Raw genomic sequence first — 46,919 nt, 5'->3', positions numbered from 1 at the left:
CGCCACCGCCGTGTCGGGCCACGACGGCGCGCACCGGGTTGGCGCCGACGAATCCCGGGACGGGCCAGCGCGAGGCCCATCAGTGCGCCAAGGGCCAGGCGGCCGGCCACGCAGGCCTTCTCCCACGGCTGACCGCGGAGCCCTCGATGTCCGGCGCCGTCAGCCACGCCCGGGGCGGCGTCCCGGTCGGCGGCGACGTGGCCGAGGACCGGGGCGGCCAGCCACAGCCCGCCGGCGTCCCGGAGCGGAAGAAGTAGTCGACGGCGCGCAGGTCCCACCAGCGGACGAGCTCGGCGGCCTCGGCCTCCCCGGGCCCTGAAGTGCGCGCCACACCTGCGCCTGCTCGCTCGGACGGGCTGCCGGGGCCTGGGCCGCAGGGGCCTGCTCGGCTCGGCACAACCTGGTCGAGATCTTCATCGGCGGCTCCTGTCGGCTCCGGAGGCGCGGGTCGGCAGCGGGATGACGCGGGCGAGGGCGGGGCTCTGCGGTCGGTCCGCTGGCAGCGGAGGACGCGCGGGGCGCTGATCGGCGACAAGGGCAAGGGCTTGGGCGACGTGGTCGTCGAATGACACGGACACGGCCGGTCGGGACATGGTGGTTCCTTGAGGGGGTGCGCGTGTTGGGAGGCGGCGTGGGGCCGGCGTCTGGCGAGCAGGGGGGTCAGCGGCGGCCGGCGCCGACGGGAACGAGGAGCCGGCTGCCGGGGAGCGGTTGGTAGTCGCCGGCCGGGCCGGTGCGTTTGGGTTCGTCATCGGGGCCGGCCGGTGGGACGGAGCCGAGCGGCTGGTCCCGGGGGTCGGGTTCGGCCGGCGGTCCTGTGTCGGCATTGGCCAGGGCGAGGGCCTGGTCGACGTGCTTCTCCAGAGAAGGCGGACCCGTCGGCCCGGTCGGCGCAGGAGGTGCTGTGCTGCTGTGCCGGGCTACGGCTGCGGGGAGCCATTCGCTCTGCGATGTGTGGAACTTCCGGGCCCGCGGTGTGCCGATGCCGACGACGCGGGCGCACTTGTTGATCCCCCAGGCGAGCTTGCCGTCGCGGCGGCGAGGGACGAGACGCACGATGCGCTCCTCGACCTCGGCGTCCGTGAGGACATCTCTCGTGCTGTCCGCACTGCCCGTACTGGCTTCCACCTGCGGGTTCCCGCTGGCTCCCGCGCTGGTGGACGGGGCGGTATGAGCGGAACCGGCACGGGTCGGAACGGCCGCGGAGAACCCGATCAGCGTGCCGCGCAGGGCTTCGAAGGCCGCTGCGGAGCGCAGATTCATACCGGCCCATTCTGTCTGTCGAACCCGCAGCTGTAGTCGGCCGACGACCTGTTCCAGCACGGCGGGATCGGCGCACCGCGCCCGCTCACTGGCGTTCTGGGCACGCCCGTCGGCCCGTGCTTCCAGGAGTCGGAATGCCCAGCGGGTTGTTCTGCCGGATTTGCGGACTGCCTCCTGGGCGCGGCGGAGCCGGTACCAGCGGTAGGCAGCGCGGGAGATGCGCACCTCGGCGGTGGCTTCTTCCTGGGTGAGTTCCTGCCGGGCTGCGAGCAGGAGCGCGACACGAACAGCCTCGACGGGGTGGAAGAGACGGATCAGTGCCAGGCGACGGTCGGGGCGGGTCCGGTTGCTGCGGGCAGCACGGCGTTCTTCCAAGGAACCGAGTTCCCACAGGACCGCGGCCAAGACGGGCCACACTGCGCGCACGGCGGCGCCGAGCGGGGAGGCCGCTTCCGCCGCGGAGAACAAGGAGCTGGTACCGGCCAACACCCAGAAGAGGATTCCGGACAGGCCAGGTCCCTGGCCGGTGCGTGCGCGGCGGCGTGCGCGGCGGCCGCAGACCATCGCTGCGATGTCCAGGGCGATGAAGGGCAGGAGATCGAACGGATCGGCCAAGCCCATCTGATGTCGTCCCACACGGCGAAGGCCGGTTGCGGACAGAGCTGCGGCCGCGGCCGCGATCACCAAGGTAAGGCAGTCCTCGACGCGGCGGCCGCGCAGCTCGAGCGCGGCGGAGCGCTGCTGTTCGTCGAGGGCGGCGTGGATCGCCCGTCGGCGCCGCAGGGCGAGTGCGGGGCCGAGGGTGAGGACGACCGCGCCGGCGACGAACTGCCACGAGGTGAGCAGCTCGGTGACGGTGGGCGTCGTCCCCTGGAACGGGTCGAGGGTCACGGTGGTCACGGCCTGTCCTTCTGCTCTACGGCGTCGGCGGCGCGTGCCTGCCGTTCCTCGACGACGAGGGGCGGCTCCTCGGTCACCCAGCTGCGGAACGCCTCGCGTTCCAGGACGGCCTGGTGCCACAGCGCGAGGAGCACGAGGGTCAGTGGGTCGGCGATCCCCGCCCCGTTGGCGGCGGGAACGGGAACGACGCCAACGAGGCGGGGATCGCGTCGGGCGAGGTGGCTGATCAGGGCTCGGTGGCGAGTGCGGAGTTCGGCCAGGTCCCGGCGGGCGGTTCGGGCGTCGTGGCGGGCGGTTGCCGCCGCGCGCAGCAGGCGGTGCAGGGCGTCGGTGCGCAGAATACGGATCATTGCTCACCACCGCTGCGGCAGGTGCGTCGGCGTCGTGCCGACGGTGCGGAGGGTGTGCAGCACGGCGTAGAGAAGCGGGATCTGGTTCATGCCGCCTCCTCCCAGCCGGCCTGGGCGCGGTGGGCGAGGCGAAGGGTGTCGCGGCGTTCGACGGCCGAGAGGATTGCGGCCTTGTTCTCGGCTCGTTTGCCGGCCGGGACGGAGGATCCCATGTACTGCTGGGCGATGCGCTGGACGTCGGTCGCGGCCTGGATCAGTTCGTTCTGGTCGCGGGCGGCGCGTGTGTCGTCGGCGCGGGCGGTGGCCAGCCGTTCGTGCTCGGTCTTCAGCCGTAGCGCGAGCTTGTGCTGGGTCAGGCCGCCGCGGACGCCGTGGGGGTCGTCGTCCCTCAGGGCGAGCTCGGCACACGCGGCGCGTACGGGGCAGATCGCGCAGTGGTCGCGGATGGTGGCCGCCCTGCGGCGGCGCCAGTTGGAGTCGGGTTCTTCGTCGCCCTGGTAGAAGCAGTCGGGGTCGGGGGCCACAGCGTGGCAGACGGAGTGCTCCAGGGCCTGGCGCAGCTGGGGCCGGCGCAGCCGCCGGGCGATCAAGTTGCCGTCGTGGCCCGCGAGGTAGCCGCTGGCCACGAGGACGTCGACGGGGTCGGCCTGGGCGAGGTAGCGGGCGATCTCCGTTTCGCCGGAGCTGCCGGTCCCGGGCGTCTCGGCGGTGGCCGGCTGGCCTGTCATCATGCTGTTCATGGGATGTCGTCTCCTGCAAAGGGGGCGGCGCGCTCGACACGGCCTCCGGGGGTCCAGCCCCGGAGGCCGCTGGGGTGGAGGACCGTGCGCGGATGGGGCGGGCCGTTCGGTGACATCGGTCTCCGCTGTGGCCCGCGCGATGCCGCGCAAGGGCGCGGTCGGGGGTCAGCGGGCAGTGCAGCGGGGGTCGTTGGGGGCGACCGCGACGGAGCCGTACTTGTCGTCCTTGTGGAAGATCACGTACACGCGGTTCGGCCCGTCGCATTTGGAGCCGATGTTCGCGAAGCCGTCGCTCATCAGGACGATGTCCATGGGCTGCTTGTTGATCGTGCCCTTGGGTGCGTCCATATAGGGCTGCTGGGCCTTGGTGCCGCTGGTGCCGCAGCCGGCGGCGCCCAGGGCGACAGCGGCGGCAAGAGCTGCGGCGGCGGTCCGGATTCGGGTGCTCATGGTGGGTTTCCATCACTCGGGGAACATCTGGCTTATCTGGCTCAGTCCAGATGAGCCAGATGTGCGATGATGGTGCAGGAAGATCGCTCGCGTCAAGAGGGAACCGCGATGAAGCAGTTCAGGGCCCGAACCCGGCTCCGCTGGTACGGCAAGATGTGCCTCATGCCGAACCCGCTCCAGCAGGACAGAGTCACCGCCGAACTGCGCCGCGACATCGCGGCCGGCACGTTCGAGCCGGGTAGCTTCCTGCCCTCCAGCCGCAAGCTCGCCACCCGGTTCGGCGTTGTCCGGAACACGGTCGCGGCCGGCATCGCCCCCCTCGTTGAGGAGGGTCTGGTCCAGTCGCTGCCCAAGCGCGGCTATCAGGTCATCGGGGCGCCGGCCTCGGCCTTCGAGGTGACCTGGACACAGGAGGGCCTGCTCCTGCCCGTCGGCCAGGAGCGGCTCGACTGCGGCGAGCAGTTGCGCGTGGAGACGTTGCGGGCCCCGCAGGTCGTCGCCGATCTTCTCCGGGGCCCGGAGGAGATGGAGGTTCTGGTGCGCAGCACGGTGCACCACCGTGCGGGTGCGCCGTGGGCCCTTCGGGAGTTCTACGTGCCGCAGTCGGTCGCCGAGACCGTCCGTCGGCTGTCGGCGCCGGCCCACGTCGACGAGGTCCGGCTGCTGTCGGAGCATGACCTGGACGAGACGGACCTGCGAAGCCGATGGTCCACACGCGCGGCCGCCGGCGACGAGGCGCGCCTGCTGAAGTCCGGCCCCTCCCCCGTGCACGACATCCAACGCACGGGCTTCCACGACGGGGCGCCCGTCTTCTGCGAACTGCTGACCGTCAGCACTGGCCGCGTCTTTCTGTCGCAATCACGTGGATCTGTCCCCGATGCATCCATCTCATGACCATTTTCGACGTGCGCACGCCATGTGCAATCGCCATGAATCGGCTGTCCCCGTACGAGAGGTATGGGGATAGGGTGACTTCCAGTCGATCTAGCATCGACCCCCGAAATGCACGATGCCCCCGCGACCTTGAGCAAGTCACGGGGGCTTATCGAACCGAGAACCGATTAGGCGGTGTCTCGTGGTGAAGCGTACCCGCACCCACGCGCAAGTACTCAGTCAGCCCGCTGATCGAGCGGCGTCCCCGACGCCGTCGTGGCGGGCTGTTCTGCTGTGCGGCTCGCGCGTTGGGCGCACCGCCCCGGTCAAGGGGGGCGGGATGTCGTAGCCGACCGGGCGGGCGCCTTTTGACAGGCCGCTCCTCGCCCTTCTCCGCCGGTCTCGGAGTTGCCGCTCCTCGATCCGGCCTTCACCGCCCAGCGGGAGTTAGCCGCTCCCCTGAGCGAGGTTCAGACCTCGCGGTCTGATGATCACTGCCTCACCAGCAGCCGCCCCAAGCGGGGCTTTGTCGTACCTCGGGCCAGGCCCGGGGAGGACGGAGTACATCTTGCAGTACCACCATGCTCTTTGTCAGCTCAGGCGGCGCGCACCAGCCAATCCCGGCCCCCAGCGCCCGCGCCGCCGAGCCCTCGCGCCCCGTCCCCTGGGTTCCGGCGCGGCTCCGCCGAGCCCGCGGACCCCTTGTCCGGCTGATCTGTCCGCGCGCGGACCCCTTGTCCTTTCCCTGGACCTGCCCGGCTCCACCGGTACCAGCGGCCCGTGACCGCTGCCCGCTGACCTCGCACTCCGCTCCGCCGGACAAGGGGTTCCGGTTCTCTTTGCCGCCCCCCTTGTCCTGCAGGTCAGCCTGGGTGCCGCCCTGGGTCTGGAGCTCGCACGGGCCACACCGGTCCGGCTGTGGACAAGGGGGGTCGAATTCCTCTGCTCTCTCCCGTCACACCGAACCGGGTCGGTTCACCTCTATGCCCGACACCCGCTTCTGACCGGCTGAGGACCGCACCCGCATCGACAACACAACAGTCCCGCCCACCGCCGGCGGGGCTGCGACACCCAGCGCAGCGAGCCTCGGGCCGCTGCGCCAGGAGAAGTGTGCCCACTACCGCTTTGACCGCCAGCCCAACCGCTTCCCCGCGCGAGCGTGCCGCTCCCGGGGACAACGCGGATACCGCTCCGCCGGGCAGCGCCGCCCCACTGCCGCGCCCCGGTGCGCCAGCGTGCCCAAGCTCTGGTGCGCCCGTGCGCCGCCAGCGGGTCAGGGTTCCGATGCGGTTGGTGGCCTCGGCGTTCTACGCGGACATCGCCCTGGCGGTGTACGTCAAGGTGAAGGCGCTGGGTCTGCGTGAGGAGGGGTGCCAGGCCAGAGCGGCGACGATCGCCTCGTACCTGGGTGTCTCGAAGGCCTCGGTGGAAAGGGGGCTGGCGCAGCTGGCCCGTCCCGCGCCGGACCAGGTCGTGGAGCTGACCTCGCGGCGACGCACGCTGCGCGGCGGGCGCGGCACGTCGGCGTTGCGCCGGACCAGGCCGTTGTCGCGCACGGAGGCATTCGTGTGGGTGCCGGTCGCGGCTGCGGAGGACCTCTCGCCTCGGCAGCTCCGCGCGTACGCGGTCATCGCCTACGCCCAGGCGGTGGGGCTGGCACTGACCGAAGCCGAGCTGGCCGGCTCCCTGTTCCACCACTCCGGCGCGAAGGCCGGACAGCCGCTGACGACCACGGCGGCGGGCGTGGTCGTGGACGAACTCGAGTCCGCGCGATGGCTGACCGTGCGGCGGCGGGCAGCAGCGCACGGACGGCACCAGTTCGTCGCGCACGACATCGTCCCGGACGACTCTCATCCCGTCGGGTGCGAGGGCGATGACGGCGGGCGGCGCGCTGAGGACTACAGGACGGACGGGTCCGGCACTTCCCCGGTTGGTGAGGGATCGGGTCCGCTGGATGATGAGGGATCCCTCGCGAATGAGGAATCACCTACAACTGACCGACCGGATGACGCGAGTGCGCTTGACTCACCCGCCGTAGGCGAGGCTCAGGTAGTTAAGGGAGCCTGGCCTGTGGAAAACCCGTCGGACGTTCCCGTGCGAAACCAGCCAGCGGCTCCTCTCGCGCTTCGCGCGGGTGCAAACAACAGGCCCTCCATCCCGAATCAGCGTGGTGAACAGGCACCCACCCCGACGGGGACGTACACCGGACCGCAGCTGACAATGAGCGCGGAGATCTACGCGGTGCTGGAGCCCGTGCACTGGCTGCTGGAGCGCGTGGGCGACGCGTTCGTCGCCCGGAAGATCGCACGGGTAGTCGGCCGCCAGCTGCGCGGCGGCATGGCCGCGGAGCGTATCCGCCACCGGCTCACGACGCGGCTCGCTCAGACCATGACCTCGGAGATCCGCGATCCCGGCCGGTGGCTGCTCGGTGTCGCGCTACCGCGGTGGGGGTGCGGGCATCAGGACTGCGAAACCGGGGTGATGTGGTCGACCGGACGCCGGTGCGACGTGTGCGCGCAGGTCGTGGCCGATCGGTTCCTCGCCCGGCAGCGAGCCCAGCGGCTGGAGGACGGTCTGTGCCCTGGCCACGGAACCCGCTCCGGCCCGTCCGGAGCCTGCGTCGAGCGCGCCGCGGACGAAGCGGTCCGGCGGCCGGCAGCGAAACCGGCAGGCCCCGGCGTTCCGCCGGGGCCGCCCCGCGGAACCTGCACCGGATGCGGCGCCCGGCTCTTCCTGGTCGGCCGCGCCTTGGCCGACAGGTTGTGCCCCGTGTGCCGGTCGGAGGGATCCGGGCCGACGCCGGCGTCGTCGGCCCCGAGCCCGGCCAGGCCCCGGACGAGTGAGCCGGAGATGTGCATCGGAACGGACGAGGCCCCCTGCGGTCGCGAAGCCTTGCCCACCCGGAGCGTTTGCGCCCGGCACCGGATTCTGGAAGTCGCCTCGGAAGCGGCCTGATGCCAGCTCGTCGTCGAGAGCAGAAGCCGGCCAAGGTGGCGGGTACGCACCGAGGAATGGCTGGTGCGCCGGTGCGCACCCCGGATCGGAGGACCGCACCTGATGTGCGGTGGTGCGTCAGGTGCGGTGGTGCGGTGCGCACCAAGGCGACTCGGGAACGGGTGCGGTCGTACGGTCGGGTGCGCCGACGCCGGAGGCACGCACGACCGCACCTCCATCGGGGAGCACCTGGTGCGGTGGTGTCGGGGGCCCCTCGGCTACGAGGTGCGCAAGGCGATCGGACCGTGGGTCCTGGATGTTCCGGCTGCGGAGCGTGATCGTCCGTACCCCTTGTCCGGCGGCAGTGCCCGTATCACAGACCCCCTTGTCCGGCTTCTGGCTCGCCCCCTCGTCCGGTTCCGGGTCAGCCGGACACCCCCCTTGTCCGGCCACTGACCGAGCTGCGCACCCCCTTGTCCGGCACCGCCCGCCCCCCTTGTCCAGGTCGACCAGGGGCGCGTTTCTCCTGGACCAGCTCCGCCCGATCCGGCCTGGATGTCGGCGTTGCGGTCCCACCGCCTCGTTCTCGGACTTCTTCTGCACGGTCCGCGAGGACGCCTCCGGCGGGGGAGATCTCTCTCCCCAAATCACGCAGCGCAGTCGGCATCGGTCTGGTGCGCGCGCCCTTCCGGGAGGCGTGCGGCCGAGGAGGAACGCGCCGCACCAGCGCACCTCGATCAGGCCGAAGGTGGTGCGGCGAGCGCGCCGACCACTCGGCGCACCGCACCAGCGCGGTGCGGTGGGTGCGGTGCGCCCCCTTGTCCGACCGCACCGCACCGCTTGTCCGACCGCACCGCACCCCCTGTCCGCGCACCCCTTGTCCGACCGCACCGCACCAGCGATTCCCCTGGACCGCGTCACGCCCCGGAGGCGATCAGACCGCGGACAAGGGGTGCGCGAAGAGCGTGAGCGACATCAGCCAGATGTCGCGAAAGGACGGACACGGACGTGGCCATCAAGAACCGCACCGCCTCTGCCACCGCTCCCTCCCAGTCCCGGTACGGCGCCGTACTGCGCATGAACCGGAACTGGACGGAGACGGACGTGGCCTCCAAGGTCCGCACCGCCGCGGCCACCGCCCCCTCGGGTTCCGGGTACGGCGCTCTGCAGCGCATGAACCGGGACTGGGAGGTCCTGTGCAGCGATCCGCGCGCCGCCGAGGGGGTCACCCGCTGGTCGCGGGAGCACGCCGAGCTCGTCGACGTCCACACCCCTCAGGACATCGTGCAGCTGCTGGTCTCGCTGTACCGGCGCGGCGACTGGGCCGGACACGACCAGACCATGACCGTGCTGGTGCGGCGAGCAGCGGGCGAGGGCTTCGACAGCGAGCTCGCCTGGAAGGTCGCCGTTCGGGTCCTGCTGCCCAAGGCGATCTTGACGGCCAAGACCCAGCTCCGTCCCGGCGTCGACTGGGAGGTCGTCTTCGGCACCGTCCTGAGCGCGCTGTTCGAGAACGTCCGGACCTACCCGCTGGAGCGCCGCCCCCGCTCCATCTTCGCGAACCTCGCTATGGACACGCTGTCGCTGGCGCAGAGCATCCTGGCCGACGACTTCGACAACCGTCGCGAACTCCGGAAGATCACCAACTCCCTCGCACCCCTCGCCGGCGATCCGCAGGTGCCGCTGCTCGGCGCCGACGGAGGCGACCCCCTCCTCCAGGTCGAGCTCGCGGACCTCCTGGCCCACGCCGCGGAGCTCGAGCTCGTGAGCAGCAAGGAGCCGGAGCTGACCGACGGCGAAGCACGTACCGAACTGCTCGCCCTCGTCATGTGGGCGGTGGACATCGAGGCGCTCAAGGTCTCTGACGCGCAGCGGATCACGGAGTACTACCTCAGCACCGCGCTCGACCACGACCAGGCGTTCCGCACCACCCGTGCGATGGGCGCGGAGGGCGCCCGGCTCCGGCAGCGCGCCAGCCGCGCCGTCCGCCCCCTGCGCGACGCCGACCTGAACGGCTACCTCGCCACCGTCTGAAGTTCCCCGCCGCCGGCCGTCACACCGCAGGACCGAACCGCACCTCTAGTGGCGATCCGCGTTCACGACCTCTTCCCCCAGCCCATCACCGAGACCGGGAGTCCCACCGTGTCCACTTCTCTCACCGGCCCGCCCGGATCCACCGAACCCCTGCTCGACGAAGACGAGACCCGCGTCGCCCGGGCCCGGCGCCAGCTGACCCAGCTGGGCACCGCCCTCGTCCTCGACCCGCTCGACCGTGGCGTACACCAGGCACTGCGCCACTTCATGGAGGCCGACTCCGAGGCAGCCCTGCGGTCTTGGGAATCGATGCTCCGGCGTTCCCCCGAGGAACTGCGCGAGCGGATCCGCGCCGTCATCACCGCCCAGGCAGAGCGGAGGGCGTCGTGAGGTTCCGCCGACGTCCGGCGGCCGAGGACGAGACATGGGACGACCTCCCCGTGGCACAGCCGGAAGCGGAAGCAGTCGACTCCGAGGCGGAGACCGGCTGGCAGACCACCACCGCCGGGCTGTCGGGCGCCGCCCGGCTGGCCCGGATCGGCGCCTGGGCCCTGATCGCCTCCGGCCCGCTGCTCGGGACCGCCTCGCTGCTCGCCTCCTCCAGCCCCGCTCAGGGTGCGCCGGTGACGGCACCGGCCGCTCAGTCGGCCTCAGACACCGGGCCTGGCGGGTGGGCTCAGCTGTACGTGACGGCCTACCTGGAGGCCGGGCAAGGGACCGAGTCCTCGCTCAACCCGTTCTTCTCCGGCTCGGTCACCCTGACGAACGCGCCGGGCAAGCGCAGCGCCACGAGCACGGTCGCGGTGGCCAGCCGTGAGGTGCAGCCGGGCTACTGGTCGGTGACCGTCGCGGCCCGTGTGGCGCAGAAGACAGCCAAGGGCGCCTGGGTCGACGCCGGCCTGCAGTACTACCAGGTCCCGGTCCAGGCGTTGGGCCCTGTGTCCGCTGGCGGGACCAAGAAGTCCGACGACTCCGCCACCGGCTACGCGGCGACCGCGCTTCCGGCCCAGGTCGCCGCGCCCGCCTCGCTGAAGCCCAGCAGCCTCGGCTACGGAACGGACCGCGGCAACAACCCGGCCGACCCCGCGACGCAGACCATCTCGGGCTTCCTCAACGCCTACCTGGCCGGCAAGGGAGGCCTGGACCGCTACATGTCGCCCGGCGTGCCCCTGCAGCCCGTCGCCCCGGCTCCTTACACCGACGTCGAGATCACCGACGTCGCCGATGACTCGGGCAGTGCCAGCAACACGACGGTGCCCGGCGACGGCGCAGTCCGCCACGCCCTGGCCACGGTCACTGCCAAGGACGACTCCGGTTCGAGCTACCCCCTCAGCTACACGCTGTCGCTGCACTCGCGCGGCGGCCGTTGGGAGGTTGCCTCCCTCGACACCGCCCCGGTGCTCCAGCGCGACAGCAGCCCGGCGCTGGTCACCCCTTCCCCTGACCCCGACGACTCGAGCACGGATGCCTCGCCGTCGCCGTCCCCCTCCTGACCGACGAGAAACGAGAGAGAACACTCATGCACACCACCGATCCGAACAGCGTCCTGCTGGCGGGCGACATCATCACCTGGGCCACGACCAAGACGAACCAGATCGGCACCCTCGTCAAGCTCGTGGCCGGCGTCGGCGTCGTCATTGCAATCTTCGGCGCCTACTGGCGTACCAAGAGCTGGGTCGCCACCGTGGTCGCCTTCCTCCTGGGCGCGCTGGTGCTGTGGGGCATAGCCAACATGCCGTCCCTGCAGACGAAGGTCGGCTCGGAGGTCAACAGCGCGCCCCAGCCGAAGGCTGTCCAGGTCGCGCCCCGAGAGGTGGCGGCGACCGTTGACGCCGGGCAGTCGACATGAGTGCCGACGAGGAACAGCTGATCGGCCACTCGTACACGCGGGCGCGCCGGCACCCGCTGGTGATCGGGAAGCTCCCGGGCGCTGGCCGGCTGCCGGGAGGCCCGTACACGATCACCCAGATCGTGACGATGGTCGCCGCCTTCCTGCTCCTGGTCATCACCCGGCAGCTGTGGGCCCACTTCGGCGTCATGAACATCCTCGTGATGATCGTCCTTCCCTGGGGCACAGCCTGGGTGCTGCGCTACGCCCGCCTGGACGGACGCGACCCGGCCCGCGCGCTGCGCAGCCTCCTGGTCTATGCCTCGACGCCGGCCGGCGGACGGTTGGCGGGCTCGCCCCAGCACCGGAGCCGGCCGCGACTGGCCCTTGCCACCTGCACCGTCCACGTGCGAACGCCCGCCCGGGACAAGCCGAAGGCCGTCCGAGCGGCTGCTGCCATGCCGGTCGCCGTGGCGCCGGCCCCCACCCGGCCGGCGCGCACCGTTCCCGTCCCGACGCCCGCGGCTCCGCGCCGTCCGCCGGCCAGGTCGGGCCTGCAAGCCCTGCTCGCCTCCCTCGACGAGCACTGATCCCCCGCTCCGCTTCCAGAAGGACTTCACCATGAACGCCATCTCCCCCTCCCCCGCCGCCTGTGACCACGTCCGCACGGTCGCTCGCATCGAGACACCGCTGATCACCGACCTGGTCGCCGCTATGGCCCACCTCGAAACGGCTGCCGAGCGCCACGACGGGCCGGTCGCCGAGGCCCGGCACGGCCACGTGACCGAGGAGGGCTTCTCCTCCTGGATCCGGTCCAGCGCGGCGCGCATCCGCACCGCGCTGGACCGGATCACCGCGCCCTACTCCGAGCCCCGACCGGCACCGGCCCCCTGACCCAGGCACGACAACGCCGCTCGCAGCCGGGTGGCGCGGCATCCCTCGCACGTCCAGCACAGAAAGCAGAAATGATCATGCGCCTCCCCGTCCGGCACATCAGCGGCCACCTCCTTTGGACCAAGCACGCCGCCGTGTGGGGCGTGTGGAAGGTGGACTCGGAGAACTACACCCACGCCAGCCGCGCCACCAAGCGGGAGCGCCTGGACGCGCTCGAAGCCCTCTTCAAGTCGCTGCGGGGCGAAGTCCTGCTGCTGTCGCTGTGCCCCCAGGTCGATGCCGCCTCCGTCGTCACGCGGATGACCTCGGGCGTGGACCTGGACAAGAGCCCGGAGTACATCGACCTGTCCCTGAAGGTCCTCGACCAGCTCGAGAACTGGGAGCTGACGGGCCGGGTGGACTTCATTGCGATGCCGCTGCCGAGCTCCGACTTCAAGGAGTCGGCCAAGGCCGTCTTCGCCTCCGCCCAGGGGGAGCTGCTGTCCACCCTCGGCCTGTCGGTACCGCCGGTGAGCATCGCCGAGGAAGAGAAACGATTCGCCGACGCCCGGCGGATGGCCGCGTCCTGGCCGACCGGCATCAAGCTGAGGCCGGCCACCGAGGCCGAGATCCTGTGGATCTACGGGCACAGCGCCCGCCGCGGCATCAGCGAGCCCCTCCTGCCCGAGGAGGGAGCGCCCCGCTCCCTGCGCGGCCGCGGGCACACCGTCACCGCGCACACGCAGGTCATCCTCGACGAGGGCGCGCGCGCCGACAGCACTTCGAAGGCGCCGGCCAACCCTTTCCGGCGCCGGTACCTCAAGTCGACGAGCGAGCACGGCGACAGCTACCAGGCATTTCTGGTGCTCTCGGAGATGCCGGAGAGCTTCATCTTCCCGGGCAGCGAGTACTTGAGCGCGCTCGACGACTTCGGCTTCCCGGTCGACTGGGCCGTGAGGTTGAACGTCGAAACCGGCTCCAAGGCCGAGCCGCGCTCGCGCCGCCAGCAGCGGGAACTGGCCCATCAGCGCTCTGAGTACGAGGGGGAGACCGCCGGCGTCCCGGCGTCCCTGGACAAGGCCAGCTTCTCGCTGGACGAGTACCGCGACCGGCTGACCGCCTCCGCGACCGAAGTCGAGATACGGGCGACCGTCATGACGTGCGTATGGGGTGCGGACGCGGACGAGGCCAACGAGAAGGCGAGCAGCCTGGCCGCGCACTTCGGCGGCAACGACTACACCCTGGTGCGGCCGGTCGGCGACCAGGCCGCCCTCTTCCACGCAATGCTCCCCGGCGTCCCCACGCCCAAGCCGGTCGCGGACTACAACCAGTTCCTCCTCGCCAAGGACTTCGCCATGGCGCTCCCCTTCTGCGGCGCGGCGCTCGGCGACGACACCGGCAGCCTGTACGGGCTCCAGCTCAACGGGGGCGGCGTGCGGCCGGTCCTGGTGGACTTCAGCCACGGCCCGAAGGTCAACGCGAGCGCCTCTGCAGCGTTCGTCGGCGAGCTCGGGTCCGGCAAGAGCGTGGCCATGAAGACCGCCATGCACTCGATCCTGGCCACCGGTCACCGCGAGGGCACCGCCGGCAGCCGTGGCCGGGCGTTGGTCATCGACCGCACCCCGCAGCAGGAATGGAGCCGGTTCGCCGCTGCGTGCCCGGGAAGCACCCAGATCATCCGCGTCGACGAGAACGCCGACATTAGCCTCGACCCCCTGCGGGTCTTCCGCGGCCCGCGGGCCGCCCGGTACTGCGAGTCCTTCTTGACGCCGCTGCTGGGCATCGGCTCCATGAGCGTCGAGGGCGTCACGCTGGCCGAGGCCATCGAGGCGACCCGGCTCGCGCCGAACCCGAGCATGAGCGCCCTGATGGACACGCTGACCCGGCGGGCCAAGACCCCGGACCCGGAGGAGCCCAACGACGCCGCGGTGCGCGCCGCAGCCAGCGAGTTGCTGCGTACCCTGCGGGCCCTGGCCAAGAAGGACCTGGCCAAGGTGATCTTCGATCCGACGCTTCCGGTCGTTCAGATCACCAACGCCGACTCGATCGTGTTCGCGGTCGACCGGATCGGCCTGCCCACCAAGGAGGAGCTCGCCGAGCACCGCCTGGGCAGCCTGGAGATCGAAAAGCTCTTCGGATGGCGCCTGATGTACCTCATCACCGCGCTGTGCAGGGAGGTGGCGTTCTCCAACCCCGCCGAGTTCTGCGGGGTGTTCCTGGACGAGTGCTGGTGGCTGACCTCGAGCGCGGAGGGCTCCAACCTGCTGCTCGAGCTCATCGCGGACGGGCGCAAGCACTTCGCCGGCGCGTTCGCCGGGAGCCACGACCCGTACGACATCGGACCGAAGAACGAGATCGGCGACAAGATCCGCTCCTTGCTCTCCCACATTTTCGTCTTCCGCCACCGCGGTAAGGCGCTGGCCAGCCGGTGTCTGGAGTTCCTCGACCTGGACCCGGCCGACCTGCAGATGATCAAGGTGATCACGGAGAATCTGAGCCCGATCAACGTCTCCGACACCGAACGTCTGCTGAGGGCCGGCGAGTGCCTCTACCGCGACCTGCGCAAGCGCATCGGCGGCATGAAGGTGCTGATCCCCGCGGACGAGCACACGGCGGAGGCGATCCACACCACTCCGGGCGGCAAGGACACCGACGTCGAGGACCTGGACGCGATCCCGGTGCTTGAGAAGAGCTTCGCGTGAACGCCCGACGGACCGCCCGGCGTCACCCGGCGGCCGGGCGACGCCGGATCTGGCTCCTGGCGATTCCGATCGCGCTCATCCTCGCCCTGTTCGGCGCCCTGGCGTGGGCGGACCCGGCCCCCACGCCGGCACCTGGCCCCGCTCCGTCCGCTCCGGGCTCCACGCCGACCAGCAAGCCGACCCCGACGCCGAAGCCGAAGCCGACCAAACCGAATCCGATCACCGAGCCGCGGCCGGGGCTGACTCCGGCGCCGCCGGACGGGAAGCCCGTCAAGGACCTGAGCACGTCGCCCGCCGACGGCTCGAACGGACTGCTCCAGCCGTTCAACGTGAAGGACCAGTACGGCGTCCCGATCAGCGCCTACACCATCAACGCCGACACCGGCGGCTGGACCGACATCGACTTGAAGATCTGGGACATCCTGGCGCAGCTGTTCTTCGGTGTCGCCAAGTGGTTCATCGGGTTCGCGTGCTGGTTGATCAAGTGGGCGCTGGACTTCGGGCTGGCCAAGATCTTTGTCGGTCCGGTCGACGACATCGCCACGACCATCCGCGACCAGATGATCAACAGGATGGGCCTGCCCGGCCTGTTCCTGCTGTTCGCGGGCGTGTACGCGGGCTGGCACATCATGTTCAAGCAGAAGTCCCGCGGCTTCGCAGAGGCCGGAGTCTCCCTGGTCGTCGCCGCGATCGCCACCACGGTACTGCTCTCACCGGCCCAGGTGCTGCTCGGAACCCAGGACCAGCCCGGCCCCGGCGGGTCGACGATGTTGCTGTCCAAGGAAGGTCTGCTGGGTAAGGCGAAGGATCTGTCCTTGCAAGTCTCCAGCCTGGTGCTGTCCGACGACCCGAATCACATTCAGGCGCGGACCTCCAATGTGAGCAAACCGATCAAAGATGCCCTGGTCGATGCCTTCATCGTCAAACCGACGCAACTCATGCTCTATGGGCAGGTTTTCGATGGACAGTGCGCCAAGGCGTTCGCCAAGGCCAAACTGGTCGAATACAACTACAAGCAGAACGGGATCAACTTCTGGGAGGGCTCCCGGGCGAATCCCGGCGGCGCCTCATACAACGATCAGCTCCTCAACGCAGGTGACCTGTTCACCAAGACATGCGAGGGCCAAAAAACCAAGATCCAGGCAAAGAAGGCATCCGCCGACCTGACGTTTTCCGCCCTGTTCGTCGCCATCGCCGCGATCATCGTCTCCGTCCTGGTGGTTCTGGTCACCGGAGGCTTCCTCACTGCGCAGGGGTGGATCGCTTTCGAGGCCATCCGCGGCCACTGGGCCCTGTGTGCCGGCATCCTGCCCGGCGGCGGCCGCAGCGTCCTGTGGCGGTGGGTCGCGGCGATCACCAAGGCCGTACTGGCCGTGGTGCTGTCGATCCTCTTCCTGTCGATCTTCATCCTGATCATCATCGCGCTGGTCCGCGCCGACACCGGCAGCGTCCTTGCTGTGAAGTTCATTGCAATCGACATCACCGCGATCGCGGGCCTGGCCGGCCACAAAAAGATCAAGGAAACCGCCCGGCAGATCTCCGTCAACCTGAACCGGCGCCTGGCCAACGCCCGAGTCGGCGGCTCCCGGCAGAGCGTCTTCAGCCGCCCGGGGCGGTACGCCGAGACCGCGCCCGGTCTGAAGCAGGTCTGGGGTGAAGCCCGCGGCGAAGCCCGGAAGGTCACGCAGCCGCTCGGGAAGGCCGGCCGCACCGCCCGGCAGCTGTGGACCGGTCCGCCGCAGGGCGGCAAGAAGGGCGGGCGCGTCCGCTCGGCCGCGAAGCTGGCGACCAACGTCGCCGCGGCGGTGGGCACCGGCGGCACCGCGACGGCGGCGAAGATCGCGGCGCAGAACGTCGCCAAGCAGACCCTGAAGAAGCGTCTGGCGACGGCCGCGGCGAACAAGATGTCCCAGAGCCGAGGCGGCAGGGCGACGATGGCCACCGGCAAGGTGGCGGCCGCGGCTGGCAAGTATGGCTGGAAGGCCACGAAGTTCACCGCCCTGGCGACCGTCGGTGCCCCCGTCGGCATCCCGCGGGGCGTCGCCGTGACCAAGCGGGGCGCCACGTTTGCCAAGGCCCGCGCCAGCGAGGTCAAGGGTCAGCTCACCGCAGTCAGGAGCCGCGCGACGGCCCGGGTCGACAAGAAGGTCGGCGAGGCGAAGGCCTTCAAGGACGAGTACGTGCGCAACGTCGCCACCGCGGGCAAGTTCGTGGGGCGCCACGGAGCCAACGTTCAGCTCGGGATGGCGCAGCCGACCGCACAGCCCAAGCCGCCCACTCCACCGGGCACCCGGGCCGCGGCCACCGCACCGCGTGTCCCGGGAACGGCACCCCGCCCTGGCTCCTCGGCTCCGAAGGCCACGCCGACGGCCAACCCTGCAGGCCCGGCTTCGGTCCCGGCGCTGCCGCACGCGCCCACCACGCCGACGGCCAAGCCAGCCGGCTCGGACAGCGGCGCGGCGCCTGCGGCACCGGGCACCAGCGCAGGATCTCCCCGGCGCATCCGCCGGGCAACCCGGCCGGCCGGGCCACCCCGCCCGAAGTCCTGACGCCCCCGGTGGGGCTGCGCCACGCGGCCCCACCGGCCTCTCCCTCCTCCGCGCCACGTCCGCGCGACCACCACGAACCAACGACGGGGGTACCCCCATGCCTCACACCGACCGCCAGCGACGCCCCGGCACCGCGGGCACCGTGGCACTGCTCGTCGGATCGGCGCTGCTCGCCTGCCTCGGCCTCCTCCTGCTCGCCCACGACCCGTCGTCCGCACCGCGAACCACGGGAACCTCGACGACCGCGCCCCGGCGCGAATCCACTCCCGCGGCCAGCACTCCGGCCCGGTCGAGCCCCACCTCACCTGCGGACGCCAGCGCCTCGCCGGCGCCGGCCAAAGGCGAGGGAGCACCGAGCCCGGCCGCAGTGCCCAACGACATCACCGCGGCCGCGCGGCACTTTGTACTGGCCTGGTCCGGTCACGACGCCCGTCCCGGCAAGGACAGCTCCTACGACGACGCCGCGCACCGCGCCGCCGCCTACTCCAGCAGAGACCTCGCCGAGCAGCTGACGACCAACTCCGCCGGCAGCGCCCGTCAGTGGCAGCAGTGGACCCGGACCAAGGCCGTGGTCGCTGCTGAGATCTCCCAGATCTCGGTGCCCGACGGCGCTCCGGAGCCGACGGCTGATACGGCCTGGATCCGCGTCCGCTACCGGCTGACCACCACTCCGGCGACGGGGCGTCCCAGCAGCACGGACGAGCAGGTGGCCCTCAAGCTCCAGCGCGACCAGGCCGGCACCTGGCTCGTCACCGCGCTGCCGTACGTGTGAGCCGGGGGCACCGGTGAAGAAGGTTCTGGCGATCCTGACCGGTCTGGGCTCCCTGCTGATCATCGTGGTCATTGCCGCGGTCGTCGCGGTCGCGATGAAGGTAGGCAGCGACAACACCAGCGGAGATCTGGAGAACGCCGGCTTCGGCGGCGGCATCGCGGACAACGCTCCCGTCCCCGCCGAGGTGCGCACGCTGATCCTCGACAGCATCGGCAAGTACGGCTGCGCCGAGGTGACTCCGTCGCTGATCGCAGCGCAGATCTTCAGTGAGAGCGGCTTCGACAGAGACGCCCAGTCCAAGGACAAGAAGGGTAATCCCATCGCTGACGGGATCGCTCAGTTCACCCCCGGCACCTGGGCCGCTCACGGAGTCGACGGCAACGGAGACAGCGTCGAGGACGTCTGGAATCCCCAGGACGCCATCCCTGCGGCCATCGCCTACGACTGCTACCTCGCCGGCCAGGTGAAGAAGGTCGCCGGCGACAGCACCGACAACATGCTGGCCGCCTACAACGCCGGCCCGTACGCCGTTCAGAAGGCCGGCGGCATGCCCCCGTTCACCGAGACCCGGAACTACGTCAAGAAGATCCGTGCCCTGGCGAAGGAGTGGGCCTCCCTCGACGACTCCGGCAGCATCCCTCTTCCGGCTGGTTCCGGCGGCGCCGTCCAGGCCATCGCCACCGCGAGGTCCGTGCTCGGGAAGATGTACCAGTTCGGCGGCGACTGCAAGCCCCCCTTCGACCACGCCAGCAACAACGGGTGCGACTGCTCCAGCCTCATGCAGTACGCCTGGGCCTCCGCCGGCGTGAACCTCCCCCGCGTCACCACCGACCAGGTCAGGTCCGGCACCCCCGTCAAGGACGTGTCCCAGCTCGCGCCCGGCGACCTGCTGTTCACCCCGGGATCCGACGGCAGCGCATCCGCCCCCGGCCACGTCGGCATGTACATCGGCAACAACCAGGTCATCGACGCACCGCGGACTGGCAAGCCCGTGCGCCTGACCCCGTTGTCGCAGTGGACCGGCTCGGCCGGGGCGATCAACACGATCGTGGCGATGCGCCACATCGGATGAACCGAAGCAGCGCATCGCGGCCAACCGTGATCTGTCGCAGCGGAAGCTGAACGCGAAGTGCCCGGCGCGCGCCCCGGAGCAGGGCGGCTACGCCTGAGTGGTGGTGAAGGCGCAGCCGTTGCCAGTACGGCGGAGTTCACCGTTCTCTTCCAGGCGCAGAACGCACACGGCCAGACGCATCGCTTCCCGGACAGTGCTGATCAGGAGGAGTTCGCCGAGTTCCTGAAGACGGGCCGAGGCACTGGGCACGGTGTGGAACATCCGGCGGACATCGTCGGTGTAGCGGTAGGAGGCGTCTACATCCTGCTCGGTCAGCATGTCCCGCCACTCGAATCCGTCGTCGGCCGGGGTATAGCTGCTCAGCTCCGTCCAATCCTGTTCGGTGGGCGGGTTCTCCAGGTGAAGCATGTCGAGGCTCATAAGGGCTTTCCTTCCGCGACGGATACGAGGCAGCACTGGACGCCGGTGCACAAAGTGCAGCCGGCCTGCGTACGTTGCGATCCTCGGCCCCGCGAGGGGCCGCCACGGCTGGGGTAGCCGACCAGCAACGATAGCGGAGTTCATCGGGCGCTGACCGCTGCACCGCCGATTCATCGCCAGCAGGGTCCGTCGCCACCGCGCCTCACCCAGTCCTCGGCGAGAGCCGCAGCCTCCTCCTGCGGGCCGACCACCGCGACTGACCTGTCGCAACGAAGGTTGAGCATTCTCACCGAAGGTTGAGCGACAAGATCAGCGCCGCTTACCGAGTCCGGGCAACCCACCGGGCACTGTGCGAACGCTGCTCGACGATTCTTCAATGACATGCCGCGGGGAGGCAGAAGCAGGGGGCTTCTCCCCAGCTGTCAGTGGTGGCAGCAGAAGGGCTTCACCGCCTTGGGGGGAGGCCACGAAGTCTCCTGAGGCGGAGCAGGCAGCGAGCTCACCTGGTACCTGGTGAGAGTAGAGGCGACCTGTTCGGGTGTTGACCTTCGTCCTTGCGCCGCAGGCGCCACATTCATGTCGGATTGCGTTCGGGTTTCGCACTCTGCCCCCTCCGAGCGGTCCTGCTCCAGCTGGCTCTCATAGTGGCCCCCACAACCTCCTTGCGGTAGGGCGGCGCGCGGTTCGACCACTCAACCTTCGGTGAGAGCGCTCAACCTTCGCCGCGACAGAACAGCGACCGCGATATCGCGCCAGCGGAGGACCGGAAATTCTCGGCGCAGACCGTCACACCCCCAGGCTCATCAACACCTCTATGTGCATCCGCCAAACGCCACCCGCATTCACCCGGAGCTCCGATGCACAACTTCCCGCCCACCACCCGCATTCTCACGAAGGCGAACACCGATGACGACGAGTGACGTGATCGACGAGCTCCTCTCCGGCGCCGACAGCCTGCCCGAGCTCGCCGAGCACGCCCATGAGTGGGCGCTGGCCAACCTGTGGTGGGCCAGCAGCCTGGCCTTCATCCTCGTGATCTCGCTCAGCTCGATCCAGCGGCTGATGAGCCGGTCAACCCTGCGCGACCGCCAGGCGTTCGAGGTCCTTCCCACCAACGGGTTCGACCCCGCGCTGGAGGACGTGCTGCGTTTCGCAAAGCAGATCGCCCGGGCCCAGCGCAACTCGTCCCGGTGGGCGCTGCCGGCGCGCGGCACCGCGATGCGCGTACGGCTGATGAGCGTCGGCGGCCCGCTGACCCTGCGCATCGAGGGGCCCACCCGCGCAACGACGGTCCTGCGGCACCAGGGCTACGCCCAGTGCGAGCTGCGCGCGGTCACCGGCAAGGAGAGCGCGCCCGAGCGCCCGGAGATCCGCCTCGGCGCCCACAACGACAGCGCTGGCTCCGCGGCTGCGGCCTGAGCCCCTCACACAGAAGGACACGATCATGACCAAGCCGTTGTCCGAGTCGGCCGTGAACCTGGCGAAGGACAATCCGTCCAGCCAGGACCGCCGCCTCCACACAGCGCGCGCCGAGCTGGCCCTGGCGCTCCCCGATCATCTGGCACTGCGGGATGTCCCGCTCAAGCCGGACCCGCTCGAGGCGCTGGCCGCCGCGGTCGCCGACGTCCGAGAATCCCTGCAGGAGAGGGTCGACCTGATCCTCGACCTCGTGCCCGTCGCCCCGGCCAAGGTTGCGCGCAAGCGCAGCCGGCTCCTGGCCGCCGCCCGTCGGGGTCCGCACGACATGCCGGCCGTTCCGGGAATGCCGCGCCAGGGCGGTGCCGGCTCGGGCTTCAGCCTGGATCGGCTGTCCTCGATCGGTACGGAGATCGTCTCGGAGATGCGAGGCGTCCAGGCCCAGCGGCCTTCCGCGAGCCACCGCCCGCGGGCGCAGCGGATGCTCAACGGCACCGACATGAAGGCGGCGATGGGGAAGTTCCATCCCGGTGTCGACCCGGTCTTCGATCTCCAGCTGCTCCTGCGCGCCTCCTCCACCGACCCCCACCGCCCGCGTCTGCTGCTGGACCAGGTCCTCGCCGCGCTGGAGGGTTGGGCGGGCGACAACCACCTGCGGCCGGTCGGGCTGAATCTCGGCCTGACCCGGCTGCGTGCCGACTCGGTGTTCTACCGCCAGCACTTCGACCGTCGCTTCGAGAGCGGCCTGTTCGCCCCGCGCAAGCGCGGGTGGGTCACCGGGGAGGAGATCGCCGGGCTGCTGAAGCCTCCGACCCGGCACAACGCGGCCGCCAACGTGATGCGCTCCGGCGGTGTGGTCCCGCCGCCTCACCCGGGTCTGCCGTCGTGGACCGGCCAGCCCGACCTGCTGCCCCTGGGGTGGGTGGCCAAGCCCGGCGGCGGTGAGCGGCTCGTCGGCGTCCCGCTGCGCTACCTCCTCTTCGCGCTGTTTCTTGGCAAAGCCGGTTACGGAAAGACCGAGATGAGCTTGGTGCAGGCCATCGCCCTGGCCCACAACGGCCACGGCGTGCTGTTCCTGGACCCGCACGGCGACGGCTGGCAGCGGGCCCGCCCCTACCTGGCTCACCGCGAACTCGCGCCGCGGATCTGGGAGATCGACCTCACCTCGCCGGACCTCAGTGCGCGGGTCGCGTCCTGGAACCCCTTGTCGATGCAGAACCGCAAGGAAGATGACATCCCGGACATCGTGCAGTACATCGTCACGGGTTTCTCCAGCGCACTGAACTGGAGCGACTCGGCGGGCCGCGCGAAGACGATTCTCACCAGGTCGGTCGAGTCGCTGGTGGAGCTGTCGCTGCTGCTGTCGAAGGCGGGCCGACCGGACCTCGCGCCGACGATCTTCCAGATCCGCACGATCCTGACGGACGAGGTCTGGCGCGACGCGGTGGTGCCGTACCTCTCGAAGAACCTGCGGGACTTCTGGGAGAAGACCTATAAGAAGTACCCGGGTGAGGCGACACCGGTCGTCACCAACATCATCGAGCGCCTCGACAGCAGCAACGCGGTGAAGGCGTTCCTCGGTTCGTCGCTGTCCACGTACGACATCCGCACGGCGATGGACGAGGGCAAGGTGGTCTTCATCTGCCCGTCCGGGACCGGCGACACCGACCGGATCGTGTCCTGCTTGCTGATCTACGACCTTTTCCGGGCCGGCCTGTCGCGCCGGGACATCCCCGTCGCGGACCGCAAGGACTTCTACTGCTGGATCGACGAACTCACTGCGGTCGATGGCGCCTCGAAGGGCACGCTGGCCGCGATCGCCGAGCAACTGCGTAAGTTCCGGGTCAAGTTGCTCGCGATGACGCAGATGGCGCAGCGGCTGACGCCGACGACGCGCCAGGGCCTGCTGCAGAACCTCTCGGTGCTCTCGACGACGGCCAGTGACGTCGACGAGGCGCAGCTGGTGACCCGGCGCTGGGGCAAGAAGGTTGACCCGGACACCATTACCGCCCTGCGGCCCTACCACTACGTGATGTCGGCGACCTTGGCCGACGGGCGCACTGCCCCCTTCCGGGTGCGCGGTGCCAGCGTCGAGGAGCTGTACGAGGACTACCACCGGCCCGACGAACTGCCGAGGCTGTCGGCGTCCGTCGACCAGAACCTGCACCGCCGCCCAGTACGCGACATCCTCGACGACCTCCGCCGGCTCGACAAACGCATCCTGCGCGCGCTCTCCGAGATTCCAGTGCCACCGGACGATGACGAGGGCAAGGACGAGCCGGCCGACAACAGCCAGGACGGTGGCGGGGCCGCTCAGAAGGGGCGCGCGCCGGAGAACGGGAGGGTCCGGATCAGCAACGACCCGGGCACCGTCATCAGCGGAACCCACGAGGAGGAACCTCCCGACACGGAGGAAGAGCCGCCGGAGGACGACAACGGCGGTCAGCCGGAGACGGTGCTCGTATGACGCTGACGATCGAGACCCCCGAGAACGCACCCGTGCAGCGGGCCAGCTTCCACGCTCTGGGAACCCGACTGCTCCACGTGCTCTATCAGCACCGCCTCATGTCCACCGACCAGCTTCAGCGGCTCCTCCTGCCCACGGCCGGCGACGCCTCGTACCTGCGGCGCCAGCTGCGCGAGCTCCTGGCGGCCGGCCTCGTCCAGCGGATCTGGGCCAGCCACCGTCCTACGCCGACCGCAGCTCCCGACGGCAGGAAGCGCCGGCCGGTCAAGCCGCCGTACCTGTGGTTCCTGACCGAGGAGGGTGCACAGTCCGTGGAGGACGGCGGGGAGCTCCAGCCGCGGCCCTACCGGATCACGCCGGAAGCCGTCGCCGGTGCCCGGCAGGGGCATACCCTGGCGGTCAACGAGATGGGACTGGCCTTCACCCGGCACGCCGCCCGGCTGGGTCATGAGTGCGGCCCGCTGGACTGGATACCGGAAGTCGCGCATCGCATCCGGGACGGCGCACGGCGTTTCGAAGACGATCATGTCATCACCGACGCCGTCATGAACTACGTGCACGTGCGCCGGGGCCGGCGGGCGATGATGACGCTGTTCCTGGAGATGGACCGCGCCACGATGACCTCCGCCCGCCTGGCGGCCAAGGTCGCGGCGTACGGCCGTCTGCACGAATACGTGCCCCAGCACCCCGATCGGACCCGCCGGTCGGCGGCGACGAGCCGGCCCGCATGGCAGTACACCTACCCGACCTTTCCCCGGCTCTTGGTGGTCCTGGACGGCAGGTCCTCGCCCACTCTCGCGGCCCGGCTCGCCGCAAGGACCGAGGACCTCTACACCCTCACCCGGGCGGACCCGCGCCTGGGGCGCCTGGCTGGCCGGCTCTCGATCGGCGTGACCACCCTGCAGCTATTGCAGGAGCGCGGACCATTCGAGCCGATCTTCACTCCCCTGCTCCGGGGCGCGCCGGAGAAGCGGCCCCCGCTGACCGACCTGTACCTCAAGACCGCCCAGTAGGACGGCCGCCTCCGGCCCGTCCGGGCCATTCACTGCACGAAGGACATCAGTTCATGAGCATCGCCACGGCGGAAGAAGCACCGCCCGAGGGCGGCAGCATGATCCAGCTGACCGAGATCCTGCACCGCAGCACAAAGTTGCGGCAGCGCCGCTTCGACATGCTGCCGATGCGCGGCCCTGGCAGTCCCTTCACCGAGCCCCACGGGCGCAAGCCCGGCGATGCCACCGCGCCGGAGGAACTGTCCGACCTCATCTCGTCCATGTCGGTCGTCGGCATGCTCGAACCGGTCCTGGCCGAGGAGATCACCGTCGCCGGCCGCGCTCCGACCATCCGCCTCGTCACCGGCGAGCGGCGGCTGCGTGCGATGCGCTGGGGGGCCCAACACCTGCCGGACAATCCGCACTTCGCGGCGCTGCCCGCCGTTGTGTGCCCGGGGCCCCTCAGCGACGAAGAGCGACACATGTGGCGATTCGTGGAGAATTTTGCGCGCGAACCGCTACGGCCGGGCGAGCAGGCCGCTGCCCTGATGTACCAGCGGTGCGCCGTGCTCACAGGCAAACTACTGCGGGCTGGCAAGCCCGTGCCCGGCCACGTATACGCCATCACCGACAGCCTCGAACGCTTCAAGGCCCTGGAGCGAATCCGCGGTTCGGATCAGACCTGCGCTGCCCCTTGGACCGAGGTCCTCGGCCGTCTCGGCCTCCAGCTGACCGAGCGCAAGGCCACCGAACTCGTGCGCGCCTTCCGCGAGCTGCCACGGGACCTGACCGCGGAGATGGATGAGGAGGCCGTCCGTCTCAACACCCGTATCCGTTTCGCCGCACTGCGCCGCGGGCGGGAATCTGCGGCAGCGGACATCTGGGCGTCCCTCAAGGGGAGCAGCCGCCTGCACCTGCTCCCCAGCGCGGTCGACATCAGCCTGACGGCACCGGAGCTCGAGCCGGACGAGGTCATCGACGCCGCCGAGGAGCGCCTTGAGCGGGCCAACGCCAACCGCCGCGCGAAGCTCACCCGCGTTCCCGCGCCAGCATCCACGACCGACGGCGAGCCGACCGACGATCTCGACGACGAAGCAGCACCGTCGCCGTCGTCGCCGGGCGATGCGACCCCGATCGCCGACGATCACCGGCCCGTGGTGGCCGTCCCCGGCCCCGAGGAGCAGGAGGAGCCACGCCCGGCGGCCACGCCGGTGGACGCCCAGCTCGTGCGCAACGCCCTGGACGGCCTGCGCGGCCTTCTGGCCGAGGTACGGGCCGGCCGTCAGGTTGGCCGGTACGACCGCGGGTCGCTCCGCCTGGCCCTGCGTGAACTCGAGCAGCACCTGGCCGACGAGGCCACCCCCAACCAAGAGAGCGAGACCGCCGCATGACCAGCATCTCCCTTCCGATGCCCCGAGTCGGCCTTCCCCTTCCCGGCAAGGGCTGCGACTGCACCAGCTGCGCCTTCTGGGCCGGTCCTGACAGACGGGGCGGCCCGGCGACGATCGAGCCGCTGTGCTCGGGCAACAACTCGGACTGCTCGTACTGCGGTTGCGCCGCCACCGAGGCCGGCTCACCGGCGGGCGCCTGCGGCGGGTGCCCGATCAGGTGCGGTTCCAGGACCGACATCGCCCAGTGGATGGCCGACGTCGGCGGAACCCTGGCCTTCGACGACATCACCATCGAAGGGACTTTGCCCGAGCTGCCGGCCTTCATCCCCATGACCGACGGATCGGCCGTCACGCAGCTGGATGCGAGTCTGCGCTGGCCCGCCTACGGCGTGGGGCTGCGCCGGGTCTTCTCGCCCGACACCCACACGATCTACCCGCGCTTCGCCGGGAAGTCGGCCCACGAGGCCCTCGCCCTGCGCGATGGGCAGAAGGCAGTGCTCGTCGGGTACGGAGAGGATCCGCTCGTCGAAGCTTTCTGGACCTACCGCAAGCGCGACGGGCTCGTCGAGGAGATCGCTTCCCAGGGCTGGGACCTGGTCCTCTCGCCCAATTACTCGATCTACGGGAACTGGCCGCGGACCGAGCACCTGCTCAACATGCGGCGGTGCCTGCTGATCGCCGAGGAGTTCGCCGACGCCGGTGTGGCCGCCATCCCGAACGTGTACTGGTTCCGGCTGGAGGACTTGAAGCGCTACACCGCGTGGATCGAGGACGCGCCGCCGCCGGCGATCGCCGTGAACGTCCAGACGGTCAGGGAGAACTCCAACTGGGACACGTGGGCGCTGCCGGGCCTGTACTGGCTGGCGGAGAACCTGCCCGCGCACATGCCGATCTTCCTCACCGGTCTGTCTCGGATCGACCGGATCGCCCAGGTCGTCGCGCTCTTCGGTGACCGCCTGACCCTGATCAGCCAGAACGCGCATCAGTACGCGATCCACGGCGCCATCATGACCGCGGCCGGACGTGAGGACGTCCACGCCCGGCCGGCCGACGCCTTCGCGTCCACGGTCCAGTTCATGGCCTCCCTCCTTCCGCGCCGCTGAGCGTTGTCACACGGAAGCCGGGTTCGGCACCTCTATCCGCCGAACCCGAAGAAGGAGGGCTTCCGCCATGTCGACACCTACATCACCGCAGCCCGGGACGCCCGAGGAGCGTCCGGCCGCGGCCGCCTGGCAGCTGTGGATCCTGATGGTCTGGCACCCCGCGGTGGGCATGGCCGTCGACCCGGTCGCCGTCCTGGCTCTGGACACCGCCCCGGGCGCCGATCCGGCGCAGTACACCGTGTGGGTACCCCTCGTGTACGACGAGGCCAACCCGTGGAGGGAACGCCTGGCCGAGGGTGTCAGCCCGGAGCGGATCGCCCGATGGGAGTCCGAGGCCGGCGCCTGCCAGATCGCACCGGCCGCCGTCCCCGAGGGGGCCGTGGACCTGCGGCACGCCGCCGACCTCGTCCTCGACGAGCTCCTCGGCGAGGTCATACCCGCCCTGCCGCCGCGGACCGGTGCCTGATGGGCACCAACTCCAAGAGCTCGCACGCCTCCTACGCCATCGCGCCCAGTGACGTCCCGGAGAAGGCCGATGGGATCGAGGGCGCCGGGCAGGCGTCCGCCGCAGCCGCGGCCGAGCCCGAGCTCAGCGACGGACTCGTCGACGCCAAGACCGACCTGATGGTGGCCATGGACAACCTGGATGCCCTCGCGGTCGGCAACGGCGTGGCGACCGGCAACTACCCCGAGCTGCCCGACGACCCGGTGGAGCGGTACGAGATCTTCGCCGCCCAGATCCAGTCCGCCCGCGAGGCCATCGAGAAGATGAAGGAGGAGGGCGCCTCCGACGAGGAGATCAAAGCCCAGCTCGACGCCCTGCGGGCACAGTCCATGGCCTACCTCAACGCGCTGGAGCCCGAGGAGCTGCAACAGATCTCCGCCGCCAAGGGCTTCGAGCACCCTGCCCTCGTGGGGCTGTCCGGGTCGGGCCAGCACCCACTGGTGCACTGGCTGGACCCGTACTACGGCGACAACATCCCCTCCAAGCAGAAGATCCAGGCTGCCGCGCAGAAGCGGTACGAGCAGCTCGCAGCCGGCCAGACGGTCGGCGGGATGACCCTGGCCGACCTCCAGCAGATCGAGGGCACCAGCGGTGCTCCCGACGCTCCGCCCGGGACGTGGGCGGCCACCCCGGAGCAGGTCAAGGCCGCCGAGAAGAAGTGGGACGACGCCAGCGTCGAGGTGGCCAACTCCAAGGGGGTCCTGGACAGCGAGAAGCTGAAGAACCTCCTCGACGCGGAGAAGCAGGTCCTCACGGCGCACTCGCCGGACACTCCCGATCTGGAGACCCTCAAGAACCACACCCAGATCTGGACCGCAGACCTCCTCGCGGAAACCAAAATCAACCAGTCGACCGTGATGCCGCTGGTCCAGGACGCCCTGGCGTCCGAGGAGATGTCCCTGACGGAGGCCCAGCACCTCAAGCCGGTCGAACTGGCCGGTCTCCTGCGCACCGGCACGCCCGAGGCCGAGAAGGAAGCGCTCAAGGCCACCGCCCAGGCCCGGAAAGACCAGCTCAAGGCGCTCGACAACGCCCTGGAGGTCCACCAGAGCGGTAAGCAGGACGTCCACACCGAGCTGACCCTGCCCGACCTGGCCGGCAACCCGAACGCCGCAGCCCAGGTCGCCTCCTGGGCAACAAACACCGGCGAGCTGCACACGATGCAGCAGGACGCGCAGGGGTGGATCCACGAGACCCTCCAGTCCCCCGTCGACATCGGCTTCGCCAACCCCGCGCTCCTCAACACCCACCAGGTCGACCCGAAGGCCCTGACCACCGAGTTCTACAGCTGGGCGAAGACCCAGAAGATCGGCGACCTCCGCGCGGTCGCCGGTGAACTGGGCATGGCGGACCCGGCCAAGGCCAACCGCGGCCAGCTCCAGAGCTACATCGCCGCCAGCTTCAACCCCGCCTTGGACCAGGACGCCATCAACGCCAAGGTCCAGGTGACGGCCGCCAAGAAGCAGGCCGCAGCGGCGGCCGTCAAGGCGTCGGCCGCGCTCGCCTCCGACGAGGCGGTCAACGCCCTCAAGAGCAAGCTCGCGGGCAGTCCGGCCCCGACAGCCAGCTCAGCGTCGGGCGCCGGTGGCCTGACCCAGGAGAGCAAGGTCGAGGCCGCGATCAAGATGGGCGCCAGTCCAGTCCAGGCTCAGAATCTTGCCCAGGCCGCCGGCGCCGCACCGGCGAAGCCGATCCCGAAGGCGCCGACGAAGCCGGCCGCCCCCGGATCGTTCAATGCCAAGGTCCAGGCCGTGGTGGCCGGCCTCCAGCAGGCCAAGGCGACCGCCCAGGACGTTCCGGCCCGGATCGACTCCGACGTCGTCAGCTCGTGGTCGTTCGGCTCGGGGACGCCCGCCCACCTCGGCGGCACCTACAACAAGACGCTGCACTCCGCGCCGGATGGCTCCAGCTGGCTGTTCAAGGCCGACCACAACGGCGGAGTAATCGCCCATTCCGAGGCGGCCGCCTCGCACGCCCTCTCCCTGGGAGGTGTCCCGGCCGTCCCGGTGTACGTCAAGCAGGTCGGCGGCAAGGTCGGCAGCGTCCAGCCGATGCTCCAGGGTGCCACCCACTTCGCGTCCGACCCGCACAAGTGGTCGCAGTCGGAGGTCGACTCCATCGTGCGTTCCCATGTCGGCTCCTGGCTCGTCGGTGACCACGACGGTCACCAGGCCAATGTGCTGCGCACGGCGTCGGGCGGGCTGGTGCACATCGACCGGGGACAGGCGTTCAAGCACTGGGGCAGGGACAAGCTCTCGCTCGGATACGCGCCGTCCGGCGGCGGGTCGTACGACCCGGTGCACCAGAAGCTGTACTCCGCCGCGCTCGGTGGCGGGCTGGCCGACGGAGTCAAGGTCAATCCGGCCGTCGCCCACCCGATCATCAAGAACTTCGAGGCGATCCCGGACAGCCAGTGGCGGTCCATGCTCCACTCCACCGCGTACGAGGGGGCGAAGTCCGGTAGTGGCGTTCACTGGGTGCCTGCGATGCGCAAGCAGGCCGCCAAGAAGCATGGCGTCGCGGTCTCGAAGGTGACCACTGAGCAGATCGCCGAGGCGTTCCTCGACCACGCCGTCGAGCGGAAGCAGAACCTGCGCCAGGCGTTCGCGGACTTCTTCGTCAAGGACCTGAAGATGCCGCAGGCGGCATCGCTGAAGCACGGAGCTGAGTGATGGGCACGAACTCGAAGAGCAGCCACGAGTCCTACGCCGTCTCCCCGACGGTCTCGACCGAGGCTCCGCCCACGCCCCCGGACCTCGGGGCCACCGCTCCGAAGCCGGTGATGGAGATCGATCCGGCGCTGCTGGAGTCAATGCTGCTGCTCGACTCCAGCAGCGAGATGCCGCTCACCGACCAGGGCGGCGCCTTGACGACGGACGATGGACCGGCCGTTGGGGTGCCCGCCGCTGGCGAGATGCCCGCGGCCGAGCCGGCTGATGACGAGGTGCCGGTAGCGGAGACCGCCGAGACGTCGAGCCCGGCGCCTGAGCCGGTGAAGACCGACGAGTTGGAGGAGGCCGCGCTGGCGGCCGTGGAGACGGAGTCCGACGAGGGGGCGGACGGCACCGGCGCGGGCGCCGCAGGCACGGGCGAGGTCCAGTCGGCGGAGGAGGAGCCGGAGGACACCGACCCGCCGCTGACGCCCGTGCCGGAGGCTCCGCCGGCAGGTGTCGCTGTGGGGACGCCGATCCTGGTCGGCGGCGAGGACTTCCTGAACTCGCAGGCGGCTCTGGTCTCCTACCTCTCCCCCGACGGGCCCCGCGAGGTCCTGCTCGCGCACGTCAGTGAGGACGCCGAGGGCAAGCTGCTCGATGCGCTGAGCGTCTCGGGCACGAAGATGGTCGACGTCCAGGTCGAAGAGCAGGTCAAGGAGCGGCTGGAGCTGGACAAGAAGGCGCAGCTCGCCGAGCTGGTGACCGCGGCGACCACCTCGGTCCAGCACAAGCTCAAGGGCGGCGGGCCGATGTCCGAGGCCTCCATCCAGAAGCACCAGAAGGCCCTGGACGCGGTCAACGCCGTGCTTGCCTCCCCCGGTCTCACAGACGACGAGAAGGCCATGGCTCAGTATTACCTGGACCAGGTCAACACCGTCGGGGAGAAGATCCAGAACGGCGGCGCGCCGATGGCGCACTTCGATCCGCACGGGCAGCTGGTCACCAAGACAGTGACCAAGCAGATACCGGCGCCGACCGATGAGCCGGAGCCGGGCACCCTCGCGGCCCAGTTGCGTAATGCCAGCCGCATCAAGGCCAAGCTCGATGCGCAGAGCGGGGAGACGTCCTGGGACGGCAAGAGCCGCAGCAAGGCGAAGGGGAAGGAGTACGCGATCGACCTGGGCGACGGCTGGAGCGCGGTGTACCGGCCGTACGCGGCCAACGACCCGCACAACACCGAGTTCTCGATGCGTGGCCAGCTCGAGGTTCATGCGCCGGTTGGTGCCGGTCACGGCAAGCAGCTCGTCGACCGTCTGGAGCAGCTGCATCTGGTCAACGCGCCGATGACGGCCGCCGAGGGCGAATGGACCTACCTGTCCAACAATGTGACTGCCCAAAACCTGGCGGGCGCTCCCGGGATGAAGGCAGCCTTCGCCGAGGCCAAGGGGCTGGAGGACCTGCAGGTCCAGGAGATCGTGCACCAGCGCGCCGAGTCGCTGATCGGCCTCGGGGAGGACGAGCTCCACTACCAGGTCAAACGCATCCAGCTGGAAGCCGCGCAGAAGGTCCTGCCGAAGAAGGTGAAGGTCCTCCGCGAGGCGGTGGCCAAGGCGACCGGGTTCGCCAGCGGGGACGCGCTGGCGGCCAGCGCAGGGTACGACCCCACTCCCGCGACGTCCGGCGGCTGGCTGACGTGGTCCCGGTTCGACGTCACGGGCAAGAGCGCGCAGATCAAGGAAGCGTTCAAGGGCCGGTCGCTGACGCACAGCATCGGCGGCGGCGACATGGTGGCGCTTTTCGGCACCGGGGTGCTGGCCTCCACCGAGAAACGCGCGGTGATGGGCATCAGCAGCGGTGTTGGCATGTCCGAGCAGCAGGACAAGTACACCGGCGGCGCGAACTCCGTCTTCATCCGCGTCGCGAACACCCCGAAGTCCGGCCACGGCGGCCAGCTGATCTGGGACGATCCGTCCGTCCTGATGCGCCGGTCCGACTACTACGCCTACAACGGCGACAAGTTCGGGGTCAGCCCGGACAAGAAGAAGTCCGCAGGTCTGACCCGTGACCCCTTGAAGATCGCCACGCACAGCGCGTCCAACAACGAGATCATGTTCCGCGATGGCCTGGACCTGCTGGGCGCCGAAGCTCCCAGCCGCATCGTCTGCAACTACGCGCACCAGCGCACGGCGCTGCTGGAGTCCTTCAAAGCCCGCGGCATCACCCACCTCGGCGGCAAGCCCGTCGAGGACGTCGTCAAGAGCAGCCACTGAGGCCCGTCCGGCCCGCCCACGAGGAGAATGTCGCCATGAGCACTACCTGGCAGGACCGACTCGCCGAACTCATCGCCGGCGACCACAGCTATACCGGAGACCCTGTAGACGCCGGCGCCCAGCTGCGGGTCGTCGACGAGGAGGGCAACGAGGTGTTCCTGCAGGCCCTTGCCCGCCAGCACCGCGTCGACGAGGACGACCCGCAGCTGATATGGATACGGCCGCTGGTCGGCGGCGCGGAGTCCGCCGGCCTCGGCTACGTGTTCAACCTCAGCACGGCCCGGCGCCGAGGGCTGGGCTGGACGGAAGCCCATCTGGAGGAGAACGGGGACGTCGTACTGCGCCTGCAGTCCGGCGAGACCGCGGTCGTACAGCCGGCCGGCGGTGAGCGGCTGGTCGAACTGCAGCGCTGGGACCGCTTCACCGACCGCCTCACACGCGAGGAGGAAGTACAGCTCGACGCTCTGGATTCCGACTCCTGGCACGGCCAGTTCTCGTGACCGAATCCGCAGCAGCCGGTCGGCTGAGAACGTCTTGGCATGATGGTCCCGCCGGCGGCACTGCGCCGGCTTTCGAGCTGGCATCGACAGGACGGAGAAGGCGTCATCATGCGGACCCAGCGACGCGGCGTCAGCAACTTCGACGGCCGGCGTCTGGCGCAGGCCCGGGTCCGGCGTGGATGGGCACCGGCGCAGCTGGCTTCCGAGGCCGCCGTCACCGTGACGGTACTCAATCAGTACGAGGCCGAGGAGCGCGTGCCGGCACCGGGCACGCTGTCGCGACTGGCCAACGCCCTCGGCTGCGCGGTCGAGGATCTGTGCCGGCCGGCAGCCGTGACACTGAGGGACTTGCGCCAGCGCGTGGGTGCCAGCCAGCAGGAGATCGCCGATGCTTCCGGTCGCAAGCGCAGCGCGTACGCCATGCTCGAGCAGGGCCGCACCACGACGCTGACGCCGCAGGAGGCGGACGTGCTCGCCGGGTTCCTCGGTGTGGACCGCCACACCGTGGAGACCGCCCACGCCGTCTCGGTGGCCGGCCAGGCGTCGCGGCCGGCTCCTCTCGTGCTTGAGGGTTCCCTTCTGGAGAGCCTGGCCGATCACTTCGCCATGGCTCCGGAGGAGTTGCTGCACCTGGCGCAGCGGCTGACGGCCGGCGAGGGTGGTGAGAAGAGGTGACGTACCACCGTGGTCACCCGGTGACCGTAGCTCGCCACGAGGCTCTACGCAGCCCGCTTCCGCGCGGTCAGGCCCACCTGCCTGTGGACACGCGGTGGCTCCGGAGCCGGGCCGAGTTGTTCCGTGAGGCTGCGGAGCGGTCGTTCGCCCTGACCTTCGACATCGCCCGGTACGCCGAGGCCACCGGACTGCGCTTCCATCCGCACTATGTGGCTCAGGTCTACCGGGGCGAGGAAGGTGCTCGGCTGGACACCCCGCTCATGGTGGTGAACCTGGCCCAGGTTTCGACACGGGCGGACGCCGACCGTGTGCTCGCCCATGAGTGCATGCACTTGCGGGTGCCCTCCTACGGGCACAAGAAGAGTGCGTTCGCCTGCGCGCAGGAGATCCTGGACCAGGTCGCTTCCCTCCCCCTGACGCCTGCGTAGAACCTCTCCTTAAGGCGCCGTTGAGCCACGCGGCAGGGACACGGTCCCCGGTGTGGGAAGGGTCCGTTGACCACGGTCTCCCACACCGCCAGGGCTTGCTTAATTCTATGAGACTCCATATAGTTCTTCTTGTGAGGGCGCGAGACGCCCCGCCTCGAACCATCCCGTAGGAGCCGCCTTCGCGGCTCGCCCCTTCGCCTCGTTCCCCCCCCCCGGGCGAAGGGGCCGCGAGGCCCGGACCGGGCTCACCCCCTTGGCCGGTCCGGGCCTCGCCTTCCCCTCTGGGGCCACATCGTTGAGGAGAATGACGTGCACGCAACCCTGAGCCCCGTTCTGGATGCGATAGAAGATGCCGCCCGTCAGGCTGCTGTCGCCCGCGCGACCGGCACGGTGATCAACGCCCCCTCGCGCCCGGAGCCGACCGTCCTGGAGGCGACCTCCGAGAATGAGGGCATCGCAGCAGTACTGCGCCACCGGCTCGGGCTGGACGACCACGTCCGGCTGAGCGTCTACGAAGACGCGAACCACCCGCTGTTCCCCGCCGCACGACGCTTCCGCGCAGCTCGCATCCAGCTGTCCCACGGCCGTCGGCGCTACATCTTCATCGCCACCTACGAGGACGGTTCCTCCAGGCTGTGCTTCAGTCTGATCGCGCCTTGCCACGCCTGCCTCTCACCCGTTCCCTCCGTGGTCATCGACACCTTGGCGGACTTCGGCGACTGGCTCATCGGCGCCCGGGACCAGCGCAAGGCTTCGCTGTGCCGTTCCTCGCCCGCACACCGCACCGACTGTCCAGTGCACGGAAACTGACCGCTCCACCTGTGCCGGAGGCGGCCCACGCCTCGGCACGACTTCCAAGGGTGCCCCCGGCTCTTCGAGCCGGGGGCACCCTGCATGAACGGCGCATCGCGCCTCGCTCACACGCCGCCGGCCGACCGCACGGTCACCGGCGGCCGCGCTCCGGCTCTTGGCCGGGGCCCCCGTCCGCCCCAGAAGTGAGAGCAAGCATGGTCTCCCCCAGTTCCGCTACCGCTGTCGTACACGTGAAGGCAACCCGGTCCGCCCTGTACGACTTCACCCTGACGATCGCTCTACCGGAAGAAGTCGGCGCCCAGCCCGCGGCAATTCGGCAGTATGTCGAGGAGCTTCGGCCCGAAGTGCTCGCCGCAGAGTGCACAGACTCCACCCTGGACCGGACCACCGATGTCGTCCTGGTGGACGTTCTCGGTATCGAGTTCCCGGCCAAGAACGCCATCGGGGGAGCCCACGATGAGCGCTGACGCACACGGCCCCCTCGGTCGCGTGGTTCTCGACCCTGAGTGCCGCGTCAGTGGCACCGACGGTGACGGGTTCCGCGAACGTCTGGCCGACTGGCTGATGTTCATGGTGCCGATGTTCATCGCGGAGCAGCGCGACGCCTCCGCTGACGAGATCGAACGCGCCCGCACCGAAGCGCTCGAACAGATCGCCAGCCACGGCGACGACCTCCAGTTCGGAGGCAAACACCAGGGCTCTTCCCGTGCGGCCCTGGCCAAGGGCTTCGCCGTCCTGGCCCGCGCAGAAGGCGGCATCAGTGCGCTCGGCGTCCACGCGTGCACCACCCCGCACCTCCACTGTCCCGGCGGGCACCACGGCGCCCCCGACCTCACGAAGGCCAAGAAGTGAACAATGCAGCGGAAAACAACGGAACCGCCAAGCAGCAACCCCGGAAGTGGCTTCTCACGCAGAACTCACAGCTCCGCAGAGAGGGAATTTTCAACTGGACTCTGCCAGCTTTTGCCGTGAAACTCCCAGATGGCTCGAATTTCAACGTATGCCCCCAGGCCGGCGCTTGCGCTTCCCTTTGTTATGCGCGCGTCGGGGCCTACCGTTTCAAGAATGTTCGCGCTGCACATATTCGCAACCTTCTACTGTGTCGAGATTCTCCTGACGAGTGGGAGAAGCGCATGACGGAGGAGTTGAGTCATAAGCGCTACAAAGGAAAATGGATTCGCCTTCATGACGCTGGCGACTTCTTTTCCGACAGCTACCTGTCGGCTTGGCTACGCATTATGGATGCCTCGCCCGACGTACGGTTTTACTGCTACACAAAGGAAATCAGCCGGTTCAAACGTCTTGTTGAGCCCGTTGCGCCGGGAAACTTCCTCTGGTGCTACAGCCTCGGTGGGCGCGAGGACCACCTCATCGACCGGGAGCGCGAACGGCATGCTGATGTATTTCCTGACGCTGAGGCCGTCGCCGCAGCCGGATACTCCGACCAGACCGAATCGGATCTCCTGTCGGTTCTCAGCGAATCACCTCTTGTCGGGATTCCAGCAAATGAAATTCCGCACCTAAAGAAGCGCCAGGGGTCGGAATCCTTTGGAAGCCTTCAGGAAGCACTGGACGCCAAGCTGGCGGAGAAGAGTATCCGCGCGGCCGGGCGAGCATTTCACCTGGCGTCCTGACGAAGGAGCTTCACTTTCCTGGAAACGGGGCGGGTCCAGCATCGAGCTGGGCCCGCCCCGCTGGCGTCTCGGGTCGGACACGCCACCATCGGATTGCGCAAGTCTATGAGTTTGGGTAATCTCGCCGACGAGGTCGCCCCCTGCGCCTCTCAGCCGGCGCACCACACCGGCCAGGGTGCGGACGTACGGAGTCGTCGGCCCGAACAGCAGCAGAACAACCCGGCCACCCCCATACGGGGCGGGCCCCGACGATCCGCCGGCTCAGCTGGCCACGGACGGAGCGACCACGATGATCCCCGCGGGCACCGACCGCGAGTACACCAACTACGACAAGATGGCGGCACGGTACAAGGTGGACCGCACGACGGCGGCCAGGTGGTCCCGGGAGGAGGGGTTCCCCGAGCTCCTCTACACCGCAGGTCAGGGCAGTCTCCAGATCTACGACGAGAACGACGTCGATGACTGGGTGCGTGAAAACCACTTCGGCTCATGGTTCCAGTCCCAGCGGGACAAGAAGAACCCCCTGAACCTGCCCAAGGGCGGCCCCCGCGACCTGTTGGCGCTTCGACGTATCGGTGAGCTCGAGGGCCGAGCCCTGAACCGGCCGGCCACGCCGACCGCCACCCTGCGCACCTACGTGTCCAAGGGGATCCTGCCGCCGGCCGACCGGACACCGGACGACGGCCTCCAGCCGAAGGTCACCGAGCCCATGTGGTTCCGCGAGACCGCCTACGCCTACATCAGCCGGCCGCGCCGCACACGCCGCGCGGAGAACACCGGCGAGGGTCGGAGGAGCACGTCTGAGCAGTCACCAGACGCCGGTCAGCTGCTCAAGCTGGATCTGCCGGCCGGTGAACCTGGCGACCTGCTGACTTTGCGGGAGATCGGGGAGATCGATGGGGAAGCGCGCGGGCGCGGCAAGGCCACCACCATCAGCACGTTGAAGAACTACCAGTCCCGGAAGCTGCTGGCGAAGCCGGATCGGTTGCCCGGTGACGACCTGGAGCCGGCTGTCGAGGAACCCATGTGGTTCCGCTCTACCGCCTACCGCTTCATCCGCCGCCCGGGACGGCTGGGCGCAGCAGCGCGTGCCCCGCGCGCGAGCTCGGAGGCACCGCAAGAGCTGCGCGAGGACTTGGAGCTCCCGAAAGGGGCGGACACCGACCTGCTGTCCCTGGAAGAGATCGGTGTGATCGACGGGGAGGCGCGCGGGCGCGGCAAGGCCGCCTCCGTGCCGTCGATGCGGACGCACCTGTACAACGGATCGCTGGCGAAGCCGGATCGGATGCCTGGTGACGGCCTCGAGCCGGCTGTCGAGGAGCCCATGTGGTTCCGCTCTACCGCCTACCGCTTCATCCGCCGCCCGGGCAAGCTCGGCGGTGCCCGCTGATGACCGGGCCCGTTATCGCCGGGCGCAGCCGGCAAGCGGAGCCGTGCGGGACTCGCCCTGACCGGAAGGTAGAACGATGAGCTCCGGCAAGCGCCCTGCGGCCCGGCTGGACCGGGTAGGCATCGCCGACACGTACGGCGAACTACCCCGGACGGTTGACGCATGGGTGAGGCTGCTGAACTTTCCCGACCCGGTAGGCGAAGACGAAGAGGAATGGGACGCGCAGCAGGTCGACGACTGGGTGAAGGTCAGCCGGCCGCAGTCCTGGCCGGCCCGCCCCCAGCGGGCGGACACTTCGGTGAAAGAGCCGACGGCAGCGCAGGCTGCCTCGGCGAGCGCCGCCGAGACGGCTGCCCCGGGCGCCGTGGGCGCGGACGATTTGGAGGGCAAGGCCGGGCTGGCGCTTCGGTACGGCGTCAGCGAGTCGACGGTTGGGACGTGGAGCCGGATCGAAGGCTTCCCCGGGTCGGCGGGCAACCGATGGCGTACAAGCGCTGTTGACGACTGGGTCGAGCAGCACCGGCCACACGTCTGGGCGGAGTTCAAGGGCGAGAGGCCCCCGGTCGTGGTCCCGCCCCCGGAGGGCGATCCGAAGGATCTGTACGACGTCGGCGGTTACGGCGTCATTCTCGGCAACGCCACTCGGGGCGAGCCGTTGCCGCGTGCTACCGCGCTGACGTACAAGCGCCAGGGGCATCTGGAGCCTCCGGATCGGACTCGGGGCGACCGGAAGCGGCCCGAGGTCTTCGAGGACATGTGGTTCCTGGAGACGATCACCAAGCACGTGTACTCGCGCAGGGGGCCAGGCCGGATTCGGGCCGGCCGGACACACCGCACGAACAAGAAGCGGTGAGTACCGGCTCCTAGTCGCGGAGGTAGACAGCGCGCATGGGTGTGTGGCCCCAACGGGGTTCCGTTGGGGCCACACACCCATGCGCCGGACTCAGCGCCGGTGGATCAGCTTCCGCCACCGCGAACGCCGACGCACCGAAAAAGCGTCCCGCTGCGACTCCTCACCCGCTAGTTCGAATACGGCGTCGAGCATTTCGGGGTGGTTGGGCAGCGTCCAGTAACCGCTCAGCGCGTGATTGACCTCGCGCAGCGCGTCCAAGGGCGCCACGCCGTAGACCAGGTGGCTGTAGACGGCCGCGACAGCGGGGGTACGGCTGCGCCCGGCAACGCAGTGGAGGAGGACGCGCTTGCCCTCCTGGCGGAGCCGAAGAACCTCGCGGGCGGCTTGGTCGAGGGTAAAGTGGAGGTGCGAGTTCGTACCAGACTTGTCCACCAGCCAGACGCGTACGTGCTGGACGTCGGTAGTGGTCAAGATCGGATCGGACCCCACCCGGCACAGGGAGACAACCGCGTCGACCGGAGCGGGTCCGGGGTGCTCGGTCAGCGCCAGGTTGCCCAGGATGAGGTCGGGGTCATGAGGGTGCCGCACGGTGAACGCCTTTCCCGACGAAACGGGGGTGGTGACGCGGGGCGCGGAGGGCCAGCCGTCGCGGTCGTCCTGCCCGGTGCGGGCAGTGAGAACGGCGAGTCGGATCAGGTCCGTACTGGAATTGGTCGGCCACCCGTGAACCTTGTTCTGCCAGGCCAGCGGGACAGCGGAGGAACCCCAGCGCGCGCCGAGCAGCGATCCGGCGATGGCGGCAACGGTGTCGGTGTCGTTCCCGGCCCGTACGGCGGCCTCCAGCGCGAGCTGGAGGTGCTGAGCGGCGAAGCTGCCCTGTTCAGGCAGGTCCTTGGGGACCGGGGTGCGGGTGATGGCGGACCACGCGGCCTGGAGGGCTTCGACCACCCAGCCGTTGCGCCGGAAGTGGCGCGGCGGGTGAGCCTCGGCCGTGTCGAGCCGGGCTGCCCAGACAGCGCGGCGCTCCTCGGGCAGAAGGTCGAGGCCCTCACGGACGCCCTCGAACGTACCGGTCAGGACGGCGGTCCTGATGCCGGAGCACCACAGGATGCACGCCTCGGCGCAGTCGGGGTCGGCGTGCGTCAGCTCACTGACCAGCCTTGCGGCTTCGGCCATCGCCGTCGCGTCGTCCAGGTAGGCGAGTGCGACGATGCCCGTCCTCATGAGCGAGCCGTTCCCGGCGCTGCTCTTCGGGTGGGCGGCGGCGTGTCGGCGGGACACGGCCAGCATCGCTTCGGAAGGTGAAGTCCCCTTGGCACGCATGGTGGTGCCCAGGACGCTGCGCGTCTGGTTGCCAACGTCAGCCGGGCCGCTCCCGTACCAGCGGAGGAAGTTCATGGCGATCGCGTCGAGGGCTTCCGGGGTACGCAGATCTGCGCCGGTGGCGGCGACCTCGGCGATGCAGACGTGCATCTGGGTGTCGTCGCTGTACTCGCCGGGAGCGAAGTTGAAGGGGCCGCCGCCCTTCATCTCCGGGAAGCGGTCGTCGTTCATGCTCGGGCGGAACTCGTACGGCACGCCGAGAGCGTCACCCGCTCCGGCGCCCAGAAGCACTCCGGCGGCGCGGTCCGTGGCCTTCTCGTCCAGACGCGCGGGGTCGCTCTCTGCGGACCACGGCCCGAAGCCGGCGTAAGGGAGCGGGGAAGCGGGGTACGAAGACATGAGATCTCTTTCTGCGGCGGCCGCTGGGGCCGAGGGCGCCCCGCACATGAGCGGAGTCGAGGGAGCACACGGCGTGGAGTCAGCCGGGCGGTGCGCCGCACGCTCTGCGGTGGCGACGCATTGACAAGTTGTCATAGCGTCACTTCGAACGTCAAGGGATTCAAGGATATTGCTTAAAGCCATGTGTCTGTGTATGGTTATGGATGTTCCGGGGTGACGAACTCCCCGAACTCCCCTGTAGTTCAGCGGATAGAGCTGCGGCTTGCGGAGCCTCGACTCTTCCCAGGGGTGCTCCCGCCCAGGTGCCGCCAGCTCAGGATCGGCACCGCACCGCCATCAACCCGGAGTACGTCATGCTCCCCCCCGATCTGGCCCGGCTCGTCCTGGCCGCCGACCGAAGCCGGCTCGTCGCTGCCGTGCAGGCGGCCGCCGATGTCGTCGCCTGGTACGCGCCGCCACCGAAGCCCGACTACGCGGACACCCGCCTGAGCATCGCCCGCAGTGAGGCGAAGGCGGAGCTGGCCGAAGAGGTGGTGGACGCCATCGTGCTCACGTTGAGCGCATGCACGATGGCGGCCCCCGCGGCCAACGCCACAAACCCTCCGGACTCACCCAACTCTGCAACGGAGCAGCAACCTTGACCGCTCACTGGCGATCCATCCCCATGCCCCCGAACGTCGCACGGCTGCCGCGCAACACCGCGGGCCGGCCGGTTCCCATCAACACGCCCTGGTACGAGGCTGCCGACGACGGCGGACAGATGGACATCAGATCCAGCGCCGACCTGGGAGAGCACGTGGCGTGCCCGTGCGAACCCGGTCGCGGCACTGCCGCGTTCGGCGACCAGTGCCCGCCCCGTCAAAGGAAGTTGATGGAGCAGCGCCTCTGCGGGATCTGCGGAAAGACGATCAAGAAGACGAGCAGTCTGGTGTTCATCGGCGCCCCGAACGCAGGCTTCTACATCGAACCTCCCGTTCACCCCCGGTGCGCGGCGTACGCACTGCTGGTCTGCCCGACGCTGTCAGCGGCCGACGACGTCGAGCTGACGATCGCCCGCAGCTATGTTCTGCGCGAGCGCCGCATGACCGGGGTGTCACCCGACTTCAAGATCATTTATGACCTCTTCCCGCACCGGGATCCGAACGCACGCCGCAGGGGGCCGCTCGACTTCTATCTGGCCTTCCCCGAGGACGCCCACCGGGTCGCCGCCAAGGAGTGGATGACCAGGCACGCCCCTCGGCTGTAACCCGTTGACGACGAGAGAGCCCATGACGTGCAAGTGCGGAGCCCGGACGTACGAGGGTCACCTGAAGAAGACCCAGGCCAGCTACCCCGGCCACACCTACCGCGGCGCCGTCTGGCTGCCGCCGCAGCCGGCCCGATCGAATGGAAGCAACGAACGATGCGAACTCCCGCCGACTCCCGAGCAGACGCCCAGCGCCTGATCGAAGCCTTGGCCAGCCCACCGCCCCGAGACGAACGAGGCCGCGCCAACGCCGTGCAGGCCGGGCTGCTGCGCAGCGGACTGCTCGACGAGGACGACCTGAGCACCCCGGCTGTCGTATCTGCCATCCGGGACGGTCTGACCAGCCTGGTCCACCTCCTGGACGAAGCCGCCCCGGGACACGGGGCCGAACAACTACTGCTGCTCCTGTTCGCCGAGCGCGCGCAGTTCGCGCCCCATCGCGTACCGAAGTGGCAGATCCGGGCCCGTGACACGGCCATCGTCTTGCTGGCCCATGCCCTGCGGCACGCGGAGGACCCGCTCCACCTCCTCGGCGCGGCCCTGGAGGTGCACGCCGAAGAGAGGCGCGAGAGCGGCACCTTCGTCCCTTCCCGCCGCGCCTCCGGGCAGGCACCGGCCGCCGTCACACCGGCCCTCACTCTCGACCAGACAGAACTGCACCTGGCCGTCGGGGCCTTCGAGCCGGGCATTCTCACCGTCTGCGGGCAGCAGGTGGAGCAGAAGGCCGCAGACGCCGCAGGCAGGGGCGGCGGCCTCCCGCCAGAGTGCGCGGGCTGCTTCGGCCGGGCGCCCCTGAACCCGGCGCCGATCTTCACCCCCGGAGAGCACGACGCCTGGACCGCCTTCCTCGTAGACCACCGTCCGGAGGAGGTATGAATCCCGAGCACGGATCAGCCATCGAACGGCGGCGGGCCGCGCAACTGCCGCCCGGCATCGCGGCCTTGCCGCGGGACGCGCGCGGGTATCCCATCAGCTTCGTGACCGCGGTGGGGCCTGACGGCACGCCCGACTTCACCGAGTTGGACGGCCCTCGACGGGCCCGGGCCATCGTCGAGCACCTGTGCGGCCTGTGCGGTCGGACACTCCCGCTGGTCCGCGCCGTGATCGGAGGACTGCAGGTGGTGGAGCACCATCTCGCTATGGATCCGCCGATGTGCGTGCCGTGCGCGGTCTTCGCCGCTACCCACGCGGCAGCCGGCTGCCCCTTCCTCCTGATGCCCTCCGCGCGCTTCCGCAAGGACCGCAGCACCCGGCCGTCGTCGCCGCTGGTGGCTAAGGAGCGCCCCCAGACCATGTACCTGGCCCGCACCTTCGCCCACGAAGCCGTTCGCCTCCGGCTCCCCGACGATTCCGAGGAGGTCATGGCGCTCTGCGACAGATGGACCGGCCTCGAAGAAATCCGGGCGGGCAAGCTGGTCGATGCGCGGCACCTCATCCCGAGATGACTGCTTAACACTGTGACCGGCCGTACGGTTGGGGCGGTGGCGCCGTCGCGTGCCACCGCCCCGAGCCGCGAGCCGGCCCGCTCCTGCGGTCGGCGAAGGAAGCGCACCCAGTGCCGATCACCTCGCCACACAGCGAGTGGAACATTGCTTAATTCTATGGATTCATATATTTTTTCAACAACCTTGGGGCGTCACACAACCGATGCCCGACCTCACTCATGAGCCGAAGGAACATACCCGTGTCCAGCAAGCGCAGTGTGCCCGCACCCTCCGTACCGCAGGACAGCCCAGTGCGGTGCCCCGTCCCCCGCAGACGGACCGAGGCGGCGGCCGCTCCGAGACGGTGCAGCACCCGACCGCGCATCGGCGGCCTCGTCGTGCCGTGGATCTCGTACCAGCACGGCGAGCACGCGATGTTCGGCACGGTCGATCCCGTCAAGGCGAGCAGGGCGTTGACTCACCGGCTGTGCCAGATCTGTGGGGAGCAGCTGGACGAGCGCTCCTGTCTGGCAGTGCGGCCGATGGACGTCCGTGTCGGCTTCGCCGCCGAACCGGCGCTCCATCCGGAGTGCCTGGCCTACAGCAAGCAGCACTGCCCCATGCTCAACGGCACTGCGGCGGCGTACAGGACAACTTCCGCAGCGCTCACGCACCCGGCCGGGCGGCCGTGCCACGATCCTGGCTGCCCGTGCCTGGAGATCATCGGACCGGACGAAGGGCACGCGGCGCGCTCAGGCCGCCCGGCGGACGACTTCGACGCTTGGATGATCGACATCTCCAACTACCGGATCAAGTCGGCCCCGGGGCGGCCGCATGTGCTGCTCGGCGTCGATCTGGACGTGCCGGTCCTCCGTATCCGCCCCATTCGACGGGCCCCTCGTCCGGAGTCGGACCGGCTACGCGCACTGATGAGCGCCATGCTGAACCTGTAATCCGTCCCGCGCCGGCGTCCGCGCCACCGTTCCGTCAACGACCTCGACACCTCGGAGACAGCCCATGCCTACTTCCCCGACCCCGACCGCCGTCCGGCTCCTCAAGGCCGCGTCGGCCTCCGCAGACGGAGTTCTGCCCGTGACGGCCAGCCCGAAGGTGCTGCGTGCGCTGCTCGCTGACGGGTACATGTACCAGCGGGACAGCGACGGCTACCGGCTGTCGGTCGAGGACGCGCTGACAGCGAGGACCGGCACCCTCGTGATCACTCTGGAAGGTCGGCGGGCCATCCTGAGCACACCCCAGCTGTACGCCCTGAGCCGCCACGTCGAGCCCAGCGGTCGGCTGGCGCCGAACGTGACGTGGCAGACGGCGAAGTCCCTCGCCGCGCTCGGCCTGGTCGAGTACCGCGATGCGAACGGCGCCACGCGAACGAACGACGGCGACACCGGGGTATCGGGGGCCGTTCACTACCCCTTCCGCACCGACCTGGGCGGGCAGGTCGCTGAACTCGCGGCCGTCGGCCCGGCACCCACCGGTGCCCGGCCGCTGATCGCTGCGGTGCCCGGCACCTCCGCCGACGCCCCCGAGCGGAGGAACGCATGAGCGCGAAGGCAGCGCTGTCGTCGCCGAGCAGATGCGTGCCGATCTCGCCGGCTTCTTCGGCAGGCCGATCGGCGGCCTGCCCGTGTCCCTGGACTTCATCCAGGCCATGCACCTGAGCCACACCAGCCAGGACTTCGCCGGCGACCGGGAGGCCATCAAGCTCCACCTGAACCAGGTCACGCAGATGTCCAAGAACCTCGACCAAGCGCAGGTACGGGTCGGCCACGCCGACGCTCACCTCCGCCGTGGCCGACCATGAACTGGTCACCAAGCTCCGGGCTACTCCTGGAGGACGCCGACGAGGTCCCGGCCCGGGTCGGTGTCGCCCCCCCCATTACCTTTTTGGTGGCCCCGCAACGGGGCTGCCGGCCTCCGGGCCCGGCATGACTTCCCCCCCTTGTTAACCATGATCCGGGGGGTGGTGTCACCGGGCCCGGAGGCACTGACTGACCGCTGATTAGGGGCATGACCACCGACTCTTCGCAGGTCGGGAGGCTCTTCGTAATGTGGATGTGGCGATCGGTGCCGTGGACGAGGCCGGGCAGAAGCACGACCGGAGGATGCACGTGATCGAGACCGGCGACATCGACGTCTATCTCGGCCTGGACGTCGGCAAGGGCGAACACCACGCCACCGCCGTCACCCCGGCCGGCAAGAAGGCGTTCGACAAACGCCTGCCCAACACCGAGCCCAAGCTCCGCGAGCTGTTCGCGAAACTCCAGGCCAAGCACGGGACGGTGCTGGTCGTGGTCGACCAGCCGGCCTCGATCGGAGCCCTGCCCCTGGCGGTCGCCCGGGACATGGGCTGCCCCGTCGCCTACCTGCCCGGTCTGACGATGCGGCGGATCGCCGACCTCTACCCGGGCGAGGCCAAGACGGACGCGAGGGACGCGTTCATCATTGCCGACGCCGCCCGCGCGATGCCTCACACCCTGCGCTCGGTCGACCTCGAAGACGAGACGATCGCCGAGCTGGAGATGATCGTCGGCTTCGACGACGACCTGACCGGTGAGGCCACCCGGGTCGCGAACCGGCTCCACGGCCTGCTCACCCAGATCCACCCGTCCCTGGAACGGGTCCTGGGACCGCGGTTGCAACACCCGGCCGTCCTGGCCCTGCTGGAGCGGTTCGGGTCACCGGACCAGATCCGCAAGGCGGGCCGCCGGCGGCTGGTCACGCTGCTGCGGCCGAAGGCGCCGCGGATGGCCGAGCGCCTGGTCGAGGACATATTCACCGCGCTGGACGAGCAGACCGTTGTGGTCCCCGGCACCGAAGCGGCCGCTCTCATCGTCCCGAGCCTGGCCGGCTCGCTCGCCGCCGTCCTCGACCAGCGCAAGCTCCTGGCCGGGCGGATCGAGGAACTGCTGGAGGCCCACCCTCTCTCCCAGGTCCTGATCTCGATGCCGGGAGTCGGGATCAGGACCGGAGCCAGGATCCTCATCGAAGTCGGCGACGGCAGCAGCTTCCCCTCCGCCGCCCACCTCGCCGCCTACGCAGGACTCGCCCCGGCAACCCGCAACTCAGGCTCCTCGATCCGCGGCGAACAGCCATCCCGAAGAGGAAACAAACAGCTCAAACGGGCCTTCTTCCTCTCCGCTTTCGCCGCCCTCGGCGACCCGGCCTCCCGGGCCTACTACGACAAGAAGATCGGCCAGGGCAAGCACCACACCCAGGCTCTGCTCTGCCTCGCCCGACGCCGGGCCGACGTCCTCTTCGCCATGCTCCGCGACGGAACCTTCTACGAACCTCAACCCGCCACCGCCAGATGAGGAGGTCAAACCGATCCGTCAGTCCTCCGGCCGCAACCGCTGACGAGCCGCCTCAAGCCGCCGGTCGTAATCGGGCGCGAACAGCTCGGGCAGTGCCTTGTCCAACGTCCCGGCGATCCGATGGATCGGCGCCCAGACCGCCGGATCGTCGACAACACGACTGAGGTCCGTCATCTGGAGCCTCTCCAGCCAATGCGACAGCACCAGCGCCTCATCAGCCGTGTGGCTTCGTTCACTTCTAGGGGCAGCGTTTGTCCGCCAGTTTGGGCAGCAGTTGCGGATCTTGAGGCCCGTGAATGTTCATGAGAAATAGCAACGGGGGCGATGCGCGGTGCGTCACTGCCCGGCGG

General features: G+C 69.6%; 45 protein-coding genes. 38 read left to right on the top strand and 7 right to left on the bottom strand.

The window, feature by feature from the left end:
• Positions 1-257: hypothetical protein (locus tag MHW47_RS06265; RefSeq protein WP_239221624.1), on the top strand; the 257-nt coding region annotated here is incomplete at its 5' end.
• A 403-nt stretch (positions 258-660) separates the two neighbouring features.
• Here MHW47_RS06265 and MHW47_RS06260 read toward each other — a convergent pair.
• From MHW47_RS06260 to MHW47_RS06245, 4 genes are all read right to left on the bottom strand, one after another.
• The gene (locus MHW47_RS06260) at positions 661-2,163 is read right to left on the bottom strand and encodes a DUF2637 domain-containing protein (RefSeq protein WP_239221623.1); all 1,503 of its coding nucleotides are present in this window, start codon (positions 2,161-2,163) and stop codon (positions 661-663) included.
• Positions 2,160-2,513 carry a hypothetical protein gene (locus MHW47_RS06255; protein WP_239221622.1) on the bottom strand — a complete coding sequence of 118 codons (354 nt, stop codon included), beginning with the start codon at positions 2,511-2,513 and terminating at the stop codon, positions 2,160-2,162. The genes MHW47_RS06260 and MHW47_RS06255 overlap by 4 nt, the downstream gene beginning before the upstream one ends.
• 86 nt (positions 2,514-2,599) lie before the next feature.
• On the bottom strand, positions 2,600-3,253 hold the full coding sequence (locus MHW47_RS06250; RefSeq protein WP_239221621.1) for a WhiB family transcriptional regulator: 654 nt from the start codon (positions 3,251-3,253) through the stop codon (positions 2,600-2,602).
• 165 nt (positions 3,254-3,418) lie between these two features.
• Entirely contained in the window at positions 3,419-3,703 is a 285-nt protein-coding gene (locus tag MHW47_RS06245; RefSeq protein ID WP_239221620.1) for a hypothetical protein, read from the bottom strand.
• Positions 3,704-3,811: 108 nt separating this feature from the next.
• On the opposite strand from MHW47_RS06245, the gene MHW47_RS06240 reads away from it, so the two are divergent.
• The 12 genes from MHW47_RS06240 to MHW47_RS06180 all read left to right on the top strand — a co-directional run bounded on the left by MHW47_RS06240 (position 3,812) and on the right by MHW47_RS06180 (position 19,340).
• Positions 3,812-4,597, top strand: a complete 786-nt coding sequence (locus MHW47_RS06240) for a GntR family transcriptional regulator (RefSeq protein ID WP_239221619.1) — start codon at positions 3,812-3,814, stop codon at positions 4,595-4,597.
• 1,263 nt (positions 4,598-5,860) lie between these two features.
• On the top strand, positions 5,861-7,531 hold the full coding sequence (locus tag MHW47_RS06235) for a hypothetical protein (RefSeq protein ID WP_239221628.1): 1,671 nt from the start codon (positions 5,861-5,863) through the stop codon (positions 7,529-7,531).
• 987 nt (positions 7,532-8,518) lie between these two features.
• On the top strand, positions 8,519-9,544 hold the full coding sequence (locus tag MHW47_RS06230; protein ID WP_239221618.1) for a hypothetical protein: 1,026 nt from the start codon (positions 8,519-8,521) through the stop codon (positions 9,542-9,544).
• Between the two features lie 108 nt (positions 9,545-9,652).
• Positions 9,653-9,934: a hypothetical protein gene (locus MHW47_RS06225; RefSeq protein ID WP_239221617.1), complete on the top strand. Its 282-nt coding sequence runs from the start codon at positions 9,653-9,655 to the stop codon at positions 9,932-9,934.
• Complete coding sequence (locus MHW47_RS06220; protein WP_239221616.1) at positions 9,931-11,037, top strand: conjugal transfer protein; 1,107 nt, start codon at positions 9,931-9,933, stop codon at positions 11,035-11,037. Before MHW47_RS06225 ends, MHW47_RS06220 begins: the two co-directional genes overlap by 4 nt.
• Positions 11,038-11,063: 26 nt before the next feature.
• Positions 11,064-11,393 carry a hypothetical protein gene (locus tag MHW47_RS06215; protein ID WP_239221615.1) on the top strand — a complete coding sequence of 110 codons (330 nt, stop codon included), beginning with the start codon at positions 11,064-11,066 and terminating at the stop codon, positions 11,391-11,393.
• Complete coding sequence (locus MHW47_RS06210; protein WP_239221614.1) at positions 11,390-11,962, top strand: conjugal transfer protein; 573 nt, start codon at positions 11,390-11,392, stop codon at positions 11,960-11,962. Before MHW47_RS06215 ends, MHW47_RS06210 begins: the two co-directional genes overlap by 4 nt.
• Before the next feature lie 31 nt (positions 11,963-11,993).
• A complete protein-coding gene (locus MHW47_RS06205; protein ID WP_239221613.1) occupies positions 11,994-12,266 on the top strand; it encodes a hypothetical protein in 273 nt (90 codons plus the stop codon).
• Positions 12,267-12,343: 77 nt separating this feature from the next.
• Positions 12,344-14,947, top strand: coding sequence for an ATP-binding protein (locus tag MHW47_RS06200; RefSeq protein WP_239221612.1), 2,604 nt, complete (start codon positions 12,344-12,346; stop codon positions 14,945-14,947).
• Positions 14,944-17,496, top strand: a complete 2,553-nt coding sequence (locus MHW47_RS06190; protein WP_308381483.1) for a hypothetical protein — start codon at positions 14,944-14,946, stop codon at positions 17,494-17,496. The genes MHW47_RS06200 and MHW47_RS06190 overlap by 4 nt, the downstream gene beginning before the upstream one ends.
• Positions 17,497-17,593: 97 nt before the next feature.
• Positions 17,594-18,268, top strand: coding sequence for a hypothetical protein (locus tag MHW47_RS06185; RefSeq protein ID WP_239221611.1), 675 nt, complete (start codon positions 17,594-17,596; stop codon positions 18,266-18,268).
• Positions 18,269-18,281: 13 nt separating this feature from the next.
• The gene (locus tag MHW47_RS06180) at positions 18,282-19,340 is read left to right on the top strand and encodes an NlpC/P60 family protein (protein ID WP_239221610.1); all 1,059 of its coding nucleotides are present in this window, start codon (positions 18,282-18,284) and stop codon (positions 19,338-19,340) included.
• A gap of 87 nt (positions 19,341-19,427) precedes the next feature.
• On the opposite strand, the gene MHW47_RS06175 is transcribed toward MHW47_RS06180, so the two are convergent.
• Positions 19,428-19,760: a hypothetical protein gene (locus MHW47_RS06175; protein ID WP_239221609.1), complete on the bottom strand. Its 333-nt coding sequence runs from the start codon at positions 19,758-19,760 to the stop codon at positions 19,428-19,430.
• Between the two features lie 906 nt (positions 19,761-20,666).
• Here MHW47_RS06175 and MHW47_RS06170 point away from each other — a divergent pair.
• The 17 genes from MHW47_RS06170 (at position 20,667) to MHW47_RS06090 (ending at position 38,851) form a co-directional block, all read left to right on the top strand.
• Positions 20,667-21,179 (top strand): hypothetical protein, encoded by a 513-nt coding sequence (locus MHW47_RS06170; RefSeq protein ID WP_239221608.1) that lies wholly within the window; start codon positions 20,667-20,669, stop codon positions 21,177-21,179.
• Between the two features lie 25 nt (positions 21,180-21,204).
• Entirely contained in the window at positions 21,205-23,643 is a 2,439-nt protein-coding gene (locus MHW47_RS06165; RefSeq protein ID WP_239221607.1) for a type IV secretory system conjugative DNA transfer family protein, read from the top strand.
• Positions 23,640-24,656 (top strand): replication-relaxation family protein, encoded by a 1,017-nt coding sequence (locus tag MHW47_RS06160; protein ID WP_239221606.1) that lies wholly within the window; start codon positions 23,640-23,642, stop codon positions 24,654-24,656. The genes MHW47_RS06165 and MHW47_RS06160 overlap by 4 nt, the downstream gene beginning before the upstream one ends.
• Before the next feature lie 53 nt (positions 24,657-24,709).
• Positions 24,710-26,026, top strand: a complete 1,317-nt coding sequence (locus MHW47_RS06155) for a ParB N-terminal domain-containing protein (RefSeq protein ID WP_239221605.1) — start codon at positions 24,710-24,712, stop codon at positions 26,024-26,026.
• On the top strand, positions 26,023-27,129 hold the full coding sequence (locus MHW47_RS06150) for a DUF4417 domain-containing protein (protein WP_239221604.1): 1,107 nt from the start codon (positions 26,023-26,025) through the stop codon (positions 27,127-27,129). The genes MHW47_RS06155 and MHW47_RS06150 overlap by 4 nt, the downstream gene beginning before the upstream one ends.
• Before the next feature lie 67 nt (positions 27,130-27,196).
• Positions 27,197-27,595, top strand: coding sequence for a hypothetical protein (locus tag MHW47_RS06145; RefSeq protein ID WP_239221603.1), 399 nt, complete (start codon positions 27,197-27,199; stop codon positions 27,593-27,595).
• Entirely contained in the window at positions 27,595-30,306 is a 2,712-nt protein-coding gene (locus MHW47_RS06140) for a hypothetical protein (RefSeq protein ID WP_239221602.1), read from the top strand. Before MHW47_RS06145 ends, MHW47_RS06140 begins: the two co-directional genes overlap by 1 nt.
• The gene (locus MHW47_RS06135; RefSeq protein ID WP_239221601.1) at positions 30,306-32,558 is read left to right on the top strand and encodes a hypothetical protein; all 2,253 of its coding nucleotides are present in this window, start codon (positions 30,306-30,308) and stop codon (positions 32,556-32,558) included. The genes MHW47_RS06140 and MHW47_RS06135 overlap by 1 nt, the downstream gene beginning before the upstream one ends.
• A gap of 35 nt (positions 32,559-32,593) precedes the next feature.
• Positions 32,594-33,058 (top strand): hypothetical protein, encoded by a 465-nt coding sequence (locus MHW47_RS06130; RefSeq protein WP_239221600.1) that lies wholly within the window; start codon positions 32,594-32,596, stop codon positions 33,056-33,058.
• A 39-nt stretch (positions 33,059-33,097) separates the two neighbouring features.
• The gene (locus tag MHW47_RS06125; protein WP_239221599.1) at positions 33,098-33,733 is read left to right on the top strand and encodes a helix-turn-helix transcriptional regulator; all 636 of its coding nucleotides are present in this window, start codon (positions 33,098-33,100) and stop codon (positions 33,731-33,733) included.
• Positions 33,734-33,849: 116 nt separating this feature from the next.
• The gene (locus MHW47_RS06120) at positions 33,850-34,161 is read left to right on the top strand and encodes a hypothetical protein (RefSeq protein ID WP_239221598.1); all 312 of its coding nucleotides are present in this window, start codon (positions 33,850-33,852) and stop codon (positions 34,159-34,161) included.
• A 309-nt stretch (positions 34,162-34,470) separates the two neighbouring features.
• Positions 34,471-34,971 (top strand): hypothetical protein, encoded by a 501-nt coding sequence (locus MHW47_RS06115; protein ID WP_239221597.1) that lies wholly within the window; start codon positions 34,471-34,473, stop codon positions 34,969-34,971.
• Positions 34,972-35,168: 197 nt separating this feature from the next.
• Entirely contained in the window at positions 35,169-35,441 is a 273-nt protein-coding gene (locus MHW47_RS06110) for a hypothetical protein (RefSeq protein ID WP_239221596.1), read from the top strand.
• Positions 35,431-35,826 carry a hypothetical protein gene (locus MHW47_RS06105; protein ID WP_239221595.1) on the top strand — a complete coding sequence of 132 codons (396 nt, stop codon included), beginning with the start codon at positions 35,431-35,433 and terminating at the stop codon, positions 35,824-35,826. The genes MHW47_RS06110 and MHW47_RS06105 overlap by 11 nt, the downstream gene beginning before the upstream one ends.
• The gene (locus tag MHW47_RS06100) at positions 35,823-36,608 is read left to right on the top strand and encodes a hypothetical protein (protein WP_239221594.1); all 786 of its coding nucleotides are present in this window, start codon (positions 35,823-35,825) and stop codon (positions 36,606-36,608) included. The genes MHW47_RS06105 and MHW47_RS06100 overlap by 4 nt, the downstream gene beginning before the upstream one ends.
• A 289-nt stretch (positions 36,609-36,897) precedes the next feature.
• Positions 36,898-37,998, top strand: a complete 1,101-nt coding sequence (locus MHW47_RS06095) for a hypothetical protein (protein WP_239221593.1) — start codon at positions 36,898-36,900, stop codon at positions 37,996-37,998.
• A gap of 76 nt (positions 37,999-38,074) precedes the next feature.
• Positions 38,075-38,851 carry a hypothetical protein gene (locus tag MHW47_RS06090; protein WP_239221592.1) on the top strand — a complete coding sequence of 259 codons (777 nt, stop codon included), beginning with the start codon at positions 38,075-38,077 and terminating at the stop codon, positions 38,849-38,851.
• A 90-nt stretch (positions 38,852-38,941) separates the two neighbouring features.
• On the opposite strand, the gene MHW47_RS06085 is transcribed toward MHW47_RS06090, so the two are convergent.
• Entirely contained in the window at positions 38,942-40,573 is a 1,632-nt protein-coding gene (locus tag MHW47_RS06085) for an ADP-ribosylglycohydrolase family protein (RefSeq protein ID WP_239221591.1), read from the bottom strand.
• Positions 40,574-40,926: 353 nt separating this feature from the next.
• Here MHW47_RS06085 and MHW47_RS06080 point away from each other — a divergent pair, with 353 nt between their 5' ends.
• From MHW47_RS06080 to MHW47_RS06045, 8 genes are all read left to right on the top strand, one after another.
• Positions 40,927-41,214, top strand: coding sequence for a hypothetical protein (locus tag MHW47_RS06080; RefSeq protein WP_239221590.1), 288 nt, complete (start codon positions 40,927-40,929; stop codon positions 41,212-41,214).
• A complete protein-coding gene (locus tag MHW47_RS06075) occupies positions 41,211-41,819 on the top strand; it encodes a hypothetical protein (protein WP_239221589.1) in 609 nt (202 codons plus the stop codon). Before MHW47_RS06080 ends, MHW47_RS06075 begins: the two co-directional genes overlap by 4 nt.
• Before the next feature lie 156 nt (positions 41,820-41,975).
• Positions 41,976-42,695 (top strand): hypothetical protein, encoded by a 720-nt coding sequence (locus MHW47_RS06070; protein ID WP_239221588.1) that lies wholly within the window; start codon positions 41,976-41,978, stop codon positions 42,693-42,695.
• Positions 42,692-43,264 carry a hypothetical protein gene (locus MHW47_RS06065; protein ID WP_239221587.1) on the top strand — a complete coding sequence of 191 codons (573 nt, stop codon included), beginning with the start codon at positions 42,692-42,694 and terminating at the stop codon, positions 43,262-43,264. The genes MHW47_RS06070 and MHW47_RS06065 overlap by 4 nt, the downstream gene beginning before the upstream one ends.
• A 239-nt stretch (positions 43,265-43,503) precedes the next feature.
• Positions 43,504-44,196, top strand: coding sequence for a cell envelope biogenesis protein OmpA (locus MHW47_RS06060; RefSeq protein WP_239221586.1), 693 nt, complete (start codon positions 43,504-43,506; stop codon positions 44,194-44,196).
• Between the two features lie 64 nt (positions 44,197-44,260).
• A complete protein-coding gene (locus MHW47_RS06055; protein WP_239221585.1) occupies positions 44,261-44,800 on the top strand; it encodes a hypothetical protein in 540 nt (179 codons plus the stop codon).
• A gap of 31 nt (positions 44,801-44,831) precedes the next feature.
• The gene (locus MHW47_RS06050; protein WP_239221584.1) at positions 44,832-45,059 is read left to right on the top strand and encodes a hypothetical protein; all 228 of its coding nucleotides are present in this window, start codon (positions 44,832-44,834) and stop codon (positions 45,057-45,059) included.
• A 301-nt stretch (positions 45,060-45,360) separates the two neighbouring features.
• The gene (locus tag MHW47_RS06045; RefSeq protein WP_239221626.1) at positions 45,361-46,569 is read left to right on the top strand and encodes an IS110 family transposase; all 1,209 of its coding nucleotides are present in this window, start codon (positions 45,361-45,363) and stop codon (positions 46,567-46,569) included.
• An 18-nt stretch (positions 46,570-46,587) separates the two neighbouring features.
• On the opposite strand, the gene MHW47_RS06040 is transcribed toward MHW47_RS06045, so the two are convergent.
• On the bottom strand, positions 46,588-46,851 hold the full coding sequence (locus tag MHW47_RS06040; protein WP_374230057.1) for a hypothetical protein: 264 nt from the start codon (positions 46,849-46,851) through the stop codon (positions 46,588-46,590).
• Positions 46,852-46,919: the final 68 nt, after the last annotated feature.

This window comes from Streptomyces sp. OfavH-34-F (assembly GCF_022347745.1).
Taxonomy (GTDB): Bacteria; Actinomycetota; Actinomycetes; order Streptomycetales; family Streptomycetaceae; genus Streptomyces.
This window is presented reverse-complemented; position numbering and strand designations above follow the sequence as displayed.

What these genes read in the sequence shown, in the direction of transcription:
- MHW47_RS06255 (WP_239221622.1), bottom strand. Translation starts at nt 2,513, where the DNA reads ATGATCCGTATTCTGCGCACCGACGCCCTGCACCGCCTGCTGCGCGCG.
- MHW47_RS06250 (WP_239221621.1), bottom strand. Translation starts at nt 3,253, where the DNA reads ATGAACAGCATGATGACAGGCCAGCCGGCCACCGCCGAGACGCCCGGG.
- MHW47_RS06245 (WP_239221620.1), bottom strand. Translation starts at nt 3,703, where the DNA reads ATGAGCACCCGAATCCGGACCGCCGCCGCAGCTCTTGCCGCCGCTGTC.
- MHW47_RS06240 (WP_239221619.1), top strand. Translation starts at nt 3,812, where the DNA reads ATGAAGCAGTTCAGGGCCCGAACCCGGCTCCGCTGGTACGGCAAGATG.
- MHW47_RS06235 (WP_239221628.1), top strand. Translation starts at nt 5,861, where the DNA reads ATGCGGTTGGTGGCCTCGGCGTTCTACGCGGACATCGCCCTGGCGGTG.
- MHW47_RS06215 (WP_239221615.1), top strand. Translation starts at nt 11,064, where the DNA reads ATGCACACCACCGATCCGAACAGCGTCCTGCTGGCGGGCGACATCATC.
- MHW47_RS06210 (WP_239221614.1), top strand. Translation starts at nt 11,390, where the DNA reads ATGAGTGCCGACGAGGAACAGCTGATCGGCCACTCGTACACGCGGGCG.
- MHW47_RS06205 (WP_239221613.1), top strand. Translation starts at nt 11,994, where the DNA reads ATGAACGCCATCTCCCCCTCCCCCGCCGCCTGTGACCACGTCCGCACG.
- MHW47_RS06200 (WP_239221612.1), top strand. Translation starts at nt 12,344, where the DNA reads ATGCGCCTCCCCGTCCGGCACATCAGCGGCCACCTCCTTTGGACCAAG.
- MHW47_RS06185 (WP_239221611.1), top strand. Translation starts at nt 17,594, where the DNA reads ATGCCTCACACCGACCGCCAGCGACGCCCCGGCACCGCGGGCACCGTG.
- MHW47_RS06175 (WP_239221609.1), bottom strand. Translation starts at nt 19,760, where the DNA reads ATGAGCCTCGACATGCTTCACCTGGAGAACCCGCCCACCGAACAGGAT.
- MHW47_RS06170 (WP_239221608.1), top strand. Translation starts at nt 20,667, where the DNA reads ATGACGACGAGTGACGTGATCGACGAGCTCCTCTCCGGCGCCGACAGC.
- MHW47_RS06165 (WP_239221607.1), top strand. Translation starts at nt 21,205, where the DNA reads ATGACCAAGCCGTTGTCCGAGTCGGCCGTGAACCTGGCGAAGGACAAT.
- MHW47_RS06160 (WP_239221606.1), top strand. Translation starts at nt 23,640, where the DNA reads ATGACGCTGACGATCGAGACCCCCGAGAACGCACCCGTGCAGCGGGCC.
- MHW47_RS06155 (WP_239221605.1), top strand. Translation starts at nt 24,710, where the DNA reads ATGAGCATCGCCACGGCGGAAGAAGCACCGCCCGAGGGCGGCAGCATG.
- MHW47_RS06150 (WP_239221604.1), top strand. Translation starts at nt 26,023, where the DNA reads ATGACCAGCATCTCCCTTCCGATGCCCCGAGTCGGCCTTCCCCTTCCC.
- MHW47_RS06145 (WP_239221603.1), top strand. Translation starts at nt 27,197, where the DNA reads ATGTCGACACCTACATCACCGCAGCCCGGGACGCCCGAGGAGCGTCCG.
- MHW47_RS06140 (WP_239221602.1), top strand. Translation starts at nt 27,595, where the DNA reads ATGGGCACCAACTCCAAGAGCTCGCACGCCTCCTACGCCATCGCGCCC.
- MHW47_RS06135 (WP_239221601.1), top strand. Translation starts at nt 30,306, where the DNA reads ATGGGCACGAACTCGAAGAGCAGCCACGAGTCCTACGCCGTCTCCCCG.
- MHW47_RS06130 (WP_239221600.1), top strand. Translation starts at nt 32,594, where the DNA reads ATGAGCACTACCTGGCAGGACCGACTCGCCGAACTCATCGCCGGCGAC.
- MHW47_RS06125 (WP_239221599.1), top strand. Translation starts at nt 33,098, where the DNA reads ATGATGGTCCCGCCGGCGGCACTGCGCCGGCTTTCGAGCTGGCATCGA.
- MHW47_RS06110 (WP_239221596.1), top strand. Translation starts at nt 35,169, where the DNA reads ATGGTCTCCCCCAGTTCCGCTACCGCTGTCGTACACGTGAAGGCAACC.
- MHW47_RS06105 (WP_239221595.1), top strand. Translation starts at nt 35,431, where the DNA reads ATGAGCGCTGACGCACACGGCCCCCTCGGTCGCGTGGTTCTCGACCCT.
- MHW47_RS06095 (WP_239221593.1), top strand. Translation starts at nt 36,898, where the DNA reads ATGATCCCCGCGGGCACCGACCGCGAGTACACCAACTACGACAAGATG.
- MHW47_RS06090 (WP_239221592.1), top strand. Translation starts at nt 38,075, where the DNA reads ATGAGCTCCGGCAAGCGCCCTGCGGCCCGGCTGGACCGGGTAGGCATC.
- MHW47_RS06085 (WP_239221591.1), bottom strand. Translation starts at nt 40,573, where the DNA reads ATGTCTTCGTACCCCGCTTCCCCGCTCCCTTACGCCGGCTTCGGGCCG.
- MHW47_RS06080 (WP_239221590.1), top strand. Translation starts at nt 40,927, where the DNA reads ATGCTCCCCCCCGATCTGGCCCGGCTCGTCCTGGCCGCCGACCGAAGC.
- MHW47_RS06070 (WP_239221588.1), top strand. Translation starts at nt 41,976, where the DNA reads ATGCGAACTCCCGCCGACTCCCGAGCAGACGCCCAGCGCCTGATCGAA.
- MHW47_RS06065 (WP_239221587.1), top strand. Translation starts at nt 42,692, where the DNA reads ATGAATCCCGAGCACGGATCAGCCATCGAACGGCGGCGGGCCGCGCAA.
- MHW47_RS06055 (WP_239221585.1), top strand. Translation starts at nt 44,261, where the DNA reads ATGCCTACTTCCCCGACCCCGACCGCCGTCCGGCTCCTCAAGGCCGCG.
- MHW47_RS06050 (WP_239221584.1), top strand. Translation starts at nt 44,832, where the DNA reads ATGCGTGCCGATCTCGCCGGCTTCTTCGGCAGGCCGATCGGCGGCCTG.
- MHW47_RS06045 (WP_239221626.1), top strand. Translation starts at nt 45,361, where the DNA reads ATGCACGTGATCGAGACCGGCGACATCGACGTCTATCTCGGCCTGGAC.